Genomic DNA, 56,170 nt, shown 5'->3' on the forward strand with positions numbered 1-56,170 from the left:
TTTTTCTTTTCGCGGCTACCACCTGGGGGGGGCGAGCGCCGCCCCCCGTGTGGTTTGGCCCCCACCTTCCCTGTCGGCCCCCCCCTACGCCCCCCCCGTTTTTGCGGGGCGCGGCTCCGCCCCCCCCGCTTTCCTGGGCTTCGGCGTGTCGTCCGGTTCTTCCTTCTTCGGCTTGACCGGCGCCTCGTCGGCGAGTGACTCGAGCTTGAGCCCGGTTTCTCCGGTCTCCTTCTTGTCGACGGTGACACGCACCGTGCCGCCCTTCTTGAGCTTGCCGAACAGCACCTCGTCGGCCAGCGGCTTCTTGATGTGCTCCTGGATGACGCGGCCGAGCGGCCGTGCTCCCATGCGCTCATCATAGCCCTTCTCGGCCAGCCAGGCGATCGCCTCCTGCGACAGGTCGAAGGTGACGCCACGCTCGGAGAGCTGGGCCTCGAGCTGCATGACGAACTTCTGCACCACCTGGTGGATGACCGGCACCGGCAGCGAGCCGAACGGGATGATCGCATCGAGACGGTTGCGGAACTCCGGCGTGAACAGCCGGTTGATCGCCTCGACATCGTCGCCTTCGCGCTTGGTCGAGCCGAAACCGATCGCCGCGCGCTGCGCATCCGAGGCGCCCGCATTGGTGGTCATGATCAGGATGACATTGCGGAAGTCGATCTGCTTGCCGTTGTGGTCGGTCAGCTTGCCATGGTCCATGACCTGCAACAGGATGTTGAACAGATCCGGATGCGCCTTCTCGACCTCGTCCAGCAACAGCACACAATGCGGATGCTGGTCGACGCCGTCGGTCAACAGGCCGCCCTGGTCGAAGCCGACATAGCCGGGAGGCGCACCGATCAGCCGTGAGACGGTGTGGCGTTCCATATATTCGGACATGTCAAAGCGGATCAGCTCGACACCGAGCGAGGCCGCGAGCTGCTTTGCCACTTCGGTCTTGCCAACGCCGGTCGGTCCCGAGAACAGGTAGGAGCCAATCGGCTTCTCCGGTTCGCGCAGGCCGGCCCGCGCCAGCTTGATCGCCGAGGTCAAAGCCGTGATCGCGGTGTCCTGACCGTAGACGACGCGCTTCAGCTCGATGTCGAGACCGGCCAGCACCTTCTCGTCGTCGGCGGAAACCGTCTTCGGCGGAATGCGGGCGATGGTGGCGATCGTCGCTTCGATCTCCTTGATGCCGATGGTCTTCTTGCGCTTGGCCTCCGGCACCAGCATTTGCGAGGCGCCGGTCTCGTCGATCACGTCGATCGCCTTGTCCGGCAGCTTGCGGTCGTTGATGTAGCGCGCCGACAGTTCGACCGAAGCCTTGATCGCCTCAGCCGTGTAGCGAACCTTGTGGAACTCCTCGAAATACGGCTTGAGACCCTTCATGATCTCGATGGCGTCCTCGATGGTCGGTTCGTTGACGTCGATCTTCTGGAAGCGCCGCACCAAGGCGCGGTCCTTCTCGAAGAACTGGCGGAACTCCTTGTAGGTGGTTGAGCCGATGCAGCGGATCGTTCCGGACGACAGCGCCGGCTTCAACAGGTTCGACGCATCCATGGCGCCGCCAGACGTCGCCCCTGCCCCGATCACGGTGTGGATCTCGTCGATGAACAGAACCGCGCCCGGATAATCCTCGAGCTCCTTGACGACCTGCTTCAGCCGCTCCTCGAAATCACCGCGATAGCGGGTGCCGGCCAGCAATGTCCCCATGTCGAGCGCGAAGATGGTGGCGTTGTGCAGCACTTCCGGCACGTCGCCCTCGACGATGCGCTTGGCGAGGCCCTCGGCGATCGCCGTCTTGCCGACGCCGGGGTCGCCGACGTAGAGCGGATTGTTCTTGGAACGGCGGCACAGCACCTGGATGGTGCGGTTGATCTCGGACTCGCGGCCGATCAGCGGATCGATCTTGCCGGCCTTGGCCTTGTTGTTCAGATTGACGCAATAGGCGGTCAGCGCGTCCTGCTGCTGCTTTTTCTTGCTGCTGTCCTCTTGCGGCTCGGCGCCGCTCTGGCCCTGCTCGTCATCGGCGCCACGCGGCGACCGCGTCTCGGATGCGCCGGGCCGCTTGGCGATGCCATGCGAGATGTAATTGACCGCGTCGTAGCGGGTCATCTGCTGTTCCTGCAGGAAATAGGCGGCATGGCTCTCGCGCTCGGCGAATATGGCAACGAGCACGTTGGCGCCGGAGACTTCCTCGCGGCCGGACGACTGCACATGGATCACCGCACGCTGGATGACCCGCTGGAAACCGGCCGTCGGCTTGGAATCCTCGTCGTAGCCGGTAACGAGATTGTCGAGCTCAGTATCGATGTAGGTGAGAACCGTATGCTTCAACTCGTCGAGATCGACGTTGCAGGCGCGCATGACCGCGGCCGCCTCGGTATCGTCGATGAGCGCGAGCAGCAAGTGTTCAAGGGTTGCGTATTCGTGGTGCCGCTCATTGGCGAGCGTCAGCGCCTGGTGAAGCGCCTTTTCCAGGCCTTGGGAGAAAGCCGGCATGTTACCTCACTTCTTCTCCATCACGCATTGCAGCGGATGCTGATTCTGTCGGGCGAAATCCATGACCTGAGACACTTTGGTCTCGGCCACCTCGAATGTATAGACCCCGCACTCGCCCACTCCATGATTGTGAACATGAAGCATGATGCGTGTGGCGGCTTCACGGTCCTTCTGGAAAAAACGCTCCAGCACGTGAACCACGAATTCCATGGGCGTGTAGTCGTCGTTGAGAATGAGGACCCGATATAAGCTAGGCTTCTTGGTCTTGGTTTTGGTGCGCGTGATGACGGCCGTGCCGCGACCGGTCTCGTTGCCGTCGCTGCCGTTTTGCATCCGCACCACATCTGTTGTGGCAGTCAAACCTGTCGTCACGTAACCCTGCCTTTTCGAATCCCCATGCGCGTTCGACATGTAGGTGTTCGATGAATGATTTTAAGCCCTTCTGTTTAGCTGACAATATGGCTAGGTGGCCAAACTTGACCGATTTTTCGAAATCGTGAAGGCAGCAGAGCCCCTGATTTCAAATTGAGGGCATCGCATCGAAAGTACGCTAGTCAGCGGCAAGGGAAAACGAAGCCTGAACTCTGTCATGCTGCCCACTGCTTCGGTCGATAGGTTGAGCGGTTTCCGACCCGTCGCTTTGGCGGCACGATCCGATAGGCGTGGAGCACTTACGATTTATCGTAGATGCGTCAGCTAACAAAACAACATGCATCTGAATAACGAACCTGGAGTCGCATGATCCCTTCAGACGCGCTTTAGGTGCCATCGAGACTGTTAAGGCCGGGCACACTCAGGATTTCCAGCGTCCAACACGAGCGAGAACAGCGACAGGCAAGATGCCGACGAGAACTATGGCAAGTGCCGCGATCGAGGCTTCCTCGTAGGTCCCGCGCGCGGCCTCGCCGTAGAGATGCGTCGCCAGGGTCTCGAAATTAAGCGGCCTCAACAGAAGCGTCGCCGGCAACTCCTTCATGCAATCGACAAACACGAGCAAGCCCGCAGCGACGAGCGACGGTTTCGAAAGCGGCAGATGAATATGCCGGAATGTGCCAGTCACATTCTGGCCGAGGCTGCGTGCGGCGTGATCGAACGAGCGCGGAATGCGGCTGAAGCCCGCCTCGACCGAACCGACCGCAATCGCCAGGAAGCGTGCGACATAGGCGTAGCCGAGCGCTGCTCCCGACCCGATCAGCAGCAGGCCGGTTGGCGCGCCCAGCCATGCGAGCGCGGTTCGGTCGATCATCTGATCGAGGGCCGCGACGGGCAACAATATTCCGATGGCCACCACGGTGCCGGGCATCGCATAGCCGACCGTGGAAATCCGCTGCAAAGCCGCCGTGACACGGCCGGGAAGCGAGCGCGCCGTATAGGCGATGACCACGCCGAAGAGCAGGATTGCGAGCGTAGCCATGGCCGACAAGGTGACGGTGTTGAGCGTTTCCGACAAGAGCCGGGGCGACAGTCCTGCGAAACGGACGCGCTTCCACGCCTCGACGGCAAGATAGCTCGCCGGGGCAATGAACCCGATGAACACCGGCAAAAGGCCGAGCGCAAAAACCATCAGGCCGGAAACGGTGCCGAGACGATGCGGTGTGAAACTCCGCGCCTTTTGTGCGCTCGACCAATAACGCTGACGACGGCGCGCCCAACGCTCTGTTGTGACGAGCGCGACCACCAATGACAGCATGGCGAGCGCAATCTGCGCCGCGCCCGGCAGGTCGGACCGCGTCACCCATGTCGTGTAGACCGAGACCGTCAGTGTCTTCACGCCCAGGAACTCAGAGGCACCGATGTCGTTCAGCGCCTCCATCAGCGCGAGGCTGACGCCGACAGCGATCGCCGGACGCGCCAGCGGCAGCGCAACGCGCCAGAAGACGCCGCCTTTGCCACTTCCAAGCGTGCGCGACACCTCGACCAGATTGGCCGCCTGGGTGAGAAACATCGCCCGCGTCGTCAGGTACACATAGGGATAGAGCACGAAGCCGAGCAGCACGATGCAGCCGGCCATCGACCGGATGTCGGGAAGGCGGAATTCGTGTGCGCTGGTGTAGCCAAGGGCCGCTCTGACCGCACCCTGGACCAAGCCGATCGGATGGAGAAGATCGAGATAGACGTAGGCGATTATGTAAGTAGGCACCGCGAGCGGGAGGAGCAGCGCCCATTCGAGAAACCTGCGGCCGGGAAAGTCATAGGCGGTGACAAGCCAGGCCGTCGAGGTGCCAAGAAGCGTGACGAGGACACCGACGCCGATGAGTAGCGCCGTGGTCTGCTGGAAGGCCTGTGGCAGCACATAGGCGAGGAGATGCGGCCAGAGCCCGCTCGATCCCCGCAGCGCCTGCCAGATAAGGGCGAGAACCGGAGTCGCCACCAGCACAGCGACAAGCACGGTCGCCATGAACCACAGTCGCCCGGACCAGTACCGGGCGACCTTCACAGTGGAGGCTCTTCGCAGGTCGACATCCGACATCGGGAGATCACCGGGCGCAGCACTGCCCACGCCCGGATCGCCCATCAGTTGTCGAAGCCGACCTTCTCGGCCAGTTCGCTTGCCTGCTTGCGATGCTTGACGATTTCCGTCATCGGCACGGGATCGACTTTCAACGCGCCGAACGAGGCGATGATCGGGTCGATCGGAGCGCCGGCCTTGACCGGGTATTCGAAATTTGCCTTGGCATAGAGTGTCTGGGCGTCGTCGGAGACCAGATATTCCAGCAGCTTGACCGCCTCACCCTTGTTCGGCGCATGCTTTGCGACGGCCGCGCCGCTGACGTTGACCTGCGTGCCGCCATCCTTGAACGTTGGCAGGACGACCTTGATCGCGTCGCCCCAGGCGACCTGCTCCTCACCGCCCTTGCCGGAGCGCATCAGTCCGACGTAGTAGGAATTGGCGATGCCTATCTGGCAAATGCCGCCGAGGATGTCCTTGGCCACATCGCGGTCGCCGCCGCCCGCCTTGCGGGCGAGATTCCCCTTGACGGCGGCAAGCCATGCTTCCGTCGCCTCGGCGCCGTTATGTGCGATGTAATCGGCGAAAAGAGCGGTGTTGTAGGGATGCTGGCCGGACCGGATGCAGACCTTGCCCTTCCATTTTGGATCGGACAGGTCCTCGTAGTTGAACGCGGCAAGATCGAGATCCTTGGCCGCGTAGAGTACGCGGGCCCGCATCGACAGAGCAAACCAGTTGTTGGCCGGGTCACGCAGGTTCTCCGGGACCGCGGCTTTCAGAACATCGGATACGACCGGCTGCGTCAGGCCTTTTTCGGCCAGGTCAGCGAGGTTGCCGACATCGACCGTCATGAGAATATCGGCAGGTGAGCTTTCCCCTTCCGAGGCCACACGCTCCGCCAGACCATCTTTCATGAAGACTGTATTGACCTTGACGCCGCTCGAGGCGGTGAAGGCGTCAAGCAGCGGCTGGATCAGCCCAGGCTCACGCGTGGTGTAGATGTTCAGTTCGGCCGCCATGGCGCTGGCCCCGCCAGCGAGGGCGAAGACGCCGCCCACCAGGGCGAGTCGCAATGTGGAAAGGCTCTTCATGAAGCGGTCCTCCATTAATTGATTGGTGCGGCCGGCATTGGTTGACAGCCAGGAATTGCTCGATCATATGTGACTAATTTAGTCAAGTTACTTTGCGGCCAGAGCGCTTGCGACTTATGCCGCAGCGAATATCAGGACGCCGCCTGGATCTACGGTCAGGTGGATCGGCTCACCCGGCTTTACATCGATCCGGCTGGTGGTGCGCAAGCGCAAGAGGTCAGCAACGCCCTCGATCCTGACCAGCAATTGTTCGATCTCACCCAGAAAAGAGCGGTTGACGACAAGCGCCGGCAGACCTTCGTCGGGACCTGAAAGGGAGACAGCCTGCGGGCGGATGCAGGCAAACGCCTTGCCGCCTTCCGGAAGATCGAGCCGGGCTGGAAAGGTGCCCAGCACCGTTTCGACCCGGCCATCGCGGTAGGTGCCCTCTACCCTGTTGCACGGGCACAGAAATTCGGCGGCGTAGAGTGAGTTGGGATGATCATAGATATCGTAGCCCGTCCCGACCTGCACAACCCGCCCCTCCTGCATCAGCACAACCCGGTCACCGACGGAAAGGGCCTCCTCCGGGTCGTGCGTGACGAGGATCGCCGTCGTCCCCAAGGCTCTCAACGTTGAAATGGTCTCCTCGCGCACCCGCTCCCGCAGGCCACGATCAAGGTTCGAGAAAGGCTCGTCCATCAGGAGAATGACGGGTTTTGGGGCAAGCGCCCGCGCCAGTGCGACTCGCTGCTGCTCGCCACCTGAAAGCGTGTGTGGATAACGGCCGGAAAGCGCCTGGATGCCGATTCGGGCGATCACCTCGGCCGCACGGGCGCTCGCCTCGCGCCGCGACAGCCGCTTGAGGCCGAAGGCCACGTTCTCCTCGACGGTCAGGTGCGGGAACAGGGCATAATCCTGGAACATGAATCCGATGTTGCGGTCTTCGGGCTCGACAAAGCTCTTCGCGCCCGCGATCTCAATGCCATTGAGCAGAATTCTTCCGCTGTCCGCAGTATCGACGCCTGCAATGATCCGCAAAAGCGAGGATTTGCCGCAACCGGACTGGCCGACCAGGCAGACGATCTCTCCAGGCGCAATCGAAAGCGAAACGTCATCCAGCGCCTGGGTGTCGCCGAAGCTTCGGCTGATGTGTTCCAGCGTTAGCGGAGCGCCGGCATCATTTATCGACCCATGCATCATTCGCCCTTAAGCTAAACCGACAAGCTGGCTCATTGCTGTTTAGATCAGCGTCGATCGGCTGGAAACTTGATTGCCATGAAAAAAACCCGGCCGCACGTTCGCGACCGGGTCCGTCTTGCTGGCCCAAGGGCCGTGTTCACATCTTGTAGCGAGATTATTTCGCCTTTGCGACGATCGATTCGAACGGCTTGTAGGCTTCCTTGGCGAGTTCGGCATAGAGGTCACCGATCTTGGTGGCTTCGGTGACGAAGGCTTCGTACGACTGCTTGGCAAAATCGGACTGGATCTCGATCGCCTTCTCCAGCGACTTGGCCGACAAAAGTTTCTCGGCTGCTGCGCTGCCGGCCTCGAAGCTTTTCTTGGTGTACTCGCCCGCCTCGGTGGCGATGGCCTGCGCGCCCTTGGAAAGGGATGCGAAGCTCTTCAAGCCGCTATCCGCAAACTCCTTGCCGTATTTGCTGAAATCTTCATAGGTCTGGGTCATTCACGCAATCCCTTGCCAGTTGTCCTTGAGCGGTGGACGCGGCCTTGTCCCGGGCCGCGTTGTGCAATGCAAGCAATATATTGTGCACTGCACAAAAGTCAAGTTTTTTACCGAGTGCAGGTTTCACCGGGTGCGGCCCCGGCCATCCGGCCAGCAAATCGGCGCAACCGTCGGGAAATGGCTAAGATTCGAATAAAGAAAAGCTCAAGCTCGAAGAAAATGGTGAACGCCGCGGTTACCATAAACGGATTGGTAACGCTGGCCGCGATAGCTTGGCTTGAAGTGAGGCAGGACCCCTTTGCCGCCTCCACCGCAACAAAAATTCAAAGGAACCATCGGTGCGTCAGGCGTTGTCGGGCATTCTCTCCAAATCCGCGTCCTCCTTGAAAACGATCATGATCCTCGCTTTGGCGATGACATTCGTCGTTGCCGGCGCTGCTTCGTCCCTGGCGGCAAGGTCGGCGGCCATCGTCATCGACGCCAAGACCGGCAAGGTGCTTTACTCCCAGAATGCCGATGGCCGACGCTATCCCGCCTCGCTCACCAAGATGATGACGCTTTACCTGGCCTTCGAGGCCATGGCGAACGGCAAGATCGGCAAGAACTCCCGCGTCGTCTTCTCGGCCAATGCTGCTGCCGAACCGCCGACCAAACTCGGCGTCAAACGGGGCGGCGCGATCACCGTCGAGACCGCGATCCTGTCGATGGTGACCAAGTCGGCAAACGACTCGGCAACCGCAATCGGCGAACTTCTCGGCGGCAATGAAGCCAATTTCGGCCACATGATGACGGCCAAGGCGCGGGCACTGGGCATGAAGGGGACCGTTTTCCGCAACGCCCACGGCTTGCCAAATCCTGGTCAGTTCACCACCGCGCGCGATATGGCGGTGCTCGGCATCGCGCTGCGGGAGCATTTTCCCCAGTATTACAGCTATTTCTCGCAGCGTTCCTTTCTCTACGGCCGCAGGCGCATCAACGGCCACAACCGGCTGCTTGGACGCATCAAGGGCGTCGACGGCATCAAGACTGGCTACACCCGCGCCTCCGGCTATAATCTCGTTTCCTCGGTCGATGACGGCGATCGCCGCATCGTCGCGGTGGTCATAGGCGGGAAATCCGGCGGCAGCCGCGACAACCAGATGGCCGCATTGATCAAAACCTACCTGCCGAAGGCGTCGTCGCGCGGCAGCGGCATGCTGATCGCCAAGGCCAGTGGTGGCAACCCGATCACCGCGCTGGCGAAAGTATTCCTGCCCAAGCGCGACGCGCCAACGCCGGACAGCAGGCCGGACGACGATGCGGCGTACAACGAGGCCCCGGACGGCGATGCCATTGCCTCTCTGGTGGAGGAAACCGAGCCCGTCGTTGAAGAAGCCACCCCCGTCGTGGAGACCAGGCCCGTCTCTCGGACCAAGAAGGTCGAAACCGTGGCCGCGGCCACGGCGGACGATGTGGCGACCGCACGGGTCGCAGCAGCCTATGGCGAACCGGCAAAGGTCGATCCCGTCAACACGGCATCGGTGCCGTCCGGCTGGGCAGTCCAGGTCGCCTCTTCGCCAAAACAGTCCGAAGCCCAGGCTCTCCTGGACGAGACGAGCAAACAGGCGCCGTCGGTCCTGGCCGATGCTGTGGGCTTCACCGTCGCCTTCGAGAAGGGCGGCGTCACCTACTACCGCGCCCGGTTCGGCTTTGGCTCGAAGACTGCCGCCTCGAAAGCCTGCAACGCCCTGAAGAAAAAGAAAATCGAGTGCTACGCCGTCCACCAGTAGGCGGCGTCGAAACATCTCCCGGAAGAATTCTGCGTCGAAGGAGACTAGTTGTGATTGGAGAGCAAGACGTCCTTGGCTTCGTTGATCCGCGCCGCCAGAAACGAAGTGCCGCCGAGATCGGGGTGCAGGCGCTGCATCAGGCGGCGGTGCGCCTTGCGGACATCCGCCGCGGCGGCCCCCGCTTCAAGACCAAGGATCTTGTAGGCCTCCTCCTTAGTCATGGCGCCCGAACCTGGCGAAACACCCAGCCCGTCGCCACCATTCGCCTCCGCGTCTTTGCGCCAGATGGGAAATCTGCCGTCAAGATACGTCTCTAGCAGCTGGCGGCTCTCCGGGTCGCCGGGGAGTTCGCGATAAAGCTGCTGCAATTCCGCAAGGCTCATCGTGCCTAGCATCTTGCCTTCATGGCGGCCGGCGAGCACGAGCCCCTCCAGATTGCCGGTATCGTGATCAAGCTCCATTTCGAGGGCCGCGGTGCGCACCGTCGAATACTTGCCCGGCTCCAGTTTCGCCGTTGGCCGCTTCATCCGCATCGAGCCATACCAGGCGAGCGCCGTCGACAGGATCAAGCCGCCGATGCCTGCGCGTCCAACCAGAAGCGCGGCGACGCCGATCAGCGCCAGCAGGACAGGCCCAAGCGTCCTCATCCAGCTTGCGAGTTTCGCGGGGTCGGAGCGCAGAAACACCATGGCCACGCCGAGCAGCACCAAAAGCAACGCCACGAATGCGATAGTCGCGCCCATCATTTCCTGCCGCTCCGCAGATGCTCGATCATCAGCCGGTCTTCCGGCCTGCCCCTGGCCTCCAGAGCCTTCAGCCCGCCCGTCGCAAACACCGCAACCGCCGATAGCAGGCTGGCCAAGGTTGCGGCGGCCCGCCGATCAAATCGGAACCAGGCGCCTTTGGACAGCCGCGCAATATCCTTGAACGCCTTTTCCGCGCCGGCATCATGGCCCTCCTGAAAGACGAAGACAGGAACGCCGTGCAGGCCGAGGCTGCCGGCCTTTTCCGCCAGATCGTCGATATTTTCCTCCATCGCGTCGCCGATATAGACCAGCGCGTTGACCTTGGCCGCCGCCGTCTGTTTCAGCGCATGGGCGAGCACCTTGCCGATCTGGGTGTGGCCGCTGCGGCATTCGATCCGCGTCATCAGCTGCTTCAGCGCGTTCGTATCGGTGACGAATGCGGATGAGCGGCACTCGCCAAAACCGCGAAAATAGACCAGTTGGACCTTGAGCGCCCCGGCCTTGCCGACGGCGTCGAACATCTCGCCCTGCAGCGCACAGGCGAGATCCCAAGTCGGCTGGCGGCTCATGGTCGCGTCGAGGGAAAGGATCAGCCTGCCAGTACCGGTCGCGGACGCAGCCAGCGTCCTTGCCTGACGGATAAACGCGTCGATCTCGCCGGTGCTCGATTGGGATTCGACCGGCGCAGGATTGGCCTTTGCGGGCACGGGCTGCTTCTTGTCGCTCATAACATTCAAGATGTGGCGTTGTCGCACAGCTTGCAAGCCCAGCATGAGGCTATCTGGAGGGCCGGCGATCACCGCAGCTTTGAATTTTGGGGCCTTCCTAGAGAAGGCCGAGATCGGCAAGCTCGCGCCTGAGTTTCGGCGGCATTTCGACCAATCCCGCTTTGCCCTTGGAGAGATCGGCCGGTGCGTCCGACGGTTTCAAATAGCGCCAGCCTTGAAAGGCGCGGCGCGGCTGCCATTCAGTCGGCACGACCGCGGGATCGAGGATCAGGTGACAGCGGCCGATACCCTCGTCATCGGTGAAAGGACGGATTTCGGTGATCAACTGGCGGCACTGCACGTTGCCCTTGATTACCCAGTAGAGGGAACCGCCATCGGTGACCTCGGCGCTGCGCGTCGGCGTCATGCGGGTGGTGTGGTAGTGCTCGACCGGTTCACCGGTACGCCGCCGTTCGTCGAGGCGGAACGCGATCCACTCTTCGAGATCTTCGACGCTGTCGCAGCCAACGCAGAGCTTTATGAGATTGAGGGACATGGATCAAGGTTTAGTCCGGCGCGCGAAGGCGTCAACTGGCCCAATCGACTTTCTCCACAGTGCCGACTTTCTCCACAGTGCCTCTGTTCTCCACGGCGCCAATCCACAGTGCAAGGTTTGGCTCAGCATTCCACGATATTGACGGCCAGTCCGCCGAGGCTGGTTTCCTTGTATTTCTCGTTCATGTCGAGGCCGGTCTGGCGCATGGTCTCGATCGCGGCATCGAGCGGCACGAAATGAACGCCGTCGCCCTTGATGGCCAGCGACGCGGCAGTCACCGCCTTGACGGCGCCGAGCGCGTTGCGCTCGATGCAAGGCACCTGCACCAGCCCGCCGACCGGATCGCAGGTCATGCCGAGATGATGCTCAAGCGCGATCTCGGCGGCGTTCTCGACCTGCTCAGGCGTGCCGCCCATCACGGCGCACAGCCCCGCTGCCGCCATCGCCGAGGCCGAACCGACCTCGCCCTGGCAGCCGACCTCGGCGCCCGAGATCGAAGCGTTGGTCTTGATGATGCCGCCGACCGCTGCTGCGGTCAGCAGGAAATCGCGGATGCTTGGCTGGTCGGCCTCGGGATGGAAATGCAGCCAGTAGCGCAGCACCGCCGGCAGCGTGCCTGCAGCACCATTGGTCGGCGCGGTGACGACGCGCCCGCCGGCGGCGTTCTCCTCGTTCACCGCCATGGCATAGATCGACAGCCAGTCGTTGGCGAGCAGCGGATTGGGCCGGTTCTGCCGCCACTGCTCCTGCAGCTTGTCATGCAATTGTCGCGCGCGTCGGCGCACCTTCAGGCCGCCCGGCATGATGCCGTCCTGCGACAGGCCGCGCTCGATGCAGCTCTTCATGGCGCTCCAGATGCCGTCGAGGCCGGCGTCGAGTTCTTCACGCGACATCTGCGTCTCTTCGTTGACGCGCTTCATGTCGGCGATGGAAAGACCGCTTTTCGCGGCCATCGACAGCATCTCGACAGCATTCTTGAAGGGGTATGGAACCTTCTTGCCTTCGCTCGTCACCGAGCCCTTCGCCTTCATCCGCTGCAGTTCTTCTTCGGAAACCACGAAGCCGCCGCCAATCGAATAGTAGATGCGCTTGAGCAGCAGGCGGTCGTCGGCATCATAGGCGGAGAAAGCCATGCCGTTGGCGTGGCCGGAAAGCGGCGTCTTGCGATCCAGCACCAGATCCGTGGCCGGGTCGAAGCGATAAGACGGATGGCCGGGCGGCGAAATCCGCTTCTCGGAGGCGATACGGTCGACGATGCTGTCGGCCTGATCGGGGTCTACCGTCTGCGGCGTCTGGCCGGCAAGCCCGAGCACGACGGCGCGATCTGAACCATGGCCGATGCCGGTATAGGCAAGCGAGCCGTGCAGGCTGGCGGCGATGCGGTCGACCTTGGCGCCGACCGGGCGTGGCCAGTCATCTCCCGCGACCTCGTCGAGAAAACGCCGCGCAGCCGTCATCGGTCCCATCGTGTGCGAACTCGATGGTCCAATGCCGATCTTGAACAGGTCGAAAACCGAAAGGAACACGCGTCGCTCTCCTATTGGAATTTACATATAGGAATTCCTGTGATGTTTCCGCTCTTTCGAAGATTGCGGCGCTGCACCTGCCGACCTTGTTTGCTCCGGCAGCGACATCGTTGCGTTCCGCCATCGAAGCGCCGCCACCGCTTGTGGTAAGAGGGTTGCATGGGCGATTCCTTCCATTTGTCGACGGCAGACCTCGTTGCGCTTGCCTTCTTCGTTTTCGTGTGGGTGCTGCATACGCTCGCCTCCGACGGAAAGCTGGTCAGGCGCATGTCGCTGACGACGGCGATGAACGTCCAGCGTCAAGCCTGGATGCGGAACATGGCCGAACGCGAGGTCCGCATTGTCGACACCGCCATCATGGCCGGCCTTCAACAGGGAACCGCCTTCTTCGCCTCCAGTTCGCTGATTGCGATCGGCGGCTGTTTTGCCCTGCTCGGCGCCTCCGATCAGGTTGTTTCGGTGCTGAGCGACCTGCCGCTCGGCGCGACGTCGTCCCGCTCCGCCTTTCAGATGAAGGTGTTCGGATTGGTGCTGATCCTTGCCTATTCCTTTTTCAAGTTCGGCTGGGCCTACCGGCTGTTCAACTATTGCTCGATTCTGATCGGTGCGGTGCCGATCCCGCACGGCGAGGCTTCACGCAACCCGGTCAGCGAGACGGCGGTATGGCGGGCGGCGCGCATGAACATGCTGGCCGGAAAACATTTCAATTCCGGCATGCGCGGCGTGTTCTTCTCGATCGGCTATCTCGGCTGGTTCGTCGACCCAAAAGTATTCGTGCTGTCGACGCTGCTGTTGCTGGCGGTTCTGGTGCGTCGCCAGTTCTTCTCGGCGGCACGGCAAGCCGTGATCGGTCAGCCGCCCGAGCCGACACCCGGTCCGGGAAAAAGCCGATCGATGCGGCCCGACAGCCGGTAGGCGACGCCCCTCACCCCTTCAGGTGGGAAACGACACTACCACCACTTTTCCGGCTGGAACGTACCCGCAGCCTGTTCGATGACATGGGCGGTCTGGAACAAGGTTTCCTCGTCGAACGGCCGGCCGATGAGCTGCAGGCCGAGCGGCAGGCCCTTGGCGTCGAGCCCTGCTGGCACGGCGATGCCCGGCAGTCCGGCCATGTTCACGGTAACCGTGAAGATGTCGTTGAGGTACATCTTGACTGGGTCGGCGGCCATGTCCTCGTCGGCGATGCCGAAGGCCGCCGACGGCGTCGCCGGCGTCAGGATGACGTCGACGCCGGCAGTGAATGCATTTTCGAAATCCCGCTTGATGAGGTTGCGCACCTTCTGCGCCTGCAGATAGTAGGCGTCGTAGTAGCCGGCGGAGAGCACATAGGTGCCGATCATGATGCGGCGCTTGACCTCGCGGCCGAAGCCGGCGGCGCGGGTCTTCTCGTACATGTCGACGATGTCCTTGCCCGGCACGCGCAACCCGTAGCGGACGCCGTCATAGCGAGCTAGGTTCGACGAGGCTTCGGCGGGCGCGACGATGTAATAGGCCGGCAACGCATATTTGGTATGCGGAAGCGAAATGTCGACGATCTCGGCGCCGGCATCTTTCAGCCAGGCAATGCCCTTCTGCCACAGCGCCTCGATCTCGTCGGGCATGCCGTCGACGCGGTATTCCCTGGGGATGCCGACCTTCATGCCCTTGATCGGCTTGCCGATCGCCGCCTCGTAATCCGGCACCGGGCGGTCGACCGAGGTGGTGTCCTTCGGATCGACCGAGGCCATGGATTTCAACAGAATCGCGGCGTCACGCACATCGCGGGCGATCGGACCGGCCTGGTCGAGCGACGAAGCGAAGGCGACGATGCCCCAGCGCGAGCAGCGGCCGTAGGTCGCCTTGATGCCGACCGTGCCGGTGAAGGCGGCGGGCTGGCGGATCGAGCCGCCGGTGTCGGTGGCGGTGGCACCGGCACACAGGAACGCCGAAACGGCGGAGGCCGAGCCACCCGACGAGCCGCCCGGCACGAGCTGGGCGTTGTCCAGCGTGCGCGCGGTTCTGGTGCCGCCAGCCGAGACAAAGCCGCCATCGCCCTGATGCGTGGTCGGCATCACCATCGTGTCGACGCGCGAACGCCGCCATGGATTGACGACCGGGCCGTAGTAGGAGCTCTCGTTGGACGAGCCCATGGCGAACTCGTCCATGTTGAGCTTGCCGAGCATGACGGCGCCGTCGGCCCACAGATTGGCGGTGACGGTCGATTCGTAGTGCGGCTTGAAGCCGTCCAGCACATGGCTGCAGGCCTGGGTGTGGATGCCTTCGGTGCCGAACAGGTCCTTGACGCCGAGCGGAATGCCTTCGAGAGACCCGCCCTCGCCCTTCGCAAGCTTTGCGTCCGAGGCCTTGGCCATGTCGCGCGCCTTGTCATCGGTTACGACGACATAGGCATTGAGCGCCGGATTGGCCCGCTCGATTGCCTGGAGATAGGCTTCGGTGATCTCGGTTGCGGTGATTTCCCGGGCGCGCAGCTTGGCGCGGGCCTGCGAAATCGTCAGGTGGGTCAGGTCGCTCATCAGGCAAGGCTCTTTTCGTAAAACACCGACCACCCGGAATCGGGATAGTCCAGCACCGGGCCGCAGCGCGAAAATCCGGCGCGTTCATAGACGGTCCACGCAGCCGGATGGCGGTCGCCGGTTTCCAGCACCAGACGTTTCAGTCCTTCATTGCGCGCCAGCGCCTCGATTCGCTCGACGATCCCGGCGCCGATCTTCTGCCCGCGATGCGAAGGCCGCGTGTACATGCGCTTGACCTCGCCGACGGCGCCGTCATGGCGTTTCAGCGCGCCGCAGCCGATGGCGAGGCCGTTGTCGCGAGCGATGAAGACAGTCGTGTCGTTGTCGGCCATCTGCTCGACGGTCATGTGGGAGCAGTGCTCCGGCGGCGTCAGTTCCAGCAGCGTGTCGTTGAGCTCCTTGACCAGCCCGCGCACGTCGTCCTGCAGCGGCGTTTCGATGGCGATCTCGATTGCCATCGGCGCGCTACTCCACGACCTTCGGAACGAGGAAGAAATTCTCTTCGGTGGCCGGTGCGTTGGCGACGATGTCGGCCGCCTTGCTGCCGTCGGTGACGACGTCCGGGCGCTTCTTCATCTCCATCGGAATGACCGACGTCATCGGCTCGACGCCGGCGACGTCGACCTCGTTCAACTGCTCGACAAAGCCGAGAATGGCGTTCAACTCGCCGGTCATGCGCTCGGCATCCGCCTCGCTCACCGCAATGCGGGCGAGACGCGCGACGCGCTTCACTGTCTGCAGATCAACGGACATATTTGCTTGTGCCTCGGGAAAACCAGTCCGCGCTATAGCGGCGCGGCGCGTGCCGCGCAACATGCATCGTGCCGAGAACCGGCCCGGAAGGTCGATGGCAGCGCAACGCCGTCGCAGCGAACAGCAGCGCCTTTGGCATGCTCTACAAGGTGCATAGTCTACTCTACAAGGTGATTGTCCCGCCGATCTCCGGCAACGCCACCTTCACGCCGGAACCCTCCAACCCCGCGACGAACTTGTCGGCGGTCTGGTCGATGATCGGAAACGTGCCGAAGTGACTGGGAATGACCGTCTCGAACTGAAAGAAGCGCCGGCAGGCAAGGGCTGCCACCGCGCCGCCCATGGTGAAGCGGTCGCCGATCGGCACGATGCCGATCTTCGGCTCGTGCAATTCGTTGATCAGCGCCATGTCGGTAAAGATGTCGGTGTCGCCCATATGATAGAGCGTCTTGTCTTCCTGAAAATGCAGCACCAGCCCGCCGGGGTTGCCGAGATAGGTGTTCTGGCCCTTGTCGCCCGGGAACGACGAGGAATGCAGCGCCTGGACGAAGGTGGTGGTGAAGCCGCCGCAATCGATCGTGCCGCCGATATTGCCCGGATTGACCTTCTTGTCGCTGACGCCCTTGCCGACCAGATACATGCAGATCTCGAAATTGGCGACCAGCATGGCGCCGCTTTTCCCGAGCACTTCAAGCGCACCGCTGATGTGGTCGCTGTGGCCGTGGGTCAACAGAACATGCGTGACCCCTTCCGCCGGCTCTTCCCAACCGCCCGTCCACGACGGATTGCCGATCAGATAGGGATCGATGAGGATTTTCGCCTCGGCGGTTTCGACGCGAAACGCGGAATGTCCGTACCAGGTCAGTTTCATGGATGCCTTCCTCGATTTTTGCTTCGCCAAAGGATAGAACGCCGGCAGTGAAATTAAAGTCCCACAGCGTCCTTTGCGGCGTATGGTTCGAGGAAAGCCGTTGAGCATCATCACCATCGAGGAGTTGCCGGCGCGGCTCGGCGACGGCAAGACGCTGGCCGGGCTCGACCTTGGCGACAAGACGATTGGCGTGGCGGTTTCCGACCGGGGCTTTGCCTTCGCCCACCCGCGTCCCGTCATCATGCGCAGGAAATTCTCGCTGGATGCCGCAGTGCTGCTCGCCTTGCTGCAGAAAGAGAATGTCGGGGCCGTGGTGCTCGGCCTGCCGGTCAACATGGACGGGTCGGAAGGCCCGCGCGCCCAGAAATCCCGCGCCTTCGCCCGTAACATGGCTGGTGTGACCGACCTGCCCTTCGTCTTATGGGACGAGCGGCTGTCGACGGTGGCGGCCGAGCGGACGCTGATCGAGATGGATTTTTCGCGCCGCAAACGCGCCGGCAAGATCGATTCGGCCGCGGCGGCCTTTATTCTGCAGGGCGCGCTCGACCGGCTTCAGGCGCTCGGCGTCGACGCCTGGTCGAAATAGCGGTCGCGCATTATCCTGATCCAGCCACCGATCACCCGGCGTCGGCGAAACGCCCAAAACGCCATGAGCAGCAGGCTGTCGAGGATGCAGGCCTTTGCCACCATGCCCGGAATGAGCGCCGGATCGATGCCAAGCATCTCACCATAGAGCTGGAAGACGAGGTCATGCAATTGGCGGCTCAGCATGACGTAGCCGAAATTGATGTCGTTGAACGACAGGAAGAACCAGCCCCAGAACAGGGCGAGCGGCGTCGCCCATAGCGCGAACAAGGTGCGCATCAGCGGTCCCTCAAGTTCGTGTCCGGCCACAAGTTCGTGTCCAGGAGGCCTGAAATGCGCGAGAGCGCCGCGTTGTGCGCCGCCGCCTTCGCCATCAAGGAGCTCAATATATGCCGCATAGCGTTCCTGCTTCCGTAGACAGGACAGTGGGCTTTGCGGCCTGCCGCTGCAATGGAAACCATTTGTTAAGGTTAACGGTCATCCACAGCGGCGCTGGATTCGTTCTTACCTTCTCCCCCTTGTGGGAGAAGGTGGATCGGCGCGCAGCGCCGAGACGGATGAGGGGTGCTGGAAGAAATGAGGCGTGGGCGTTCCCTGGAACACCCCTCATCCGGCCGCTTCGCGGCCACCTTCTCCCACAAGGGGAGAAGGGAGAACCGCGCTTGCCCTCATCAGCATCGCGCTGGATTCCTTCTTACCTTCTCCCTCAACTTCAGCTGCTGACCTTGATGTCGTTATCCGCGCACCAGGTCTTCAACGCTTCTTCCGTGGCTTTTTGCTCGAAGTCGTACCATCGATCAACGGCGCCCCTGTGCTCCAAAAGATCCTTGAATCGGGCATAGGCACCCGCCCGGCTGAAGATCTCCCGAACCTTGTCGTAATCGTCGGGCAGGTGGTGGCGCGCGAAGGACAGCACCAGCGGTTTGCCGAGATCGAGTTCGCGCTTGTCCGGAATGGCGATGTATCTTTCGCTGTCCTCGAGGTCGTCAGGCAGTTCTTCGACATCGTCCACCCATTCCGAATGCCAGTAGATCTTGCCTGTTTCCATGCACAGATAGGCCTCATTTTCGCCGGCTCCGCCGGAGTTCACGAATTCGAACGCATCCAGAAGCTCGCTGAAATTGACTGCCATTGCCATCTCGCTGCGCATGAGCCTGTCGTCGCCGTATACAACAACCCTATCTAATCGGGCGCGAACGTGGGAGTTCCCAAAGTCTCAGATTATTTGCGCCGCGCTCGCAATCAACTAGCGGCGCGACAGACGACGAGAAACCTTGCCGAAGTCGCTTCAGGTGACCGGGGGGTAGAGCGTGTCGATGATCATACGCGCGTCATGGCGCGAATCGAGCATGCCATAGGTGTTGCGCCACTGGCCGGCGAGGCGCGTCTCGACGAAGGCGTCGGCGATCCGCCCTGCCCCCAGCCTGCGAAGCTCCGCCGCCGCCGCCGACAGCGCCAGTTGCTCGGTGAGCAGACGGGCCGAGCCCTCATCGGTTGCCGCGACCTGCATGGCTGCCTTGAGCACACCGACGGTGCCGCGCCCGCCGGCGCCGAGATCGCGATCGATGCCGGCCAGCACCTCCTCGAACAGGCCGGGTGCACGCCCCAGCACGCGCAGCACATCGAGCGCCATGACATTGCCCGATCCCTCCCAGATCGCGTTGACCGGAGCTTCGCGATAGTAGCGGGCGAGCGGCGCCTCCTCGACATAGCCATTGCCGCCGAGGCACTCCATCGCCTCATAGAGCAGCGGCGGTGCGATCTTGCAGACCCAGTATTTGACGACCGGCGTCATGGCGCGCGCAAAAGCCGCCTCGCCGCGATCGCCGGCCGCCTCGTCGAACGAGCGCGCCAGTCGGAATGACAGCGCGGTGGCGGCGGCGACGTCGAGCGCCATGTCGGCCAGCACGCGCTGCATCAGCGGCTGCTCGATCAGATTGGTTCCAAACACCTGGCGGTGACGGGTGTGGTGGACGGCTTCGGCCAGCCCGGCTCGCATGATCGCCGACGAGGCGATCGCGCAGTCGAGCCGGGTTAGCGTCACCATATCCATGATCGTCTTGACGCCTGCCCCGGGCTCGCCGACCATCTCGCCGATGGCATTGACGAACTCGACTTCGGACGAGGCGTTGGAGCGGTTGCCAAGCTTGTCCTTCAGCCGCTGGAAGCGGAAGCCGTTGCCCGAGCCATCGCCGAGAATGCGCGGAACGAGAAAGCACGAAAGTCCTTCCGGCGCCTGTCCAAGCACCAGGAATGCATCCGACATCGGCGCCGACATGAACCATTTGTGGCCGGTCAGCCGATAGAAGCTGCTGCCGGCGCGCTCGGCCCTGGTGACGTTGGCGCGGACGTCGGTGCCGCCCTGCTTCTCGGTCATGCCCATGCCGAGCGTCAGCCCGGCTTTTTCCACCGGCGGCTTCTGGCTCTGGTCGTATTTGCGTGTCGTCACCCGCGGCGCCCATTCGCGAAACAGTTTTGGGCTTGCCATCAGCGCTGCCAGCGATGCGCTGGTCATGGTGATGGGACAGAGATGCCCGGTTTCGAGTTGGGCAGTCAGGTAGAAACGGGCGGCGCGCACCTGATGGCGGCGGCCGATCTCGGCATCGCCATTTTCCCAGACCGACGAATGCAGCCCATTCGCCACCGACCGGCGCATCAGCGCATGATAGGCTGGATGGAACTCGACCAGATCGATGCGCCGGCCCTGGCGGTCGTGGGTCCTGAGCTTCGGCGTCTCGACATTGGCGAGGCGAGCCAGTTCCTGCGCCTCCTGCGTCAGCACGAAACGGCCAAGCCCATCGATATCCTTGCGCACGGGATCGGAAAAACGCTCGGCAAGCTGGATCAGCAACGGATCGCCTCGCCAGGCGTTGCCGCCTGCCAGCGGCGGCGGCTGGTTCGTCACGTCGTCGGTCACACACTGTCCTTATCATCACAAGGCCACGAATCCGAAGCCATCAGCTAGATATAGCCCAAGCGTTGCCGCGCGCGCGACGAAAATACCGGGGAGAAAGGCCGCAATCCAAAGCTGGTGCTTGCAGCCAAAGGTCCTCCACCCTATAGCAGCGCCTTGAGATGACCGACGCTTCGTCCCTGCCACTCTATCCCCACCGCCATCTTCTGGGCATCCGCGATCTTTCCCCCGCCGACATCGAGCTTTTGCTGGACAGGGCGGACCGGTCGGTCGCGATCTCGCGGCAGTCGGAGAAGAAGGCCTCGACGCTGCGTGGCCGCACCCAGATCAATCTGTTCTACGAAGCTTCGACCCGTACGCAATCGTCGTTCGAACTGGCCGGAAAACGGCTCGGCGCCGACGTCATGAACATGTCGGTGGCCAGTTCTTCTGTGAAGAAGGGCGAGACGCTGATCGACACGGCGATGACACTGAACGCCATGCATCCCGACATCCTGATAATCCGCCACCAGTCGGCGGGTGCCGCCGCGCTGCTGGCGCAAAAGGTCGGCTGCTCGGTGATCAATGCCGGCGACGGCGCCCATGAGCACCCGACGCAGGCGCTGCTCGACGCGCTGACCATCCGCCGCGCCAGGGGCCCGCTGTCGAAGCTGATCGTGGCGATCTGCGGCGACATCCTGCATTCGCGCGTGGCGCGTTCCAACATCATGCTGCTCAATGCGCTCGGCGCGCAGGTGCGCGTCGTGGCGCCGTCGACGCTTTTGCCCGCCGGCATCGAGAAAATGGGCGTGATCGTCACCCGTTCGATGGTCGAAGGGCTCAAGGACGCGGATGTGGTGATGATGCTGCGGCTGCAGCGCGAGCGCATGGAAGGCGCCTTCGTGCCTTCGGTGCGTGAGTATTTCCACTATTTCGGCCTAGACGCCGAGAAGCTGAAGGCGGCCAAGGACGGCGCTCTGGTCATGCATCCCGGCCCGATGAACCGCGGCGTCGAGATCGCTTCGGAAATCGCCGACGGTCCGCAGAGCGTCATCCAGGAACAGGTGGAGATGGGTGTCGCCGTGCGCATGGCGGTGATGGAAGCGCTGCTCGATCCCCGCCGCAATTATGAGGGCCGCGGCGCATGAGCCCAACGGTGTTCGGCCGGGCCCGCATCGTCGATCCGTCGCGCGGCATCGATGAGGTCGGCACTGTCATTGTCGAGGGCCGCAAGATCGTCGCCGCCGGCAAGGCGGCCTTGAACCAGGGCGCTCCGCAAGATGCTAATGTCATCGACTGCGCCGGCAAGGCAATCATTCCCGGCCTGATCGATGCGCGCGTCTTCATCGGCGAACCGGGCGGCGAACATCGTGAAACCATCGCTTCGGCCAGCGTAGCGGCGGCCGTCGGCGGCGTCACGTCCATCGTCATGATGCCCGATACCGACCCGGTGATCGACAATGTCGCGCTGGTCGAATTCGTGCTGCGCACCGCCAAGGACACGGCCGTCGTCAACATCTTTCCGGCGGCGGCGATCACCAAGGGGCTCGAAGGCCGCGAGATGACCGAATTCGGCCTGCTGCGCGAGGCCGGCGCGATCGCCTTCACCGACGGGCGGCACACCATAGCAAGCGCACTGGTGATGCGCCGCGCGCTGACCTATGCGCGCGATTTCGGCGGCGTGATCGCGCATGAAACCCAGGACGCCGAACTCGCTTCGTCAGGCGTCATGAACGAAGGCCTCTATGCCAGCTGGCTCGGCCTTGCCGGCATTCCGCGCGAGGCCGAGTCCATTCCGCTGGAGCGCGACCTTGCGCTGGCGCGGCTGACTGGCGGCGCCTATCACGCGGCCAAGATTTCGACTGCGATGGCGGCAAACGCGGTAACGAGGGCCAAGGCCGACGGCGCCAAAGTCACAGCAGGCGTCTCGATCCACAATCTGTCGCTCAACGAGAACGATGTCGGCGAATACCGCACCTTCTTCCGGCTGACGCCGCCGCTGCGCGCTGAGGAGGACCGGCTGGCGATGATCGAGGCGGTCAAGGACGGCACGATCGACATCATCGTATCCTCGCACGACCCGCAGGACGTCGACACCAAGCGGCTGCCTTTCGCCGACGCCGCGGCCGGTGCCATCGGGCTGGAAACGCTGCTCGGCGCGGCGCTGCGGCTCTACCACAATGGCGATATGACGCTGCTTAGGTTGGTTGAGACGTTGTCCACTGCCCCGGCAAGACTGTTCGGCCTGCCCGGCGGCACGCTGAAGCCGGGTGCGGTCGCCGACCTTGCGCTGATCGATCTCGACGAGCCATGGATCGTCAGCGAAAGCGGCATCCGTTCGCGCTCGAAAAACACCTGTTTCGAAGGCGCGCGGCTGCAGGGCAAGGTCTTGCAAACGATGGTGGCGGGCCGCACAGTGTTTTCGGCTTGAACCAGCATTTGCGCACCGTCCGGTGTCCGTTTGCCAAGGAAAATGTTGGGGGAGATAATGTTTGGCGAACAGTCCATCGTGTTTATCTACCTCTTACTTTATTTCCTGTCGTTGCTGTTCGGCTATCTGCTTGGTTCGATTCCCTTCGGCCTCCTGCTGACGCGCGCTGCCGGTCTCGGTGACGTCCGCAACATCGGTTCCGGCAACATTGGCGCCACCAATGTACTTCGCACCGGCAACAAGGGCCTCGCCGCCGCCACGCTACTGCTCGATGCGCTGAAAGGAACGGCGGCCGTTTTGATTGCCGGGCATTTTTTTGGGATTTGGGCCGGCTTCGGCGCACTGGTTGGCCATCTCTTTCCGATCTGGCTCGATTTCAAGGGCGGCAAGGGCGTCGCCACCTACCTTGGCGTGTTGATCGGTATCGCAATCTATCTCAGTGAGTTCGGAATCATTTTCTGGCTGCCGGTGTTGGTCTTCGCTCTCGTCTGGCTGTCTGTTGCCTGGCTGTTTCGTTATTCCTCACTTGCGGCTTTGGTCTCAATGGTAGCGGTGCCGATCGCGCTCCACTTCATTGGCATGCCCTCCTATGCCGGTTGGTTCGCGCTGATGAGCCTGATCGTCATCATAAAACACCGGGCCAACATCACCCGGCTGCTGGCCGGCACCGAGAACAAGATCGGAGCCAGGGAGTGAGCCAGCGCGCCGCCGGGACGCGGCTCAGCGACCGGCAGCGGTTGAGCTGGCTTCGTTTGATCCGCACGCCGAATGTCGGTGCGGCCACCTTTCGCGACCTGATCAACCGTTTTGGCTCGGCCGAGACGGCGCTCGAGATGCTGCCCGAGCTGATGGTTTCGGGCGGCGCCAGAAAGGCCGTCCGCATCCCGACGGTGGCCGAGGCCGAAGCGGAACTGGAGACCGCACGGCGCGCCGGCGCCCGCTTCGTCGGCATCGGCGAGGCCGACTATCCGCCGCTGATGAAAAGCATGGACCATCCGCCGCCGCTGCTCGCGGTCAAGGGCGAAGGCGCGGTGTTCCGGCTGCCGGCGGTCGCCATAGTCGGCGCCCGCAACGCCTCGCTGGCCGGCATCAAGATGGCGCGGACGCTCGCCGCCGAACTCGGCCGCGACGGTTTTGGCATCGTCTCCGGCCTGGCGCGCGGCATCGACACGGCAGCACATCAGGGCAGCCTTGCGTCAGGCACGATCGGTGTGCTGGCCGGCGGCCTCGACCTCCCCTACCCGCCCGAGAATGCCGCATTGTGCAACGAGATTGCCGAGCGCGGCGGCGCCATCATTTCAGAGATGCCGTTCGGCTGGCGGCCGCGCGCCCAGGATTTCCCGCGCCGCAACCGCCTTGTCGCCGGTGCGGCATTGGGGCTGGTCGTGGTCGAGGCGGCGCTGCGCTCCGGCTCGCTGATCAGTGCCAGGCTTGCCGGCGAGATGGGCCGGCTGGTCTTCGCCGTCCCCGGCTCGCCGCTCGATCCGCGCGCCGCCGGCGCCAACGCCTTGCTCAAGGACGGCGCCACCCTGGTCACCGAGGCATCGGACATTACCGGTGCGATCGCGCCGCTGGTCGGCAAACTGGCGCCAAGGACGCCGCTGCTCGAAGAGCCGCCCGACTTTTCGGCAACACCGCCACCCGGCGAAGACGACCGCGCCCGCGTCATCGAAGCGCTCGGCCCAACGCCGGTGGCGATCGACGAAATCATCCGCCACACCGGCCTGCATCCCGCCCAGGTTTTCATGGTGCTGCTGGAACTCGACCTAGCCGGCCGGCTGGAGCGCCACGCCGGCGGCAATGTCTCGCTGGTGTGATCGAGACGATTCTTGAGAGAACCTGGCTCGACGCCGCTGGAAAACTCCAAGGCGTCATGAAGCATCTCGCTTTAGACCGGGAGCAGGAACGCTAACCTGTTGATTTTCATGGAAAAAATGGTGAGCGCGCAGGGATTCGAACCCTGGACCTACTGATTAAAAGTCAGTTGCTCTACCGGCTGAGCTACGCGCTCCCGCGGGCTCAGGATGCCGCCCTCGAAATTGCGCGGAACATAGGGAGAGTGTCTCGAACGGTCAACCGGAAAAAGAAGCCTCGCAAGCCGGACTTTTCGCGGTCTGCTGACGCCTCGCAAACCGTCTCGACGAGTTCGGAGTGGCTGTCTCGCACAAAAGCCGAGACCTATTACAAATCAGCGGCTTGCTATTTTTCGCGGAACAATTGCGCAACATCCCCGTTTTTATCGCTACAAGGGACGACGCTATCAAGGAGAAGGCCATGAACAGGATCATGTCGGGCTTGCTGGCGACCGTGCTGTCAGCGTCGTTCGCTGTAGCGCAGATCGTGCCGGTCAACGCCCAGCCCATCTATGTGCCGCTAGGCCAGAATGTCTCGTCGGATGTCCAGACTGTCGAACACAGACGGTGGAGGCGTGGTTCCGGCCGCGATTTCTCCCGTCGCGATTTCCGCCGTGAGTTCCGTCGCGATTTCCGTCGCGATTTTTCTCGCCGCGATTTCCGCCGCGATTTTTCTCGCCGCGATTTTGACCGCCGCGATTTTCGTCGTTTCGCCCGTAACGACGATTTCAGGTACTATCGCGGCTATCGCGGCTATCGCTATTATCGTCCTGGCTATCGTCGCTACAACGACTACTGGTTCCCGCTGGCGGCCTTCGCTACCGGTGCGCTGATCACCGGCGCGATCATCAACAACCAGAGCCGCCGCATCTATCGCGGCGATGCCCACGTGGAGTGGTGCTACAGCCGCTACAGATCTTACCGGGCCTACGACAACACGTATAAGCCTTACTACGGCCCCCGCCGGCAGTGCATCTCGCCCTATTGATAAACCAGGGCGGAGTTGAATAAGCTTGTTGAAGAGCCTGCGCCGGCAACGGCGCAGGCTTTATCCTTCCGGTACGCGAATCTACAGCGGGCTCAGTGTCCGGCGCACAGCATGGCGCCAACCCGCCAGCTTTGCGGAACGGACCGATGCATCCATGTCCGGTCGAAAACGTCGCTCCAGCGCCCAGCTCCTGGCGAATTCCCTTGTCTTCGGCCAGACGCCGGCCTTCGAGCCGGCCAGCCATGCCGCGCCGAGCGCCGTCGTCTCCAGAATGGTCGGGCGGTCGACCGGCGCATCGAGGATGTCGGCCAGCCGCTGCATCGTCCAGTCCGACGCCACCATGCCGCCATCGACCCTGAGAACGGTCTTCGCTGACGCGCCCTTCCAGTCCCTGCGCATCGCGTCGAGCAGGTCGCGCGTCTGGAACGCAACGGATTCCAGTGCGGCACGGGCAAATTCCGCCGGGCCCGAATTGCGGGTCAGCCCAAAAATGGCGCCGCGCGCCTCGGCGTCCCAGTGCGGCGCGCCAAGCCCGACGAAAGCCGGCACCAGATAGACTTCCTGGGTCGGGTCGGCGCTCGCCGCCAGCACGCCGCTCTGCTCGGCCTTGCCGATCACCTTGATGCCGTCGCGCAGCCATTGCACGGCAGCGCCGGCGATGAAGATCGACCCTTCCAGCGCATAGGTGGTCTTGCCGTTCAGCCTGTAGGCAATGGTCGTCAGCAGGCGGTTCTTCGAGCGCACCAGATCGCTGCCGGTGTTGAGCAGCGCGAAACAGCCGGTGCCATAGGTCGATTTCATCATGCCCGGCTCGAAACAGGCCTGACCGATGGTCGCCGCGTGCTGGTCGCCGGCCACACCGAGGATCCTTATCTCTGCGCCGAACAGGCTTTTCTCTGTGATTCCATAGTCGTCGGCGCAATCCTTCACCTGCGGCAGCATTCTTGCCGGTATACCGAGAATGGCCAGGAGCTCGTCGTCCCAGGCATTCTTTTCGATGTTGTAGACCAGCGTGCGCGAGGCGTTGGTGGCATCGGTGGCGTGAACCTTGCCGCCGGTCAGCCGCCAGATCAGAAAGCTGTCGATGGTGCCGGCCAGCAATTCGCCGTTCTCGGCGCGTTTTCTGGCGCCCTTCACCTTGTCCAGCATCCAGGCGATCTTGGTGCCGGAGAAATAGGGATCGAGCAGCAGGCCGGTCTTCCTGGTGAACTTCTTCTCCAGCCCCTGCTTCTTCAATTTCTGGCACAGCGGCGCGGTGCGGCGGTCCTGCCAGACAATCGCGTTATGGATCGGCCTGCCGGTCGCCCTGTCCCAGATGACGACGGTCTCGCGCTGGTTGGTGATGCCGATAGCAGCGACATCCGATGCATCGCGGCCGGCGCTGTTCAGCGCAGCCTTCGCTGTCGCCACGACACTCGACCAGATTTCCTCCGGATCATGCTCTACCCAGCCGGAGGCTGGATAATGCTGGGTAAACTCTTCCTGGCCGCTGCCCACGACCTTCATGTCACCGTCGAACAGGATCGCCCGGCTCGACGTCGTCCCCTGGTCGATTGCTAGGATAAAGCCAGTCATTCTCACTCCCTCGGCGCAAACAGGGGAGACGGCAATTTGCCGCCTCCCCCGATTGGTGCGATGCGGGCGCGAACGCCCGGACCGATGCTCAGTTGCTCCAGCTCTTGACCAGCTCGTCGTAGTTGATGGTCTGCGGCTTGTCCTTCTCCGGCTCGATCTTCAGCTGCGGCGCGAGATTGCCCTTGGCGACGGCATCGGCGTTCCACTCCTCCAAGGTCTTTTCCTCGGCGAGTTTCGGTCCGATGTCGCCCTGCACGCCGGCGCGCTCGAGGCGCTCAAGCACCTCTTCCTGCTCGGCACAGAGCGAGTCCATCGCCTCCTGCGGAGTTTTGGCACCCGACGAGGCGTCGCCGATCGCCTGCCACCAAAGCTGTGCCAGCTTCGGATAGTCAGGAACGTTCGTACCCGTCGGCGACCACTGGACGCGGGCCGGCGAGCGGTAGAACTCGATCAGGCCGCCGAGCTTCGGGGCGCGGTCCGTGAAGCTCTTGTGCTGGATCGTGCTCTCGCGGATCAGCGTCAGGCCGACATGGGCTTTCTTGACGTCGACTGTCTTCGAGGTGACGAACTGCGCGTAGAGCCAGGCTGCCTTGGCGCGGTCGTCGGGCGTCGATTTGAGGAGCGTCCAGGAACCCACGTCCTGGTAGCCGAGCTTCATGCCGTCCTTCCAGTACACGCCATGCGGCGACGGAGCGAAGCGCCATTTCGGCGTACCGTCCTCGTTCACGACGGGAAGGCCTTCCTCCACCATGTTGGCGGTGAAGGCCGTGTACATGAACATCTGCTGGGCAATTTCGCCCTGCGCCGGAACTGGTCCGGATTCCGAGAAGGTCATGCCCTGGGCAGCGGCCGGAGCGTAAGCCTTCATCCAGTCGAGATATTTCTGGATGGCATAGACCGACGCCGGACCGTTGGTGTCACCGCCGCGAGCCACGCAGGAACCGACGGGCCGCGACTTCTCGTCGACCTTGATGCCCCATTCGTCAACCGGAAGACCATTCGGCAGCCCCTTGTCACCATTGCCGGCCATCGAAAGCCAGGCATCGGTGAAGCGCCAGCCGAGCGACGGGTCCTTCTTGCCGTAGTCCATATGGCCGTAGACTTTCTTGCCGTCGATCTCGCGGCCGGTGAAGAATTCGGCGATGTCCTCATAGGCCGACCAGTTGACGGGAACGCCGAGGTCGTAGCCGTACTTCGCCTTGAAGTCCGCCTTGTTCTTCTCGTCGTTGAACCAGTCGTAGCGGAACCAGTAGAGGTTGGCGAACTGCTGGTCGGGCAGCTGGTAAAGGTCGCCGTCTGGAGCCGTCGTGAACTTGGTGCCGATGAAGTCAGCGAGGTCGAGGTTCGGGTTGGTGACGTCCTTGCCCTCGTTCGCCATCCAGTCAGTCAGGCTGCGTGCCTGCTGGTAGCGCCAATGGGTGCCGATCAGGTCGGAGTCGTTGACATAGGCGTCGTAGATGTTTTCGCCCGACTGCATCTGCGTCTGCAGCTTTTCGACAACATCGCCTTCGCCGATCAGATCATGGGTGATCTTGATGCCGGTGATGTCGGTGAACGCCTTGGCCAGCGTCGCCGATTCATAAGAGTGCGTCGCGATGGTTTCCGAGACGACCTTGATGTCCATGCCCGCAAAGGGCTTTGCAGCATCGATGAACCACTGCATCTCGGCTTCCTGGCCGGCGCGATCGAGCGTCGACAGGTCCTTGATCTCGGCGTCGAGAAACGCCTTGGCTTCGTCCATTCCGGCATAGGCCTGGCCGGCTCCGAGGAGCAGGACCAGAGCAGTCGTTGACGTCAGAAATTGCCTTCGCATGTATTTCCTCCACTGTTCAGTTCCAAGTGCTATCTGGAGCAGCCCCCGGGGATGCTCCAACAGTTTCCCCCTCTATACGTAGCGGAACACGCCGATGGCGTAGACCACGGAGAGAGCGAGAGCCCACCACAGGTTGGGTCCGACAAGACCCAGCCAAGCGAGATGGATAAAGGCGCTGCCAAGCAGCGATAGGAAGAGACGGTCGCCCCGCGTCGTCTCGAAGCGCAAGACGCCGATGCGCGGATTGCCGCCAGGCGAGGCATATTCCCAGACCGCCATGCCGCAGAGCAGCAGGAAGATGGTGCCGAAGAAGGCGGCGGTCGGCCAGGTCCAGGCCATCCAGGAGAAGCTCATGATCAAACCCTCCCCAGGGCAAAGCCCTTGGCGATATAATTTCGCACGAACCAGATGACGAGCGCGCCCGGAAGGATGGTGAGCACGCCGGCTGCAGCGAGCACACCCCAGTCGAGGCCCGAGGCCGAGACCGTGCGCGTCATGATCGCGGCGATCGGTTTTGCCGCGGTCGTGGTCAGCGTCCGCGCGATCAGCAGCTCCACCCACGAGAACATGAAGCAGAAGAAGGCCGCGACGCCAACGCCGCTCGCGATCAGCGGCATGAATATCTTGAGGAAGAAGCGCGGGAAGGAATAGCCGTCGATATAGGCGGTCTCGTCGATTTCCTTCGGCACGCCCGACATGAAGCCTTCAAGGATCCAGACCGCCAGCGGCACGTTGAACAGGCAGTGCGCCAGCGCCACCGCGATATGGGTGTCGATCAGGCCGAAAGCCGAATAGAGCTGGAAGAACGGCAGCGCGAACACCGCCGGCGGCGCCATGCGGTTGGTCAGCAGCCAGAAAAACAGGTGCTTGTCACCGAGGAAGCGGTAGCGCGAGAAGGCATAGGCTGCCGGAAGCGCCACGGCGACGGAAATCACCGTGTTCATAACCACATAGATGATCGAGTTGATGTAGCCCCTGTACCACGACGGATCATTGAAAATGACCGCGTAATTGGCAAGCGTCGGGTTTCTCGGCCAAAGCGAGAAGGCGCCGAGGATCTCCTGGTTGGTCTTGAAGCTCATATTGACCAGCCAGTAGATCGGCAGCATCAGGAAGATGATGTAGATCGTCGGCACCAGCCACCAGAACCGTGACTCCTCGCCGCGTCGCCGCATCTTGCGGGCCAGCGCGGCGTTCGCCGTCTGCGCTTCCGCTGTAGCGGGGGTCTGCCGCATCAGCGTTCGTTCGTTGGCCGTGGTTTCGTCGAGGCGCGCCATCTCACCGCTCCTCGTCGTAGGCTGTCATGACGGTGTAGAACACCCAAGACAGGAGCATGACAATCAGGAAATAGATAATCGACATGGCCGCCGCCTCACCGAGGTTGAACTCGCCGATGGCCAGCTTCACCAGATCGATCGACAGGAAAGTGGTGGTGTTGCCAGGCCCGCCGCCGGTCACGACGAACGGTTCCGTGTAGATCATGAAACTGTCCATGAAGCGCAGCAGAACCGCGATCAGCAGCACGCGGTTCATCTTCGGCAGCTGGATGTAGCGGAAGATCGCCCAGCGCGACGCCCCGTCGATCTTGGCCGCCTGGTAATAGGCGTCGGGGATCGAGACCAACCCTGCGTAGCAGAGCAGGACGACGAGGCTCGTCCAGTGCCAGACGTCCATGACGATGACGGTGACCCAGGCGTCGAACGGGTCGTTGACATAGTTGTAGTCGAAGCCGAGCGCCCGCAGCGTATATCCGAGCAGGCCGATGTCGACGCGGCCGAACACCTGCCAGATCGTGCCGACGACGTTCCACGGGATGAGCAGCGGCAGCGCCATCAGCACCAGGCAGACCGGAACGCCCCAGCCCTTCTTCGGCATGTTGAGCGCAATGAAGATGCCGAGTGGAATCTCGATGACCAGGATGATGGCCGAGAAGATCAGGTTGCGGCCCATCGCTTCCCAAAACCGGTCGGAATGCAGGATTTCCTCGAACCATTCCGAGCCCGCCCAGAAGAAGACGTTGTTGCCGAAAGTGTCCTGCACCGAATAATTCACGACCGTCATCAGCGGGATGATCGCCGAGAAAGCAACCAGCAACAGCACCGGCAGCACCATGAACCAGGCCTTGTTGTTCCAGGTCCTTCCCATGCTCAGCCTCCCATCTCGACGCGCCAGGAATCGGCATAGATGTTGATGCCGGCCGGGTCGAAAGCGATCTTCGGATCGGCGGGAATGTCCTCGTCCTCGCCGATGATCGCCGCGATGTCGCGGCCTTCGAAACTGGCGCGCACCACCTTGTGGCGGCCGATATCCTCGACCTTGCGGATTGAAACCGGCATGCCGCTGGCGCCAAGCCTGACATATTCGGGGCGGATGCCGAGTTCGATCGCACCGGTGATCCCGGCCTTAGGCGCGCCCGGCAATTCGATCGTCTGGCTGCCGAGCCGCGCGCTCCTGCCTTCGACCGCGACCGGCATGACGTTCATGCCCGGCGAGCCGATGAAATAGCCGACGAATGTATGCTTGGGGCGCTCGAACAGTTCGGCTGGCGAGCCGATCTGAACGATCTCGCCCTCATACATGACGACGACGTTTTCGGCGAAAGTGAGCGCCTCAGTCTGGTCGTGCGTGACATAGACCATGGTGAAGCCGAAGCGCCTGTGCAGCTGCTTCAACTGCGAACGCAGCACCCATTTCATATGCGGGTCGATGACGGTCAGCGGCTCGTCGAACAGGATCGCGTTGACATCGGAGCGCACCAGCCCGCGTCCGAGCGAGATCTTCTGCTTCTGGTCGGCAGTCAGCCCCCTCGCCTTTCGCTTGGCCATGTCGGCCAGACCGGTCATGTCAAGGGTTTCACGCACCTTGCGGTCGACGTCGGGTTCCGCAACGCCGCGGTTGCGCAGCGGGAAGGCCAGATTGTCGTAGACGGTCATGGTGTCGTAGATGACCGGGAACTGGAACACCTGAGCTATGTTGCGCTCCTGCGTCGACAGATTGGTGACGTCCTTGCCGTCGAACAGAAGCTCGCCGTGCGACGGATACAACAGGCCGGAAATGATGTTGAGCAGCGTGGTCTTGCCGCAGCCCGACGGCCCCAGCAGCGCATAGGCGCCGCCGTCCTCGAAGGCGTGATGCACCTCCTTCAGCGCATAGTCCTTGTCCGACTTCGGATGCGGCCCGTAGGCGTGGCGGATGTGATTGCAGTCGATGCGCGCCATGTGCCCTCCTCCTCAAGCCGCCAGCATCTGTGGCGGCGCGGCCGAGCGGCCGTTCGCGTCGAACACCATGATGTGCCGCGGGTCGATGAACACCTCGATGGTCTGGTCCGGCTCGAACACCAGGATGCCGTGCTCAAGCATCACCCAGCGGACATCGGCGAAATCGAGATGCACGAAACTTTCGGAACCGGTGATCTCGGTGACCGAGACCTTGGCTCTCACCGCCACCGCCGACGGGCTCGGCCGGGCAAGGGAGAGATGGTGGGGCTGGAAGCCGATCGTGTAACTCGTATCGGCAATACCGACGAGTTCGGCCGGCACCGGAAGGCTCACCCCACCTTCGAGAAGGAAGCTCGAACCGCTCTTCTTCAGCACGATCGTGTTGAGCGGCGGATCGGCGAACGTCCTGGCCGTGACGAGGTCGTTCGGCCTGCGGAAGACGTCGATCGTCGGGCCGAACTGGGTGATGCGGCCTTCGGAAAGCGTCGCCGTGTTGCCGCCGAGCAGCAAGGCTTCGTGCGGCTCGGTCGTGGCGTAGACGAAGATGGTGCCGGTTGCCGCAAAAATCTTCGGCAATTCCGCGCGCAACTCCTCGCGCAGCTTGTAGTCGAGGTTGGCGAGCGGCTCGTCGAGCAGCACGAGGCTGGCGTTCTTGACGATGGCGCGCGCCAGCGCGGTGCGCTGCTGCTGGCCGCCGGAGAGGCTGAGCGGCGTGCGGTCGAGAAAGGGCGTCAGCTTGAGAAGGGCTGCGGCATTGCGCACCTCCTTGTCGATCTTTGCCCGCTCGGCACCGGCCACCCTCAGCGGCGAGGCGATATTCTCGTAAACGGTCATCGCCGGATAGTTGATGAACTGCTGGTAGACCATGGCGACGTTGCGCTTCTGCACCGGGATGCCGGTGACATCCTTGCCATCGAACCAGACCGAGCCGGATGTCGGCACGTCAAGGCCGGCCATCAGCCGCATCAGGCTGGTCTTGCCGGAAAGCGTCGGCCCGAGCAGGACGTTGAGCGAGCCATGCTGAAGCGTCAGCGACACGTCGCGTATGTGCTCCGCCGCGCCGACCGTCTTCGACACGTTTCTCAGTTCCAGCATGATGCCTCCTCCCAGGCTTTCTGCATGACTATTCGGCAGCCGCGACATGGCGCCGGCTTATCCCGCGCATGAATTCGTCGAGCGCTGCCGCCTGCTCGCGGCTCAGTTGCAGGCCGCGCTTGGTCCTGCGCCACAATACATCTTCGGCCGTCATCGCCCATTCATTTTGAACGAGGTAGCGTACCTCGGCCTCGTAGAGATCGGCGCCAAAGTTGCGGCCAAGGTCGGCATTCGACCTGGCGAGGCCCAGCAGCATCCTTGCGCGAGTCCCATAAAGCCGGGTCAGGCGGCGCGCCAGACGCGCATCGAGGAACGGATAGGCCGTTTTCAGTTTCGCCACTTCGGCGTCGAAGCCGCTCGCCGGGAAATCGCCGCCCGGCAGCGGCGCGTTTGCCGTCCACGGCTTGCCGCGCTTGCCGAGAAAACCCTCGATTTTCTCGAGCATCGATTCCGACAGCCGGCGATAGGTGGTGATCTTGCCGCCGAAGGTGTTGACGATCGGCGCCGTGCCTTCGCCGCCGTCGGTCTTCAGCACATAATCGCGGGTCGCTTCCTGCGCCTTCGAGGCGCCGTCGTCATAAAGTGGGCGCACGGCGGAATAGGTCCAGACGATGTCCGAACGCTTGACCGGCTGCGCGAAATATTCACTCGCCGCGGCACAGAGGTAGTCGGTCTCGGCGTCGCTGATCTTCACGTCGCGCGGGTCGCCGGAAAAGTCCTGGTCGGTGGTGCCGATCAGCGTGAACTCTTCCTCGTAGGGGATGGCAAAGATGATGCGGCCATCCTTGTTCTGAAAGAAATAGGCGCGCGGATCGTCGAATTTCTTGCTGATGACGATATGGCTGCCCTGTACCAGCCGGACATTGTGCACGTCGTTCAAGCCGACCGTAGCCGACAGCACGTGGTCGACCCATGGGCCGGCGGCGTTGACCAAAAGCCGCGCCTTGACCTCCTCGGTGTCGCCGGTCTGCGTGTTTTGCAGCCTGACCGTCCAGAACTCGCCTTCACGGCGTGCGTCGACGACTTTCGTGCGGGTTCGTATCGTTGCGCCGCGATCGGCGGCGTCGCGGGCGTTCAACGCCACCAGCCGCGCATCGTTGACCCAGCCGTCGGAATATTCGAAGGCCTTGCGAAACAACGGCTTCAGCGGCTTGCCGGCTGGGTCGTTTGCCATGTCCAGCGTCTTGGTCGCCGGCAGCAATTTTCGCCCGCCAATGTGGTCGTAGAGGAAAAGGCCGAGCCTGATCAGCCAGGCCGGGCGCAGGCCCTTGGCATAGGGCAGCACGAAGCGCATCGGCCAGATGATGTGCGGCGCGTTCTTCCAAAGGATCTCGCGCTCCATCAGCGCCTCGCGCACCAGGCGGAACTCATAAAACTCCAGATAGCGCAAGCCGCCATGGATCAATTTGGTCGAGCCCGAGGACGTGCCGCTGGCCAGATCGTTCATCTCGGCAAGGAACACCGAGAAGCCGCGCCCAACCGCATCGCGGGCAATGCCGCAGCCGTTGATACCGCCACCGATGACGAAGATGTCATGGATCGGGGATGCGCTCACAAAAAGTCCTCCCGGATTTCGCATTGCAGCATTTTTAGGTTTTTACGAAACCGTGTCGGGATTATTTCGAAATAGGAACGAATGTCAAACGAAATATAAACAGCGGGAGTTGCCGCAACGGCACCATCAACGGTCCCATCTAGGAGAGCGACGTTTCGATCAGTTGAACCTCTGCTTCCTGGCAGATCTTGCGCACCGACGGGATGTCGCAGCGGTCGGTGATGAAAGTGTTGACCTGCGACAGGTGGCCGATGCGAACCGGCGCCGTCCGCTCGAACTTGGTCTGGTCGGAAACGAGGATCACATGCCGGGCATTGGCGATGATCGCCTGCGCCACCTTCACCTCGCGAAAATCGAAATCGAGCAACGCACCGTCATGGTCGATCGCCGAGGCGCCGATCACCGCGTAGTCGACTTTGAACTGCCTGATGAAATCGACCGCCGCTTCGCCGACCACACCGCCGTCGGAACCCCGCACGACGCCGCCGGCAATAACAACTTCGATGGAAGGATATATGCGCATCCTGTTGGCAACATTGATATTATTGGTGATGACCATCAGGCCCGCATGATCGAGAAGCGCCTTGCTGACCGACTCCGTCGTGGTGCCGATATTGATGAACAGCGAGGCGTTGTCCGGGATCAGCCTGGCTGCGGCGCGGCCGATCGCCTCCTTCTCGTCGGCGGCGATCTTGCGCCTCGCCTCGTATTCCATGTTCTCGATGCCGGACGGGAACAGCGCCCCGCCATGGATACGGGAAAGCAGGCGCTGGTCGCACAGATCGTTGAGGTCCTTGCGGATGGTCTGCGGCGTCACGTTGAAATGCGTTGCCAGATCCTCGACCAGCACGCGGCCATTGTCCTTGGCCATCTGGATGATCTCGGAATGACGCGGCGACAGATACATCGGTGACCTCCCGTTTTCGTTTTCCTTGTCTATAGCGAAAAACGAAAGCGGTGAAAAGGCATGGGGCGGCTAACGAAATTTGCATACGTCCAAAAACAAACCTCGACGCAACTTTGCCGACCAATTTTCAGGCCAGCCGGCGGGCGATTTCGGTGATGACCCCGAATGCGGTGTCGATATCCGCCGCCGTCGTCTCGAACTGACCGACTTGAAAGCGGATCGCGACCTGCCCGTCCACCCGTGTCTGCGTCAGGTAGATGCGGCCATCGTCGTTGATCGCGTTGACCAGCCGCAGGTTGTGTTCGTCCGAATCGATGCCGGCCGCCCGATGCCGGAACGAGAACAGCGACAGCATCGGCTCCGAGACGATCTCGAAATCCGCTTCCCTGGCCAGCCGCTCGGCCAGCCCTTCGCTCCAGGCGACATGGTTGCGGATCATGGTCCGCAGATTTTCCAGCCCGTGGGCGCGCAGCAGGAACCAGAGTTTCAGCGCGCGAAAGCGCCGCCCGAGCGGCACCGACCATTCGGAATAGTTGATGATGCCGTCGCGCCCATGCGTCTCCAGGTAATCCGGCTTGATGGCCAGCGTCCGCACCAGGTCTTCCGGCCGGCGGATGAACTGCATCGAGCAGTCGAACTGCGCGCCCAGCCATTTGTGCGGGTTGAAGACGATGGAATCCGCCTGCTCCACGCCCGCCCAGAAATGCCGGTATTCCGGACATATCATCGCCGATCCGGCCCAGGCGGCATCGACATGCAGATAGAGGCCGTGCCGTTTCGCCACCGCGGCGACGCCGGTGATATAATCGGTGCCGCCGGTGCTGGTGCCGCCGACGCAGGCGATGATGCCGGCCGGCAGCATGCCCGCCTGCCGGTCGGCGACGACAGCCGCTTCGAGAACTGCGACATCCATGGCGCGGAAGCGGCCGGCAACCGGAATGCGCACGAGATTGTCCTCGCCGACGCCCGACACCCAGATCGCCCGGTCGATGGAGGTGTGGACCTGGTCGGAAGAATAGACGCGCAATATCGGCTGGCCCTGCAGGCCCTTCTTGTTGCCCTGCCAGTCGAGCGCGCGCTCGCGCATGGTCAGCACGGCGGCGAGCGTCGCCGACGATGCCGAATCCTGCATGACGCCGGCAAACCCTTCCGGCAGGCCAAGCGCCTGACGCATCCAGTCGACGACGCGCGTCTCGAGTTCGGTCGCTGCCGGCGAAGTTTGCCAGAGCATGCATTGCGCGGCCATCACCGAGACCAGATATTCGGCCACCACCGAAACCGGTGCGGCGTTGGCCGGGAAATAGGCGAAGAAGCGCGGATGCTGCCAATGCGTCATGCCGGGCAGGATTTTGCGCTCGAAGTCGGCGAAGATTGCCTGCATCGTTTCGCCATGTTCCGGCGGCGAGACGTCGATGCTTCTGGAGATTTCGCCCGGCTCGACGAGCGGCCGCACCGGCCTTTCGCGAAGTGTGCTCCTGTAGTCGGCACCCCATTCGGCCGCGCGCAGCGACCATTCCCGGAATTCGTTGCTATTCATCTTGCTCTCCGTCGCATCGGGCCCAGCGATCAAAGAGCACGAAAAACGGAGGCTTTCACTCGGGAAAGTCAGGCAGGCTCGCAAAAGCAGCCTTCAGTGCATTCGACCAGCCGTCCGAGATCGTCCGATAATATTGGTCGTCCTGGGCGATACGCTTCTTCAGGCTGACCTTGAAGGCGTCCTTTTCGTAGAACAGCAGGTCGAGCGGCAGACCAACCGACAGGTTCGATTTCAGCGTCGAGTCGAACGACACCAGCAGCAGTTTCACCGTCTCGGCGAAACTCATCGCCTTCTCATAGGCGCGGATGATGATCGGCTTGCCATATTTGGTTTCGCCGATCTGGAAGAACGGCGTGTCGTCGGTCGATTCGATGAAATTGCCTTCCGGATAGATCATGAACAGCCGCGGCGCGCTGCCCTTGATCTGGCCGCCGAGGATGAAGGAGGCATTGAAGTAGGAATCGGCCTTTTCGCCCGCCGGCGACGAACTGGCGATGACTTCCTTGACGGTGTCGCCGACCAGCCGCACCGTCTGGTACATGGACGGCGTTTCAAGCAGCGTGGCGTGGCGATCGGCCACCGCCTTGGTGCGTTCGTCGAGCAGGCTGACGACAGCCTGCGTCGTCGCCAGATTGCCGGCCGACATCAGCACGATGACGCGCTCGCCCGGCTGCTCCCAGACATGCATCTTCTTGAAGGTAGAGATCGAATCCATGCCGGCATTGGTGCGCGTGTCCGACATGAACACGAGCCCGCGATCGATCTTCAAGCCGACGCAATAGGTCATCGAATCCCTTTGGCAGCAAATCTTGCCGGGGATTACTGCTCCACGGTGACGGTCACCGCAAGCTGTTCTTCCGCTTGTCCCAGTCGAATTCCCGATACAGGCGTGGCGTCGCGGTAATCACGGCCGGTTGCCACCTTAACATAGCGTTCGTCGGGCGAAATGCCGTTGGCGACGTCGAACGCGACCCAGCCAAGGCCCGCAACATGCACTTCGGCCCAGGCATGGCTCGCCGCCTGCTCGACCGCCGCATCCATCATCAAATAGCCGCTGATGTAGCGGGCCGGAAACCCCATGGCTCGCGCGGCGGCGGCAAAGATGTGGCTGTGGTCCTGGCAGACGCCGGTCTTGAGCGCCAGCGCGTCCTCGGCCGGGGTCGCCGCGTTGGTGGTGCCCATCGTATAGGCAACGCGCTCGCCGATCACCGCCATCAGCCGGTGCAGCCTTTCGATATCGGCCCCCTCGCCAACCGAGGCCGCGAGTTCGCGAATACCGCCGCCGATCGTGGTCAACGGCGTTTCCTGGCCAAACAACCACAGCGGCGCGAAACCCTGATGTGGCCCGCTGACGCCTGATGTGTCGCGTGTCACCACCTCGCCCGATGCCTCGACGGTGATGAAATCGCGCTCGCCTTCGACGCTCAAAAGCCGCGTGTCGTTGCCGAAATGGTCGGTGAAGCGCACCTCTTCGCGCGCCCCTTCGATCTTCAGCGCCCAGGACAAGACGGTCTGTGTCGGTCCGCTGACTGGAAGCAGCCGCAGCCGCTGCAACAGATAGTGCACCGGCGCGTCGTAGCGGTATTCGGTCCGGTGAGTGATCTTCAGCCGCATTGCTCTCGCCCCCTGAGCATGATCTTTTCCGGAAACCGGCTTCCACCTTCCGGGATCATGCTCGTCCCCTGAGCATGATCTTTTCCGGAAACCGGCTTCCACTTTCCGGGATCATGCTCAATAAAACCTGTAGTCCTGCGCGATCTCGTCGCCGAGCCTGATGTTGTCGCGGATGAAATTGGCCAGGAATTCATGCAGGCCGGCGTCGAATATGTCCTTGATCGAGCCGGCGGCCAGCATGGCCTGGGTCTTGCCGGCTGTCACATGACAGGCATGGCGCTCACCATAATCGTCACCCAGGAATCTGAGATGCTCGGTCAGGAAGCGGTAGCAGAAGGTCAGCGAGCGCGGCATGCGAACGTTGAGGATCAGATAGTCGGCAATGTTGGTCGGCTTGTAGTCGGCCTCGTAGACCCAGCGATAGGAGCGATGCGCCGACACCGAACGCAGGATCGATTCCCACTGGTAGTTGTCGAGCGTGGAGCCGACCCACGAGATCGACGGCAACAGCACGTAGTATTTCACGTCCAGGATGCGAGCCGTATTGTCGGCGCGTTCGACATAGGTGCCGAGTTGCGAGAAATCGAAGATCTCGTTGCGCAGCATGGTACCGTAGAACGAGCCGCGGATCAGCGCCGTTTCGCGCTTGATCGCGTCGAGCACGCTGGGCAGGTCGCGTTCGTCGATCGGCTTGGCCAGCATGCGCTTCAGCGACATCCAGGCTTCGTTGATGCTTTCCCAGGTCTCGCGCGTCAATGCGGTGCGCACCATGCGGGCATTGTTACGGGCCGTTTCGATCGACGTCATCGTGCTCGACGGGTTGGATGTGTCGCGCAGCAGGAAATCGGCAACGTTGGCGGCGGTATAGTCGGAATACTTCTGCGTGAAAGCAGCGTCCGAACCGGCACTGAGCAGCACCGAATTCCACTCTTCGGAGGCGTTCTGGGTGCGGGTCAGCGCCATGCGCAGCCCGGCATCGACCAGCCGCGCCATGTTTTCCGCCCGCTCGATGTAGCGGTTCATCCAGTAGAGCCCGTTGGCGGTGCGGCCGAGAAGCATTCTACGCGGTCCTTCGGACGGTGAGTGGTGAATGGTGAATGGTGAATGGCCGAATTTTTCCAGGGCACGACGCCGCGTGCTTCATTTCAGGGCATTTCACCAACATCAACGACATGTCATCCTTATCTATTCACTATTCACTATTCACTATTCACTATTCACTATTCACTCTCTAATCATCCAGCACCCACGTATCCTTCGTCCCGCCGCCCTGGGACGAATTGACCACCAGCGAACCTTCCTTCAGCGCCACACGCGTCAGCCCGCCCGGCACGATCTGGATGCGATCGGATACCAGCACGTAGGGCCTGAGATCGACATGGCGCGGCGCCAGTCCCTTGTCGGTCAGGATCGGACAGGTCGACAGCGCCAGCGTCGGCTGGGCGATGTAGTTCGACGGTCTTGCCGCGAGTTTCTTGGAAAAATCCTCGCATTCCTTCTTGGTCGCCGCCGGCCCGACCAGCATGCCGTAGCCGCCGGAGCCATGCACCTCCTTCACCACCAACTCGTCGATATGTTCGAGCACGTATTTCAGGCTGTCCGGCTCCGAGCAGCGCCAGGTCGGGATGTTGCCGAGGATTGCTTTACGGCCGGTGTAGAATTCAACGATCTCGGGCATGTAGGAATAGATCGCCTTGTCGTCGGCGATGCCGGTTCCCGGTGCATTGGCGATGGTGATATTGCCGGCACGGTAGACATCCATGATGCCCGGCACACCCAGTGCCGAGTCCGGGCGGAAGGTCAGCGGATCGAGGAAAGAATCGTCCACCCTTCGATAAAGCACGTCGATCTGCTTGTAGCCTTCGGTCGTGCGCATCGCGACGTGGCCATCGACGACGCGCAGATCCTGCCCCTCGACAAGCTGCACACCCATCTGGTCGGCAAGGAAGGCATGTTCGAAATAGGCGGAGTTGAAGCTGCCCGGCGTCAGCACGGCAATGGTCGGCGCGCCCCTGGTGCCTTGCGGCCGCACTGCCGCCAGCGACTGGCGCAAGAGCTGCGGATAGTTTTCCACCGGCCGCACCTTGATCTGCTGGAACAGCTCGGGAAAGAGCTGCATCATCGTCTCGCGGTTCTCCAGCATGTAGGAGACGCCGGACGGCGTGCGCGCATTGTCCTCCAGCACGTAGAATTCGTTCTCGCTGATGCGAACGATATCGACGCCGATGATATGGGTGTAGACGCCGGCCGGCGGCCGCACTCCGATCATCTCCGGCAGGAATGCCTCGTTCTTGGCGATCAATTCCTTGGGGACGCGCCCGGCGCGCAAAATCTCCTGGCGGTGGTAGATATCGTCGAGAAAGGCGTTCAGCGCCTGGACGCGCTGCTCGATGCCTTGCGTCAGCCGTCGCCATTCATTGCCGGAAATGATGCGCGGAACGATGTCGAAGGGGATAAGGCGCTCGGAGGCTTCCTGCTCGCCATAGACGGCAAAGGTGATGCCGGTCTTGCGAAAGACGCGTTCGGCGTCCTGCATCTTTTCGGTAAGCCTGGCCGGATCCTGCTCCTTCAGCCAGCGATCGTAAGCCGAATACGGTTTTCTCAATCCGGAGATTTCCGGAAGCATTTCGTCGAACGCTGCCAATCGCTTACTCCCTGTCAGGCCATTTCACTGGCGTCACCGGAGAAAATCAAGCGCAATCGGTGATTTGCAGGATGTTGGCGATCAGTATGTCGCGACCTGCCTAAAATTAGGGCAGCGCCGATATGGCTGGGTCAGGCTTTGCCTTGTGCCCGGGCAGGCGGCAGGCGCCGCTCAGAACGCGCGGAAGGTGACCACTGTAAACGTGTCCTTGATGCCTGGAAGAATCTGCACCTTCTCGTTGACGAAGTGGCCGATGTCTTCCTCGTCGTCGACATAGAATTTGGCGAGCAGATCGTAGTCGCCGGCTGTCGAGTAGATTTCCGAGGCGATCTCGGCATCGGCCAACGCGCCGGCAACATCATAGGACTTGCCCAGATCACACTTTATCTGCACGAAAAATGCCTTCATTGCCCGATCCTGCTCAAGCTTGCACGCATAGGCCGCCCTTGTGGCAGACTGCCGCCCGGCTTTCAAGCATCAGGACGGCGCTCAGGCGGAACCGACTTGGAGGAAGAAGCTTAACTGCAGCCAGCCGGCGAATGTTCGCGGGGTGCTGAAACCGTGGAGCTCCGCCAAGCGCATGCTGTGCCTGCGCGCATCGACTCCGCTGAGCACTGGGGCTCGATTACATCGCTGGGATATCGCCCCGCGCCCAGCCCTCTGAAATTTCCGCCGCCCGCGCCTCGAACGCGCCGGCTTCGATGGCGGCACGAATGTCCTGCATCAGCTTTTGATAATAGGAAAGATTGTTCCAGGTCAGCAGCATCGCTCCGAGCGCCTCTTGCGAGCGGACCAGATGGTGCAGGTAGGCGCGTGAATAATCTCTGGCGGCCGGGCAGTCGCTCTCCTCGTCCAGCGGGCGCGGATCGTCGGCATGGCGGGCGTTGCGCAGATTGACCTTGCCGCGCCTTGTATAGGCGAGGCCATGGCGGCCGGCGCGTGTCGGCATCACGCAATCGAACATGTCGATGCCGCGCGCCACCGATTTCAATATGTCGTCGGGCGTGCCGACACCCATCAGATAGCGCGGCCTGTCCGCCGGCAGCTCCGGGCAGGTGATGTCGAGCATTTCGAGCATCACTGATTGCGGCTCGCCGACCGCCAGCCCGCCGATCGCGTAGCCCTTGAGGTCCATCGCTTTCAGCGCCTGCGCCGAGCGCAGCCGCAGGGTCGGTATGTCGCCGCCCTGGACGATGCCGAACATCGCCTTGCCCGGCTGGTCGCCGAACGCCGTCCTGCAACGCTCGGCCCAGCGCAGCGACAGCTCCATCGCCCGCTCGATCTCCTTCTCCATGGCCGGCAGCGCGGTGCATTCGTCGAGCTGCATCTGGATGTCGGCGCCGAGCAGTCCCTGGATTTCGATCGAGCGCTCGGGCGACATCTCATAGGCGGCGCCGTCGATATGGGAGCGGAAGGTGACGCCCTTTTCGGTGAGTTTCCTCAGCTTCGACAGCGACATCACCTGGAAGCCGCCGCTGTCGGTCAGAATCGGATGCGGCCAGCGGGCGAATTCATGCAGACCGCCAAGCCGCGCCACACGCTCGGCGCCCGGCCGCAGCATCAGATGATAGGTGTTGCCAAGGATAATGTCCGAGCCGACGCCGCGCACCTGATCCATATACATGGTCTTGACCGTGCCGCCGGTGCCGACCGGCATGAAGGCCGGCGTGCGGATTTCTCCGCGCGGCATGGTGATGGAGCCGCGCCGCGCTTTGCCGTCGGTCGCCAGCACCTTGAAGGTGAACGCTTTAGTCATTGAATTCCTTGTTCTATACCGGGCGCGCGTCCATCGTTCTCCTGCTTGAACAGCAGACTTGCATCTCCGTAGGAGTAGAACCTGTAGCGGTTCTCGATGGCATGCGCATAGGCCGCACGCATTGTTTCCAGACCGCAAAACGCCGAAACCAGCATGAACAGCGTCGAGCGCGGCAGATGGAAATTGGTCATCAGCATATCGGCGGCCTTGAAGCGATAGCCGGGCGTGATGAAGATGTCGGTCGGACCCGACCATCCGGCCAGCGTGCCGTCCTCCCGCGCGGCGCTCTCCAGCAGGCGTAACGATGTCGTGCCGACGGCGATGATGCGCCCGCCACGCGCCTTTGCCGCGTTCAGCGCCTCGGCGGTTTCCGGGCTGACCGAACCGATCTCGGCATGCATCTTGTGGTCGGCGGTGTCGTCGACTTTCACCGGCAGAAACGTGCCGGCGCCGACATGCAGAGTGACGAAGCGCCGATCGACGCCCCTGGCATCGAGCGCGGCGAAAAGCTTGGGCGTGAAATGCAGACCGGCCGTGGGGGCGGCGACAGCCCCCTCCTCCCTGGCATAGATGGTCTGGTAGTCGCTGCGATCGCGTTCGTCGTCGTCGCGCTTCGAAGCGATATAAGGCGGCAGCGGAATGTGGCCGACGGCGTGCAGCGCCTCGTCGAGAAACGGGCCTGAGAGGTCAAAACCAAGCAAAGCCTCGCCGGCCTCGCCCTTCTCGATCACCGTGGCATCGAGCTGGCCGAGAAAGCAGGAATTAGCGTCATGGCCGAAATGGATGCGGTCACCGGCGGCGATGCGCTTGCCCGGCCGCATGAAAGCCAGCCAGCGGTCCGGCGCCACCCGCATGTGCAGCGTGGCTTCGATTTGCGCCGCCGCTTCGCCGCGCCGCCTGATGCCCTTCAACTGTGCCGGTATGACCTTGGTGTCGTTGAAGACCAGCACGTCACCGGTCTCGAGCAGCGACGGCAGCTCGCGCACCGTCCGGTCTTCGAGACCTTCACCCGGCCTGACAACCAGCATTTTGGCGCTGTCGCGCGGTTCCGCCGGTCGAAGCGCGATGCGCTCCTCCGGCAGATCGAAGTCGAAAAGATCGACGCGCAAGAAAATCCCGCCTCAAAATTCCGGGCAGGTCACCGCCCAGGCGCCAACGATCGACCCCGTCGCCAGCGCCGGAGCGGCCGCTGCGGCAAGCATCAGAGTGATAGCCGCGACAGCCGAGGAGGTCATTTCACGTCGGCCGCGACCTTCAGCGACACGATCTTGTCGGGATCCGGCACCGGCTCGCCGCGCTTGATCTTGTCGACATTGTCCATGCCTTCGATGACCTGGCCCCAGACCGTGTATTGGCGGTTGAGGAAGGCGGCATCGTCGAAGCAGATGAAAAATTGCGAGTTGGCCGAGTTCGGGTTCTGCGAGCGCGCCATCGAGCAGGTGCCGCGGCCATGGTTGGCGTTGGAGAACTCCGCCTTCAGGTCGGGCTTGTCGGAGCCGCCGGTGCCGGCGCGCGCCGGTGCGAAAGAGGGCTTGCTGGAATTGCCGAATTTCACGTCGCCGGTCTGTGCCATGAAACCGTCGATGACGCGGTGGAACACCACGCCGTCATAAGCGCCTTCGCGCGCCAGTTCCTTGATGCGGCCGACATGGCCAGGCGCCAGATCGGGAAACAGTTCGATGACGACCTTGCCCTTGGTCGTTTCCATGATGAGCGCGTTCTCGCGGTCCTTGATCTCGGCCATGTCAGAATATCCTTTTGAAATAAATGGGTTTACTTGCCGTCGGTGGCGATGCGCACCTTGATCATGCGATCGGGATCGGTGACGACCCCGTTCTGCGCCGCGTCGCCTTTCTTGATCTTGTCCACCAACTCCATGCCGTTCTCGACATTGCCGACGATGGTGTACTGGCCATCGAGCGGCGGCGCCGGCGCGAACATGATGAAGAACTGCGAATTGGCGGAATCCGGGTCCTGCGAGCGGGCCATCCCGACCACGCCGCGCTGATAGCGCTCGGTCTTCGAGAATTCGGCCGGCAGGTCGGGAAGATCGGAACCGCCGGTGCCGACAGCGTCGGCGCTGAAGCCGTTCTTCATGTTGCCGAACTTCACGTCGCCGGTCTGCGCCATGAAGCCGTCGATGACACGGTGGAAAGCGACGTTGTCATAAGCGCCCTGGCGCACCAGCTTCTTGATCTGCTCGACATGCTTCGGCGCGAGATCGGGCCTGAGCGCGACGGTCACGTCGCCGTCCTTAAGCGTGATGATCATCGTGTTTTCCGGATCGGCGGCGAACGCCGAAACGGAGGCCGTCACAAGACCGAAAAGAACGACAAAACAGGTGGCGAGCCTTTTGAGCTGCATGGATCTTTCTCCGAAAACCTTTGTTTCGCGCATGTCGTTGCCCCAGACCGGTTTCCACGTTTGGGCGACATGCATTATTTCGCAAATTTGGCGGTGAGTGCGCCAGCCACGGCCGCCGGCACGAAGGGGCGAATGTCGCCGCCCATCGAGGCTATCTGACGGACAAGTGTGGCGGTAATGGTTCGCACCGAAGGGCTGGCGGGCAGAAAAACCGTCTGCAGTTCCGGCGCCATGGTCTCGTTCATACCGGCCATCTGCATCTCGTAGTCGAGATCGGTGCCGTCGCGCAGGCCACGGATCATGATCGAGGCGCCCTGCTTCCTGGCAGCGTCGATGACCAGCCCGTCGAAAGCGACGACCTTGATGCGCGCGCCGTCGCGGCCGAACTCGGCCTTCGTCGCAGCTTCGATGAGGCCGACCCGCTCCTCGAACGAAAACAGCGGTTGCTTGCCGGGATGAATGCCGATCGCCGCATAGACGGTGTCCGCCACGGCCAGCGACGCCTTCAGCACGTCGAGATGGCCGTTGGTCGGCGGGTCGAAGGAGCCGGCATAAAGGGCGATGCGTTCGGTCATGGCAGGTGCTTCTAGCGAGCCTCTCTCGCAAAGGCAAATCCGATCAGCGAGCCGCCAATGCATGTCGCCGCAAAAGCCTGCCCTTGGGCCTGACCCGAGGGTGCGCAGCGGTTCGGAACAACGGGATCCACCCGAACGGGGACTTCAAAGCGCATCGCCTGAGCCACGGTAATCGCGATGCGCTTTTGAGTGAACCTTTTGGCCGAGATGGACGACCAATGAATGGGCCGATCACGAAGGCTTCACGCAGCGTTCATTAGATTGCAGCTTCAGAAGATGAAACCAAAACCCCATTTGATCGTTGCTAGGTGCAGGAGAACACGCACATGCTGATCTACATGCTCGCCGCCGCAATGACCGTCGCCATGCTGATAGCCACCGTATTCGGGCTGCATCAGGAAGCAGAGCGCGTCCGCGCCAAGTCCAATGCCAAACGGCTCGAAGGCTTCGGTATCCGCAAGCCTTATCGCCACTTCTGAACCGGCCGCCATCTGTTGACGGCGCCGGATCCATCGGGCCGGCACTCCCCAATCAAGGCCTAGTCGACGTTGTTGTCCGGGCCAGCGCCTTCAGTACCGGTATCCAGAGTTGCGTCGCCCTCGACACTCTCTTCGGCTTCCTCGTCCGCTTGCGGTTCCGTTATCCGCTCCACCGAAACGACCTTCTCGCCGTCAGCAGTGTTGAAGATGGTCACACCCTTGGTGGCGCGGCTGGCGAAGCGAATTCCGTTGACCGGCACGCGGATGACGGTGCCGCCATCCGAGACAAGCATGATCTGGTCGTCATTGCCGACCGGGAAAGTCGCCACCAGACGGCCGATCTCAGCCACTTTCGACACATCGGTGGCGCGGATGCCCTTGCCGCCGCGCCCTATCTGGCGGAAATCATAGGAAGACGAGCGCTTGCCGTAGCCATATTCCGTCACCGTCAGCACGAACTGCTCGTGTGCCTTGAGGAATTCGTAGCGCTCGTCGGAAAGCTCCGTCTCCTCGCCGACCTCCTCATTGGTGAGCTGGAAGTCTTCGTCCTCGCCCGCCGCAATGCCGGCGGCGAGCCGCCGTTCGGCCGCCACCCGCTTGAGATAAGCGGCGCGCTCGGCCGGCGACGCATCGACATGTTCGATCACCGCCATCGAGATCACCCGGTCGCTGGCAGCCATGGCGATGCCGCGCACGCCGACCGAATTGCGGCTCTGGAAAACGCGCACGTCGCTGACCGAGAAGCGTATGCACTGGCCGGAGCTTGCGGTCAGCAAAACGTCGTCATTGTCGGTGCAGGTCTCGACGCCGAGTATCTCGTCGCCTTCCTCTTCCAGCTTCATGGCGATCTTGCCGTTGCGGTTGACCTGGACGAAGTCCGACAGCTTGTTGCGGCGCACCGTGCCGCGCGTCGTGGCGAACATCACGTCGAGCTCGCCCCAGCTGGTCTCGTCCTCGGGCAGCGGCATGATCGTGGTGATGCGTTCGCCCTGCTCCAGCGGCAGCATGTTGATCAGCGCCTTGCCGCGCGACTGCGGGTTGCCGATCGGCAGGCGCCACACCTTTTCCTTGTAGACGATGCCGCGCGAGGAGAAGAACAGCACCGGCGTGTGCGTGTTGGCGACGAACAGCCGGGTGACGAAATCCTCTTCCTTGGTCGACATGCCGGAGCGGCCTTTGCCGCCGCGGCGCTGGGCCCGGTAGAGCGACAACGGCACACGCTTGATGTAGCCGGAATGGCTGACCGTCACGACCATGTCCTCGCGCTGGATCAGGTCCTCGTCTTCCATATCCGCCCCGCCCTCGGACAGCTCGGTGCGGCGCGGCGTGCCGAACTCGTCGCGCACGGCGACAAGCTCGTCCTTGACGATCTGCTGGATGCGCGCGCGGGACGACAAAATGTCAAGATAATCAACAATTTCCGCGCCGATCGTGTTCAACTCGTCGGCGATCTCGTCGCGGCCGAGCGCGGTCAGCCGCTGCAGGCGCAGTTCGAGGATGGCGCGCGCCTGTTCCTCGGACAGATTGTAGGTGCCGTCCTCGTTGATGCGGTGGCGCGGATCGTCGATCAGCAGGATCAGCGATTCGACGTCGCCGGAGGGCCAGCGCCGCTCCATCAACTGCTCGCGCGCCGTCTGCGGATCTGGCGCGCTGCGGATCAGCTTTATCACCTCGTCGATGTTGGCGACGGCTATGGCAAGGCCGACCAGCACATGGGCACGGTCGCGCGCCTTGCGCAGCAGGAATTTCGTGCGCCGGCTGATCACGTCCTCGCGGAAGGCGACGAACGCCTTCAGCATGTCGGTCAGCGTCAGCAATTCCGGCTTGCCGCCGTTCAGCGCCACCATATTGGCGCCGAACGACGTCTGCAGCGGCGTGAAACGGTAGAGTTGGTTGAGGATGACGTCGGCGACCGCGTCGCGCTTCAGTTCGATGACGACACGGTAGCCCTGGCGGTCGCTCTCGTCGCGGATGTCGGAAATGCCTTCGATACGCTTGTCACGCACCAGCTCGGCCATCTTCTCGATCATCGACGACTTGTTCACCTGGTAGGGAACCTCGGTGATGACGATCGATTCACGGTCGTTGCCGCGCGCCTCGACATTGACGCGGCCGCGCATGACGATCGAGCCGCGGCCGGTCGAATAGGCGCTGTAGATGCCGGAGCGGCCGAGCACGATGCCGCCGGTCGGGAAATCCGGCCCTGGAATGATCTCCATCAGCGCCGGCAGATCGATCGCCGGATTGTCGATGAGGGCGATGGCGCCGTTGCAGACCTCGCCAAGATTGTGCGGCGGGATGTTGGTGGCCATGCCGACGGCGATGCCGCCGGAGCCGTTGACCAACAGGTTCGGAAAGCGCGCCGGCAGGACTTTCGGCTCGCTGCCGGACGCATCATAAGTGTCCTGGAAATCGACGGTGTCCTTGTCGATGTCTTCCAGCAACTCATGCGCGACCTTGGTCAGCCGCGATTCGGTGTAACGCATCGCCGCCGGCGGATCACCGTCGATCGAGCCGAAATTGCCCTGCCCGTCGATCAGCGGCACGCGCAGCGACCAGTCCTGCGCCATCCGCACCAAGGCGTCGTAGATCGAGGCGTCGCCATGCGGATGGTATTTACCCATCACGTCGGCGACCGGGCGAGCCGACTTCACATATTTGCGGTTCCAGTGGTAGCCGCTCTCATGGGCGGCGTAGAGGATGCGGCGATGCACCGGCTTCAACCCGTCGCGCACGTCGGGCAGCGCACGGCTGACGATCACGCTCATCGCGTAATCGAGATAGGAGCGCTGCATCTCCTCGATGATGGATATCGGCTCGATGCCGGTGGGCCCGCCGTCGGCGCCGCGCGGTGTCTTCTGGTCGGTCAAATCAGGTCACAATCAAATCGGGAATCACTCGGTGCTTATATAGGAAGCCGGGCCGAAACTCCAACGCCCGCGGCAGTTTTCCAGTGTCGGTTTTTGTGGTGATTTCAAAAGGATATCACTGATTGCGACGATATGGCCGAGGCGCTTTCGTGGCCGCCGGGGCAAGGCTCATTGTCAGGCCAATTTTTTGCTTCACAAAGCCGGAAGCACGGATGCGTTCGGCAATTTATCGCCTCGCCGCCGGAGCCGGTAGGCGCCGGGCGCCTCCCCCATCACGCGGCGGAAACGGCGGTTGAAGGTCGACAAATCGTTGAACCCGGCTTCGAAGGCGATCGTCGAGATCGCCTCGTCCGACATGCGCAGCCGCACTGCCGCCCTGTGCAGCCGGGTTTTCAGCACGAACTGGTAGGGCGTCATGCCCGCGACATGCCGGAAGCTGCGCAGGAAATGGTAGGGGCTGGTCGCCGTTTCGCTTGCAAGCTCGGCGAGCGAGACCGGCCTTTCGGCATCCTTTTCGATGCGCCGCACCGCCTCCGCAACGCGTTTCTGATCGCGGCGGCTCGGTGACCGGGCAGCGGGCGTGATACCGGAGGCGACGGCTGCGCCGGCAATCCGCAGTCCGAGTTCCTCGAACGCCTCGATGTCGGCCATCTCGCGCGCGGCTTCCGCCTCGGCCAGCAGCCGTGCCAGCGCCGGCAAGGGCGGCAGCCGCGCCGTCTCGAAGGCCAGCTTCTTCGCGCCCGGCATATCGGCGACGATCTGCTCCATATAGGCCGGGCTGAAATGATAGGAGATGCAGCGGTCGCCGGCGCCATGCTCGTGCCCACACTCGTAGCAAGTGCGGGGGTTGCCGAGCAGAATTGCGCCTGGCGTCAACATCGCCGTGCCCTGGCGTGCGCGGTAGCGGAAAGTGCCGTTGGTCACCACTGCGACGCAGAAGTCGCGATGCTCTTCCTCGAACGGGCGATCAGCCACGCCGGCAGTGCAGACCACGTCCGACACCCGCCAGCCTTTTCCCGACGCCAGTGTATGCACGCTCCTCGTCATGGTCGAAAGATAGCAATTTTTCCCAAGCGCAAGAAGACTGCCAGGGCCTATTCTTCCCATTCTCCTGACAAGATGGGTCTCCTGACAATGTGGGCAGAAACCATGTTCAATTCATCCTCCTTTGCCGAAGCCCTGCACAGTGACGGGCCAGCCGCAGGCCTTGCCGAAAAACTGAACCTTTACGGCCGCTTCGTCGGCGCCTGGACGTTCGATGCCACGCGCCATCTCGAAGACGGCCAGGTGCTGACCGGACGCGGCGAGGTGCATTTCGGCTGGGTGCTCGAGGGATGCGCGATCCAGGATGTATGGATCTTGCCCGTGCGGAACAGTGGCGCACAAAGCTCGCTCGGCAAATGGACCTTTTATGGCACGACACTGCGCGTCTATGACCCCGGCCTCGACGCCTGGCACATCTTCTGGAGCGATCCGCGCACCCAGTATTACAGCCGCCAGCTCGGCCGCCCCGAGGGCGACACCATCGTCCAGCAAGGCGCCGACGGCACTGGCGCCGCGGTGCGCTGGAGTTTTTCCCGGATCACCGAAGATTCGTTCCGCTGGCTGGGCGAACGCTCGCAGGACAATGGTGCGACCTGGCGGCTCGAAGTCGAGTTCCTGGCGCAGCGCGCGGGTGGACATTGATAGGCACCGAAGAGCGCAAGCGGTGCGAATGAGAGGGCAGCGATCCTTCCCACCCCCCTCTGTCCTGCCGGACATCTCCCCCGCAAGGGGGGAGATCGGATGTCACAGCGGCCTCCGCCAAATCTCCAACGTTAACAACATTGCGTTAAACAAGATGGCGCGGCTGGCTGAGTGCCAATCTCCCCCCTTGCGGGGGAGATGGCCGGCAGGCCAGAGGGGGGTGCTGTCCCGCCGACATCAAAGGCTCCACCAGTTTTCACCGCCCCTACTTTGCTCTACCAATGCTGGGATCTCGGGCACGGCCCGGCGGGGAGGGTCAGAGATGCCGAGCTTCGACAGCCTGTTCAACGCCTTCGTCACCATTCTGGTGACCATCGACCCGCCTGGCCTGGCGCCGCTCTTCCTCGCCGTGACGCGCGGCATGAACCGCGAGGAGCGCAACCAGGTTTCCGTGCGCGCCTCGATCATCGCTTTCCTGGTGATGGCGCTGTTTGCAATCGCCGGCGCATCGATCCTGTCGGTGTTCGGCATCACGCTGCCGGCGTTCCGCGTCGCCGGCGGGTTCCTGCTGTTCTTCATCGCCTTCGAAATGGTGTTCGAGCGCCGGCAGGACCGCAAGGAGAAGATCGGCGACGTCGCCATCACCAAGGACATGATCCACAACATCGCCGCCTTTCCGCTGGCGATCCCGCTGATCGCCGGTCCGGGCGCGATATCAGCGACCGTCCTGCTGTCAGGCTCGTTTCCAGGTTTTGGCGCGCAGGCAGCCCTTGTCGGCATCATCGCGATCTGCCTTGTCATCACCTACCTGGTGTTCGTGCTGGCCGAGCGCATCGACCGTATCCTCGGCCAGACCGGCCGCTCGATCCTGACCCGGCTGCTCGGCGTCATCCTGGCGGCGCTTGCCGTGCAGTTCGTCGCCGACGGCGTCAAGGCGTTGATGGCGGCATGAAAATGAAAGTGGCCTCGCGCTTGATTGCCGAGGCCGTCATTTTCGTCGTCCATCTCGCGCAACGAACCGCCACTGGACGCTATCCTATTTCGCCGTCGTATCAATAACTTCGAAGTTGTGGGTGATCTCGGCGGTCTTGGCCATCATTGCCGAGGCCGAGCAGTATTTTTCGATCGAAAGGTCGATCGCCCGCCTGACCTTGTCGTGCGAAAGCGCGCGGCCCTTGACGATGAAATGCATATGGATGCGGGTGAACACCCGCGGCTCCTTCTCCGCCCGGTCGGCGTCGAGTTCAACCACGCAATCTTCGACCGCCTCGCGGCCCTTTTCGAGAATGTGGACGACATCATAGGCTGAGCAGCCGCCAGTGCCGAGCAGCACCAGTTCCATCGGGCTCGGCCCCGGCGTCTTGCCGTCGGGTCCAAACGCGGTTCCCAGCACCACCTTGTGACCGCTGCCGGACTCGCCGACGAAAGTGCGCTCCTCGACCCATTTGACCCGTGCTTTCACCTGATACGTCCTTTCATGCACACCGCTCAAACGCACAACGTCCCGAAAATCCGAGACAGATTTTCGGGACGCCAATGCGTGGCATCAAGTGGCTGGCTGTCAGCTCGCGCAGAGCCGCTGGCTCCGAGGGATCAGAACGGAATTTCGTCGTCGAGTTCGCGCGACGAACCGCCGCCACCCTTGTTGCCGCCACCGCCGCCGCGATTGAGATTCTCGCCCGGACCGGACTGGCCGAAATCCGAACCGCGGCTGCTGCCGCCACCGGCATAGCTGCCGACCTGACCGCCCTCGCCCTGCCCGCGTGCGTCGAGCATCTGCAGCTCGCCACGGAATTTCTGCAGCACGATTTCGGTCGTGTAGCGATCATTGCCGGTCTGGTCCTGCCATTTGCGCGTCTGCAACTGGCCCTCGACATAAACCTTCGCACCCTTCTTCAGATACTGCTCGGCGACCTTGGCGAGTTGCTCGTTGAAGATCACGACATTGTGCCACTCGGTCTTTTCCTTGCGCTCGCCGGAAGTCTTGTCGCGCCAGCTTTCCGAGGTGGCGACGCGGATATTGACGACCGGCTCACCCGAATTCAAACGGCGGATTTCCGGGTCCGCCCCGAGATTGCCCACCAGAATGACCTTGTTGACGCTACCCGCCATGATACTTCTCCGCGCTCATCCAAAACAAATTTTCTCGCTCTCACCTTATAGACTGCGGACATTCCCCGCCTGCCGTGGCTGGCTTTTCCCACAAGGTTTTTGTTCTCTTTTCGTTCTATAACCATCAATCCGTTTTGTCAAGGAATGTCAGCAATCGATGGGTTCCGCCGTGCCGTTCCATATGGGCGCGAAAAGACTGCTTGCCAAATCAATAAGTGTAGACTTATGCTTTTGCCATGATCGAAGCCGAGATTTTTCGAGCGCTTGCCGACCCGACGCGCCGCGCCGTGTACGAACGGCTCGCCGCCGGCGAAATGACGGTGTCGGAACTGCGCAGCGGCATGAGCGTGTCGCAACCGGCCGTGTCGCAGCATCTCGCAGTGCTGCGCGGCGCCGGCCTGGTGGCCGAGCGGCGAGCCGGCCGCAACTCCTATTATCGCGCCGATCCGCAAGGGCTTGAGCCTCTGCTCGGCTGGATCGAGCGTTACCGTGCGTTCTGGCCCGAGCGTATCGAACGGCTCAAGGCGGTTTTGAAGGATATGGACCAATGACGGCAAAACAGCATTCAAACATGGCGGCAGACTCGATCGAGTTCGAGTGCGAACTTCCAGACCCGCCGGAGAAAGTGTGGCGGGCGCTGACGGTGCCGGACCTGCTCGCGGCCTGGATGATGCCGAACGACATCAAACCCGAGATCGGCAGCCGCTTTGCCTTTGCCAAGGCGGATGCACCGATCGAGTGCGTAATCCTCGACGCCGAGCCCGAACGCCTGCTGCGTTATTCCTGGCGGGAGCGGCCGGCGCCTGGCAATATCGCGGATCCACTGGACAGCCCAATGGATAGCCCAATAGTTAGCATCGTCACCTTCACGCTCGACCGCACGGTGTCGGGCGGAACGCATCTGCGCATCGTCCACGACGGATTTGCGCGAGTAGCGACGCCTGCGGTTGCCGGCGCCGGTTGCCGGCTTTCACTCAACGCGCACAACCCCAGACAGACCATAGCCGCAAACACGCCTCGCCTCTCCCTGCGCGCGGCCTGAGCAGCACAACGGAGAAAAGCGATGAGCGGTTTTGCCAACCTGGTGCCGATGGTGATCGAGCAGTCGAGCCGCGGCGAACGCGCCTTCGACATTTTCTCGCGGCTGCTGCGCGAGCGCATCGTCTTCATCAACGGTCCGATCGACGACAATGTGTCGGCGTTGGTCTGTGCCCAGCTCCTGTCGCTGGAATCCGACAATCCAGACAAGGAGATTTCGCTCTACATCAACTCGCCTGGCGGTGTGGTGACCAGCGGCTTCGCCATCTACGACACGATGCAGTACGTTTCTTGCCCCGTATCGACCGTCTGCATGGGCTTTGCTGCGTCGATGGCCTCTTTCCTGCTGATGGCCGGCACCCCGGGGCGACGCATCGCGCTGCCCAACACCAGCATCCTGCTGCACCAGCCGTCAGGCGGTTTCCAGGGCCAGGCCTCCGACATCCAGCGCCACGCCGAAGGCATCCTCAGGACCAAGCGGCGCATGACCGAGCTTTACGCGCACCACTGTGGTCGCACGGTCGAAGAGGTCGAACGCACGCTCGACCGCGACCATTTCATGACCGCCGCGGAGGCAAGGACATGGGGCCTTGTCGATCATGTTTTTGATACGCGCAAACAGGCGGCTTGAAAGCCGAACGCCATGAGCGATAGCAGCCAAGCCGTTCGGCCAGTTTGATCGCCACCGGTCTGGCTTCGGCCAGAGTGCGGCGATACAGTCCGCCGATGTCCAGGATTTCACGCATTTGCTCGAACCGGCTGATTGTCGGTGTCGCCATCGCGGCACGGCGGGCTCCCCTTCTCCCCTTGTGGGAGAAGGTGGCCGAGCGAAGCTCGGTCGGATGAGGGGTGCTCCAGCTTGGCATCAACAGCACTCCGTCCAACACCCCTCAACCGTCTTGGCGCTGCGCGCCAATCCACCTTCTCCCACAAGGGGAGAAGGCAAGACCGCGCTATTACCGCCCCCGGCGATAGCACATCGGCCATCGCTGCCACAATGTCAGGAGTGTCAGGCATTCGTGCTGCGCTTGCGCCATTGAAACGGATAGCCCCGCCGCTGCTTCCGCAAACGGTCGGGGCTTTCTTGGATCTGAAATCCAATGGCCGGGAGCGAACTGCCGGCTCTTTGATCTCGGATGCTTCGCGGCGTTCAGCCGACGATCCGACTAGTAGTCTCTGATTTTCATGGGATCGGCAGGTCACGGTTTGTCGGGCGGCGCAAACGCCTGGCCCTGGCACTTATGCCTGCCGCGGCTCCAGTGACACGTGGAGCCTCAAGGGACTGTCCGGTGGAGTCATTCCTCTGCTCTCCTCTTCTGTCCATTGCGACTGGTGTCGTCCGAAGCGCATATCGCAGAAGCCTGCAACTCGTACAGGCCGCCTTAGGGCGGCGAGGCCATCGAAAGATAGTCGGCTTCGGTGACGTCTGGAGTCTGACTCCCTAAGGC

55 protein-coding genes and 1 tRNA gene are annotated in these 56,170 nt (G+C 62.4%); 14 read left to right on the forward strand and 42 right to left on the reverse strand.

Annotated features, from left to right (window positions below):
- Positions 1–84: 84 nt before the first annotated feature.
- From clpA to AC0L2R_RS08725, 6 genes are all read right to left on the reverse strand, one after another.
- Positions 85–2,484, reverse strand: a complete 2,400-nt coding sequence (gene clpA, locus AC0L2R_RS08700) for an ATP-dependent Clp protease ATP-binding subunit ClpA (RefSeq protein WP_473508472.1) — start codon at positions 2,482–2,484, stop codon at positions 85–87.
- 6 nt (positions 2,485–2,490) lie between these two features.
- Positions 2,491–2,817, reverse strand: coding sequence for an ATP-dependent Clp protease adapter ClpS (gene clpS, locus AC0L2R_RS08705; protein WP_023801212.1), 327 nt, complete (start codon positions 2,815–2,817; stop codon positions 2,491–2,493).
- Positions 2,818–3,277: 460 nt separating this feature from the next.
- On the reverse strand, positions 3,278–4,999 hold the full coding sequence (locus AC0L2R_RS08710; protein ID WP_473508473.1) for an ABC transporter permease: 1,722 nt from the start codon (positions 4,997–4,999) through the stop codon (positions 3,278–3,280).
- The gene (locus AC0L2R_RS08715; protein ID WP_473508474.1) at positions 4,999–6,024 is read right to left on the reverse strand and encodes an extracellular solute-binding protein; all 1,026 of its coding nucleotides are present in this window, start codon (positions 6,022–6,024) and stop codon (positions 4,999–5,001) included. The genes AC0L2R_RS08710 and AC0L2R_RS08715 overlap by 1 nt, the downstream gene beginning before the upstream one ends.
- 114 nt (positions 6,025–6,138) lie before the next feature.
- Positions 6,139–7,206 (reverse strand): ABC transporter ATP-binding protein, encoded by a 1,068-nt coding sequence (locus AC0L2R_RS08720; RefSeq protein ID WP_473508475.1) that lies wholly within the window; start codon positions 7,204–7,206, stop codon positions 6,139–6,141.
- Positions 7,207–7,360: 154 nt separating this feature from the next.
- Positions 7,361–7,690, reverse strand: a complete 330-nt coding sequence (locus tag AC0L2R_RS08725; protein WP_473508476.1) for a phasin family protein — start codon at positions 7,688–7,690, stop codon at positions 7,361–7,363.
- Positions 7,691–8,028: 338 nt separating this feature from the next.
- On the opposite strand from AC0L2R_RS08725, the gene AC0L2R_RS08730 reads away from it, so the two are divergent.
- Positions 8,029–9,459 carry a D-alanyl-D-alanine carboxypeptidase gene (locus tag AC0L2R_RS08730; RefSeq protein WP_473508477.1) on the forward strand — a complete coding sequence of 477 codons (1,431 nt, stop codon included), beginning with the start codon at positions 8,029–8,031 and terminating at the stop codon, positions 9,457–9,459.
- Between the two features lie 44 nt (positions 9,460–9,503).
- Here AC0L2R_RS08730 and AC0L2R_RS08735 read toward each other — a convergent pair whose 3' ends face one another.
- The 4 genes from AC0L2R_RS08735 to AC0L2R_RS08750 form a co-directional block, all read right to left on the reverse strand.
- The gene (locus AC0L2R_RS08735; protein WP_198032858.1) at positions 9,504–10,205 is read right to left on the reverse strand and encodes a DnaJ domain-containing protein; all 702 of its coding nucleotides are present in this window, start codon (positions 10,203–10,205) and stop codon (positions 9,504–9,506) included.
- Positions 10,202–10,933: a VWA domain-containing protein gene (locus AC0L2R_RS08740; protein WP_473508478.1), complete on the reverse strand. Its 732-nt coding sequence runs from the start codon at positions 10,931–10,933 to the stop codon at positions 10,202–10,204. The genes AC0L2R_RS08735 and AC0L2R_RS08740 overlap by 4 nt, the downstream gene beginning before the upstream one ends.
- 97 nt (positions 10,934–11,030) lie before the next feature.
- Positions 11,031–11,468, reverse strand: a complete 438-nt coding sequence (locus AC0L2R_RS08745; RefSeq protein ID WP_473508479.1) for a DUF1489 family protein — start codon at positions 11,466–11,468, stop codon at positions 11,031–11,033.
- A gap of 122 nt (positions 11,469–11,590) precedes the next feature.
- Entirely contained in the window at positions 11,591–12,994 is a 1,404-nt protein-coding gene (locus AC0L2R_RS08750) for an L-serine ammonia-lyase (protein WP_473508480.1), read from the reverse strand.
- Between the two features lie 159 nt (positions 12,995–13,153).
- On the opposite strand from AC0L2R_RS08750, the gene AC0L2R_RS08755 reads away from it, so the two are divergent.
- Positions 13,154–13,909 (forward strand): DUF599 domain-containing protein, encoded by a 756-nt coding sequence (locus AC0L2R_RS08755; protein ID WP_023801203.1) that lies wholly within the window; start codon positions 13,154–13,156, stop codon positions 13,907–13,909.
- A gap of 35 nt (positions 13,910–13,944) precedes the next feature.
- Here AC0L2R_RS08755 and AC0L2R_RS08760 read toward each other — a convergent pair whose 3' ends face one another.
- From AC0L2R_RS08760 to AC0L2R_RS08775, 4 genes are all read right to left on the reverse strand, one after another.
- Entirely contained in the window at positions 13,945–15,510 is a 1,566-nt protein-coding gene (locus AC0L2R_RS08760) for an amidase (protein WP_473508481.1), read from the reverse strand.
- A complete protein-coding gene (locus AC0L2R_RS08765) occupies positions 15,510–15,968 on the reverse strand; it encodes a GNAT family N-acetyltransferase (RefSeq protein ID WP_023801201.1) in 459 nt (152 codons plus the stop codon). Before AC0L2R_RS08765 ends, AC0L2R_RS08760 begins: the two co-directional genes overlap by 1 nt.
- Positions 15,969–15,975: 7 nt before the next feature.
- The gene (gene gatC, locus AC0L2R_RS08770) at positions 15,976–16,263 is read right to left on the reverse strand and encodes an Asp-tRNA(Asn)/Glu-tRNA(Gln) amidotransferase subunit GatC (RefSeq protein WP_128168140.1); all 288 of its coding nucleotides are present in this window, start codon (positions 16,261–16,263) and stop codon (positions 15,976–15,978) included.
- Between the two features lie 163 nt (positions 16,264–16,426).
- Positions 16,427–17,134 carry a metal-dependent hydrolase gene (locus AC0L2R_RS08775; protein ID WP_473508482.1) on the reverse strand — a complete coding sequence of 236 codons (708 nt, stop codon included), beginning with the start codon at positions 17,132–17,134 and terminating at the stop codon, positions 16,427–16,429.
- 100 nt (positions 17,135–17,234) lie between these two features.
- Between AC0L2R_RS08775 and ruvX the strand changes: the two genes are divergently transcribed.
- Positions 17,235–17,720: a Holliday junction resolvase RuvX gene (gene ruvX, locus AC0L2R_RS08780; RefSeq protein ID WP_473508483.1), complete on the forward strand. Its 486-nt coding sequence runs from the start codon at positions 17,235–17,237 to the stop codon at positions 17,718–17,720.
- Here ruvX and AC0L2R_RS08785 read toward each other — a convergent pair.
- The 3 genes from AC0L2R_RS08785 to AC0L2R_RS08795 all read right to left on the reverse strand — a co-directional run bounded on the left by AC0L2R_RS08785 (position 17,687) and on the right by AC0L2R_RS08795 (position 20,636).
- Entirely contained in the window at positions 17,687–18,028 is a 342-nt protein-coding gene (locus AC0L2R_RS08785) for a DUF6105 family protein (RefSeq protein ID WP_473508484.1), read from the reverse strand. The genes ruvX and AC0L2R_RS08785 overlap by 34 nt on opposite strands.
- 403 nt (positions 18,029–18,431) lie before the next feature.
- On the reverse strand, positions 18,432–18,851 hold the full coding sequence (locus tag AC0L2R_RS08790) for a UPF0158 family protein (protein ID WP_473508485.1): 420 nt from the start codon (positions 18,849–18,851) through the stop codon (positions 18,432–18,434).
- Between the two features lie 156 nt (positions 18,852–19,007).
- Positions 19,008–20,636 carry a DNA alkylation response protein gene (locus AC0L2R_RS08795; RefSeq protein WP_023801194.1) on the reverse strand — a complete coding sequence of 543 codons (1,629 nt, stop codon included), beginning with the start codon at positions 20,634–20,636 and terminating at the stop codon, positions 19,008–19,010.
- A gap of 158 nt (positions 20,637–20,794) precedes the next feature.
- On the opposite strand from AC0L2R_RS08795, the gene AC0L2R_RS08800 reads away from it, so the two are divergent.
- Genes AC0L2R_RS08800 through dprA form a run of 4 tightly spaced genes read left to right on the forward strand, consistent with a single transcriptional unit; the run spans position 20,795 to position 24,860 of the window.
- Positions 20,795–21,760, forward strand: a complete 966-nt coding sequence (locus tag AC0L2R_RS08800; RefSeq protein WP_473508486.1) for an aspartate carbamoyltransferase catalytic subunit — start codon at positions 20,795–20,797, stop codon at positions 21,758–21,760.
- Entirely contained in the window at positions 21,757–23,043 is a 1,287-nt protein-coding gene (locus AC0L2R_RS08805; RefSeq protein ID WP_473508487.1) for a dihydroorotase, read from the forward strand. The genes AC0L2R_RS08800 and AC0L2R_RS08805 overlap by 4 nt, the downstream gene beginning before the upstream one ends.
- 57 nt (positions 23,044–23,100) lie before the next feature.
- Positions 23,101–23,739 carry a glycerol-3-phosphate 1-O-acyltransferase PlsY gene (gene plsY / locus AC0L2R_RS08810; RefSeq protein WP_473508488.1) on the forward strand — a complete coding sequence of 213 codons (639 nt, stop codon included), beginning with the start codon at positions 23,101–23,103 and terminating at the stop codon, positions 23,737–23,739.
- The gene (gene dprA, locus AC0L2R_RS08815; RefSeq protein WP_473508489.1) at positions 23,736–24,860 is read left to right on the forward strand and encodes a DNA-processing protein DprA; all 1,125 of its coding nucleotides are present in this window, start codon (positions 23,736–23,738) and stop codon (positions 24,858–24,860) included. The genes plsY and dprA overlap by 4 nt, the downstream gene beginning before the upstream one ends.
- A 118-nt stretch (positions 24,861–24,978) precedes the next feature.
- On the opposite strand, the gene AC0L2R_RS08820 is transcribed toward dprA, so the two are convergent.
- Positions 24,979–25,054 (reverse strand) — tRNA-Lys (locus AC0L2R_RS08820).
- 263 nt (positions 25,055–25,317) lie between these two features.
- Between AC0L2R_RS08820 and AC0L2R_RS08825 the strand changes: the two genes are divergently transcribed.
- Positions 25,318–25,884, forward strand: a complete 567-nt coding sequence (locus AC0L2R_RS08825; RefSeq protein ID WP_473508630.1) for a BA14K family protein — start codon at positions 25,318–25,320, stop codon at positions 25,882–25,884.
- An 81-nt stretch (positions 25,885–25,965) separates the two neighbouring features.
- Here the strand turns inward: AC0L2R_RS08825 and glpK are convergent, their stop codons facing one another.
- The 20 genes from glpK to coaD form a co-directional block, all read right to left on the reverse strand.
- Entirely contained in the window at positions 25,966–27,459 is a 1,494-nt protein-coding gene (glpK, locus tag AC0L2R_RS08830; protein WP_473508490.1) for a glycerol kinase GlpK, read from the reverse strand.
- 88 nt (positions 27,460–27,547) lie between these two features.
- On the reverse strand, positions 27,548–29,272 hold the full coding sequence (locus AC0L2R_RS08835) for an ABC transporter substrate-binding protein (protein WP_091593736.1): 1,725 nt from the start codon (positions 29,270–29,272) through the stop codon (positions 27,548–27,550).
- Between the two features lie 72 nt (positions 29,273–29,344).
- Positions 29,345–29,626 (reverse strand): DUF2160 domain-containing protein, encoded by a 282-nt coding sequence (locus AC0L2R_RS08840; RefSeq protein WP_023801186.1) that lies wholly within the window; start codon positions 29,624–29,626, stop codon positions 29,345–29,347.
- A 2-nt stretch (positions 29,627–29,628) separates the two neighbouring features.
- On the reverse strand, positions 29,629–30,507 hold the full coding sequence (locus AC0L2R_RS08845; protein WP_473508631.1) for a carbohydrate ABC transporter permease: 879 nt from the start codon (positions 30,505–30,507) through the stop codon (positions 29,629–29,631).
- A 43-nt stretch (positions 30,508–30,550) separates the two neighbouring features.
- Positions 30,551–31,417: a carbohydrate ABC transporter permease gene (locus AC0L2R_RS08850; protein ID WP_473508491.1), complete on the reverse strand. Its 867-nt coding sequence runs from the start codon at positions 31,415–31,417 to the stop codon at positions 30,551–30,553.
- Between the two features lie 2 nt (positions 31,418–31,419).
- The gene (locus AC0L2R_RS08855) at positions 31,420–32,490 is read right to left on the reverse strand and encodes an ABC transporter ATP-binding protein (RefSeq protein WP_023801184.1); all 1,071 of its coding nucleotides are present in this window, start codon (positions 32,488–32,490) and stop codon (positions 31,420–31,422) included.
- A 12-nt stretch (positions 32,491–32,502) separates the two neighbouring features.
- The gene (locus AC0L2R_RS08860) at positions 32,503–33,585 is read right to left on the reverse strand and encodes an ABC transporter ATP-binding protein (protein WP_023801183.1); all 1,083 of its coding nucleotides are present in this window, start codon (positions 33,583–33,585) and stop codon (positions 32,503–32,505) included.
- A 28-nt stretch (positions 33,586–33,613) separates the two neighbouring features.
- Positions 33,614–35,140: a glycerol-3-phosphate dehydrogenase gene (gene glpD / locus AC0L2R_RS08865; protein ID WP_473508492.1), complete on the reverse strand. Its 1,527-nt coding sequence runs from the start codon at positions 35,138–35,140 to the stop codon at positions 33,614–33,616.
- A 139-nt stretch (positions 35,141–35,279) separates the two neighbouring features.
- On the reverse strand, positions 35,280–36,047 hold the full coding sequence (locus AC0L2R_RS08870) for a DeoR/GlpR family DNA-binding transcription regulator (protein WP_128172387.1): 768 nt from the start codon (positions 36,045–36,047) through the stop codon (positions 35,280–35,282).
- A 127-nt stretch (positions 36,048–36,174) separates the two neighbouring features.
- On the reverse strand, positions 36,175–37,584 hold the full coding sequence (locus AC0L2R_RS08875) for a pyridoxal phosphate-dependent decarboxylase family protein (protein WP_473508493.1): 1,410 nt from the start codon (positions 37,582–37,584) through the stop codon (positions 36,175–36,177).
- Positions 37,585–37,639: 55 nt separating this feature from the next.
- Positions 37,640–38,371 carry a proteasome-type protease gene (locus AC0L2R_RS08880; protein ID WP_128172385.1) on the reverse strand — a complete coding sequence of 244 codons (732 nt, stop codon included), beginning with the start codon at positions 38,369–38,371 and terminating at the stop codon, positions 37,640–37,642.
- 32 nt (positions 38,372–38,403) lie between these two features.
- Complete coding sequence (locus tag AC0L2R_RS08885; protein ID WP_473508494.1) at positions 38,404–39,198, reverse strand: transglutaminase family protein; 795 nt, start codon at positions 39,196–39,198, stop codon at positions 38,404–38,406.
- Between the two features lie 117 nt (positions 39,199–39,315).
- Positions 39,316–40,257, reverse strand: coding sequence for an alpha-E domain-containing protein (locus AC0L2R_RS08890; RefSeq protein ID WP_473508495.1), 942 nt, complete (start codon positions 40,255–40,257; stop codon positions 39,316–39,318).
- 172 nt (positions 40,258–40,429) lie between these two features.
- Complete coding sequence (locus tag AC0L2R_RS08895; protein WP_473508496.1) at positions 40,430–41,842, reverse strand: circularly permuted type 2 ATP-grasp protein; 1,413 nt, start codon at positions 41,840–41,842, stop codon at positions 40,430–40,432.
- A 171-nt stretch (positions 41,843–42,013) separates the two neighbouring features.
- On the reverse strand, positions 42,014–42,250 hold the full coding sequence (locus AC0L2R_RS08900) for an Lrp/AsnC ligand binding domain-containing protein (RefSeq protein WP_095492825.1): 237 nt from the start codon (positions 42,248–42,250) through the stop codon (positions 42,014–42,016).
- 217 nt (positions 42,251–42,467) lie between these two features.
- Positions 42,468–43,598: a tRNA guanosine(34) transglycosylase Tgt gene (gene tgt, locus AC0L2R_RS08905; protein ID WP_473508497.1), complete on the reverse strand. Its 1,131-nt coding sequence runs from the start codon at positions 43,596–43,598 to the stop codon at positions 42,468–42,470.
- Positions 43,595–44,707: a tRNA preQ1(34) S-adenosylmethionine ribosyltransferase-isomerase QueA gene (gene queA / locus AC0L2R_RS08910; RefSeq protein WP_473508498.1), complete on the reverse strand. Its 1,113-nt coding sequence runs from the start codon at positions 44,705–44,707 to the stop codon at positions 43,595–43,597. The genes tgt and queA overlap by 4 nt, the downstream gene beginning before the upstream one ends.
- Positions 44,708–44,829: 122 nt before the next feature.
- Entirely contained in the window at positions 44,830–45,342 is a 513-nt protein-coding gene (locus AC0L2R_RS08915) for a peptidylprolyl isomerase (RefSeq protein WP_091593716.1), read from the reverse strand.
- A gap of 29 nt (positions 45,343–45,371) precedes the next feature.
- Positions 45,372–45,962 (reverse strand): peptidylprolyl isomerase, encoded by a 591-nt coding sequence (locus tag AC0L2R_RS08920; protein WP_473508499.1) that lies wholly within the window; start codon positions 45,960–45,962, stop codon positions 45,372–45,374.
- A 74-nt stretch (positions 45,963–46,036) separates the two neighbouring features.
- On the reverse strand, positions 46,037–46,537 hold the full coding sequence (gene coaD, locus AC0L2R_RS08925; protein WP_473508500.1) for a pantetheine-phosphate adenylyltransferase: 501 nt from the start codon (positions 46,535–46,537) through the stop codon (positions 46,037–46,039).
- A 326-nt stretch (positions 46,538–46,863) separates the two neighbouring features.
- On the opposite strand from coaD, the gene AC0L2R_RS08930 reads away from it, so the two are divergent.
- Complete coding sequence (locus AC0L2R_RS08930) at positions 46,864–47,016, forward strand: hypothetical protein (protein ID WP_473508501.1); 153 nt, start codon at positions 46,864–46,866, stop codon at positions 47,014–47,016.
- 59 nt (positions 47,017–47,075) lie between these two features.
- Here the strand turns inward: AC0L2R_RS08930 and gyrA are convergent, their stop codons facing one another.
- A complete protein-coding gene (gyrA, locus tag AC0L2R_RS08935) occupies positions 47,076–49,886 on the reverse strand; it encodes a DNA gyrase subunit A (RefSeq protein ID WP_473508502.1) in 2,811 nt (936 codons plus the stop codon).
- Between the two features lie 192 nt (positions 49,887–50,078).
- Positions 50,079–50,933, reverse strand: coding sequence for a helix-turn-helix transcriptional regulator (locus AC0L2R_RS08940; RefSeq protein ID WP_473508503.1), 855 nt, complete (start codon positions 50,931–50,933; stop codon positions 50,079–50,081).
- A gap of 102 nt (positions 50,934–51,035) precedes the next feature.
- Here AC0L2R_RS08940 and AC0L2R_RS08945 point away from each other — a divergent pair, with 102 nt between their 5' ends.
- Both AC0L2R_RS08945 and AC0L2R_RS08950 read left to right on the forward strand, forming a co-directional pair.
- Positions 51,036–51,572: a hypothetical protein gene (locus AC0L2R_RS08945; RefSeq protein ID WP_473508504.1), complete on the forward strand. Its 537-nt coding sequence runs from the start codon at positions 51,036–51,038 to the stop codon at positions 51,570–51,572.
- 322 nt (positions 51,573–51,894) lie between these two features.
- Complete coding sequence (locus tag AC0L2R_RS08950; protein ID WP_027151955.1) at positions 51,895–52,524, forward strand: MarC family protein; 630 nt, start codon at positions 51,895–51,897, stop codon at positions 52,522–52,524.
- A gap of 84 nt (positions 52,525–52,608) precedes the next feature.
- Here AC0L2R_RS08950 and AC0L2R_RS08955 read toward each other — a convergent pair whose 3' ends face one another.
- Together AC0L2R_RS08955 and ssb are read right to left on the reverse strand one after the other, a co-directional pair.
- A complete protein-coding gene (locus tag AC0L2R_RS08955) occupies positions 52,609–53,034 on the reverse strand; it encodes an OsmC family protein (RefSeq protein ID WP_473508505.1) in 426 nt (141 codons plus the stop codon).
- 131 nt (positions 53,035–53,165) lie between these two features.
- Positions 53,166–53,684, reverse strand: a complete 519-nt coding sequence (ssb, locus tag AC0L2R_RS08960; protein ID WP_128172377.1) for a single-stranded DNA-binding protein — start codon at positions 53,682–53,684, stop codon at positions 53,166–53,168.
- A 236-nt stretch (positions 53,685–53,920) separates the two neighbouring features.
- On the opposite strand from ssb, the gene AC0L2R_RS08965 reads away from it, so the two are divergent.
- The 3 genes from AC0L2R_RS08965 to AC0L2R_RS08975 are packed head-to-tail and all read left to right on the forward strand — an operon-like array spanning position 53,921 to position 55,353.
- Entirely contained in the window at positions 53,921–54,235 is a 315-nt protein-coding gene (locus AC0L2R_RS08965; RefSeq protein WP_473508506.1) for an ArsR/SmtB family transcription factor, read from the forward strand.
- Complete coding sequence (locus AC0L2R_RS08970; protein WP_473508507.1) at positions 54,232–54,726, forward strand: SRPBCC family protein; 495 nt, start codon at positions 54,232–54,234, stop codon at positions 54,724–54,726. Before AC0L2R_RS08965 ends, AC0L2R_RS08970 begins: the two co-directional genes overlap by 4 nt.
- A gap of 21 nt (positions 54,727–54,747) precedes the next feature.
- Positions 54,748–55,353: an ATP-dependent Clp protease proteolytic subunit gene (locus AC0L2R_RS08975; protein WP_473508508.1), complete on the forward strand. Its 606-nt coding sequence runs from the start codon at positions 54,748–54,750 to the stop codon at positions 55,351–55,353.
- The last annotated feature ends 817 nt before the right edge of the window (positions 55,354–56,170 follow it).

It is taken from the genome of Mesorhizobium sp. WSM4820, from assembly GCF_055811075.1.

Bases quoted from the DNA above. Each gene is read 5' to 3' on its own strand.
- clpA (WP_473508472.1), bottom strand. From the start codon at position 2,484: ATGCCGGCTTTCTCCCAAGGCCTGGAAAAGGCGCTTCACCAGGCGCTG.
- clpS (WP_023801212.1), bottom strand. From the start codon at position 2,817: ATGCAAAACGGCAGCGACGGCAACGAGACCGGTCGCGGCACGGCCGTC.
- AC0L2R_RS08710 (WP_473508473.1), bottom strand. From the start codon at position 4,999: ATGGGCGATCCGGGCGTGGGCAGTGCTGCGCCCGGTGATCTCCCGATG.
- AC0L2R_RS08715 (WP_473508474.1), bottom strand. From the start codon at position 6,024: ATGAAGAGCCTTTCCACATTGCGACTCGCCCTGGTGGGCGGCGTCTTC.
- AC0L2R_RS08720 (WP_473508475.1), bottom strand. From the start codon at position 7,206: ATGATGCATGGGTCGATAAATGATGCCGGCGCTCCGCTAACGCTGGAA.
- AC0L2R_RS08725 (WP_473508476.1), bottom strand. From the start codon at position 7,690: ATGACCCAGACCTATGAAGATTTCAGCAAATACGGCAAGGAGTTTGCG.
- AC0L2R_RS08735 (WP_198032858.1), bottom strand. From the start codon at position 10,205: ATGATGGGCGCGACTATCGCATTCGTGGCGTTGCTTTTGGTGCTGCTC.
- AC0L2R_RS08740 (WP_473508478.1), bottom strand. From the start codon at position 10,933: ATGAGCGACAAGAAGCAGCCCGTGCCCGCAAAGGCCAATCCTGCGCCG.
- AC0L2R_RS08745 (WP_473508479.1), bottom strand. From the start codon at position 11,468: ATGTCCCTCAATCTCATAAAGCTCTGCGTTGGCTGCGACAGCGTCGAA.
- AC0L2R_RS08755 (WP_023801203.1), top strand. From the start codon at position 13,154: ATGGGCGATTCCTTCCATTTGTCGACGGCAGACCTCGTTGCGCTTGCC.
- AC0L2R_RS08760 (WP_473508481.1), bottom strand. From the start codon at position 15,510: ATGAGCGACCTGACCCACCTGACGATTTCGCAGGCCCGCGCCAAGCTG.
- AC0L2R_RS08765 (WP_023801201.1), bottom strand. From the start codon at position 15,968: ATGGCAATCGAGATCGCCATCGAAACGCCGCTGCAGGACGACGTGCGC.
- gatC (WP_128168140.1), bottom strand. From the start codon at position 16,263: ATGTCCGTTGATCTGCAGACAGTGAAGCGCGTCGCGCGTCTCGCCCGC.
- AC0L2R_RS08775 (WP_473508482.1), bottom strand. From the start codon at position 17,134: ATGAAACTGACCTGGTACGGACATTCCGCGTTTCGCGTCGAAACCGCC.
- AC0L2R_RS08790 (WP_473508485.1), bottom strand. From the start codon at position 18,851: ATGGCAGTCAATTTCAGCGAGCTTCTGGATGCGTTCGAATTCGTGAAC.
- AC0L2R_RS08800 (WP_473508486.1), top strand. From the start codon at position 20,795: ATGACCGACGCTTCGTCCCTGCCACTCTATCCCCACCGCCATCTTCTG.
- AC0L2R_RS08805 (WP_473508487.1), top strand. From the start codon at position 21,757: ATGAGCCCAACGGTGTTCGGCCGGGCCCGCATCGTCGATCCGTCGCGC.
- plsY (WP_473508488.1), top strand. From the start codon at position 23,101: ATGTTTGGCGAACAGTCCATCGTGTTTATCTACCTCTTACTTTATTTC.
- AC0L2R_RS08825 (WP_473508630.1), top strand. From the start codon at position 25,318: ATGAACAGGATCATGTCGGGCTTGCTGGCGACCGTGCTGTCAGCGTCG.
- glpK (WP_473508490.1), bottom strand. From the start codon at position 27,459: ATGACTGGCTTTATCCTAGCAATCGACCAGGGGACGACGTCGAGCCGG.
- AC0L2R_RS08835 (WP_091593736.1), bottom strand. From the start codon at position 29,272: ATGCGAAGGCAATTTCTGACGTCAACGACTGCTCTGGTCCTGCTCCTC.
- AC0L2R_RS08840 (WP_023801186.1), bottom strand. From the start codon at position 29,626: ATGAGCTTCTCCTGGATGGCCTGGACCTGGCCGACCGCCGCCTTCTTC.
- AC0L2R_RS08845 (WP_473508631.1), bottom strand. From the start codon at position 30,507: ATGCGGCAGACCCCCGCTACAGCGGAAGCGCAGACGGCGAACGCCGCG.
- AC0L2R_RS08850 (WP_473508491.1), bottom strand. From the start codon at position 31,417: ATGGGAAGGACCTGGAACAACAAGGCCTGGTTCATGGTGCTGCCGGTG.
- AC0L2R_RS08855 (WP_023801184.1), bottom strand. From the start codon at position 32,490: ATGGCGCGCATCGACTGCAATCACATCCGCCACGCCTACGGGCCGCAT.
- AC0L2R_RS08860 (WP_023801183.1), bottom strand. From the start codon at position 33,585: ATGCTGGAACTGAGAAACGTGTCGAAGACGGTCGGCGCGGCGGAGCAC.
- AC0L2R_RS08870 (WP_128172387.1), bottom strand. From the start codon at position 36,047: ATGTATCTGTCGCCGCGTCATTCCGAGATCATCCAGATGGCCAAGGAC.
- AC0L2R_RS08875 (WP_473508493.1), bottom strand. From the start codon at position 37,584: ATGAATAGCAACGAATTCCGGGAATGGTCGCTGCGCGCGGCCGAATGG.
- AC0L2R_RS08880 (WP_128172385.1), bottom strand. From the start codon at position 38,371: ATGACCTATTGCGTCGGCTTGAAGATCGATCGCGGGCTCGTGTTCATG.
- AC0L2R_RS08885 (WP_473508494.1), bottom strand. From the start codon at position 39,198: ATGCGGCTGAAGATCACTCACCGGACCGAATACCGCTACGACGCGCCG.
- AC0L2R_RS08890 (WP_473508495.1), bottom strand. From the start codon at position 40,257: ATGCTTCTCGGCCGCACCGCCAACGGGCTCTACTGGATGAACCGCTAC.
- AC0L2R_RS08900 (WP_095492825.1), bottom strand. From the start codon at position 42,250: ATGAAGGCATTTTTCGTGCAGATAAAGTGTGATCTGGGCAAGTCCTAT.
- tgt (WP_473508497.1), bottom strand. From the start codon at position 43,598: ATGACTAAAGCGTTCACCTTCAAGGTGCTGGCGACCGACGGCAAAGCG.
- AC0L2R_RS08915 (WP_091593716.1), bottom strand. From the start codon at position 45,342: ATGGCCGAGATCAAGGACCGCGAGAACGCGCTCATCATGGAAACGACC.
- AC0L2R_RS08920 (WP_473508499.1), bottom strand. From the start codon at position 45,962: ATGCAGCTCAAAAGGCTCGCCACCTGTTTTGTCGTTCTTTTCGGTCTT.
- coaD (WP_473508500.1), bottom strand. From the start codon at position 46,537: ATGACCGAACGCATCGCCCTTTATGCCGGCTCCTTCGACCCGCCGACC.
- AC0L2R_RS08930 (WP_473508501.1), top strand. From the start codon at position 46,864: ATGCTGATCTACATGCTCGCCGCCGCAATGACCGTCGCCATGCTGATA.
- AC0L2R_RS08940 (WP_473508503.1), bottom strand. From the start codon at position 50,933: ATGACGAGGAGCGTGCATACACTGGCGTCGGGAAAAGGCTGGCGGGTG.
- AC0L2R_RS08945 (WP_473508504.1), top strand. From the start codon at position 51,036: ATGTTCAATTCATCCTCCTTTGCCGAAGCCCTGCACAGTGACGGGCCA.
- AC0L2R_RS08950 (WP_027151955.1), top strand. From the start codon at position 51,895: ATGCCGAGCTTCGACAGCCTGTTCAACGCCTTCGTCACCATTCTGGTG.
- ssb (WP_128172377.1), bottom strand. From the start codon at position 53,684: ATGGCGGGTAGCGTCAACAAGGTCATTCTGGTGGGCAATCTCGGGGCG.
- AC0L2R_RS08965 (WP_473508506.1), top strand. From the start codon at position 53,921: ATGATCGAAGCCGAGATTTTTCGAGCGCTTGCCGACCCGACGCGCCGC.
- AC0L2R_RS08970 (WP_473508507.1), top strand. From the start codon at position 54,232: ATGACGGCAAAACAGCATTCAAACATGGCGGCAGACTCGATCGAGTTC.
- AC0L2R_RS08975 (WP_473508508.1), top strand. From the start codon at position 54,748: ATGAGCGGTTTTGCCAACCTGGTGCCGATGGTGATCGAGCAGTCGAGC.